Annotated in this window: 46 protein-coding genes and 2 pseudogenes (1 of these 48 cut by a window edge); 27 read left to right on the top strand and 21 right to left on the bottom strand. The window is 60.5% G+C overall.

What is annotated here, in order from left to right; all coding sequences use genetic code 11:
• On the bottom strand, positions 1–336 hold the 5' end (the start) of the coding sequence (locus GR328_RS10020; RefSeq protein WP_160884367.1) for a PQQ-dependent sugar dehydrogenase. It extends 930 nt beyond the left edge of the window; 336 of the gene's 1266 nt are visible here — the first part of the coding sequence; its start codon is at positions 334–336; its stop codon lies beyond the left edge, outside the window.
• Between the two features lie 185 nt (positions 337–521).
• Positions 522–1025 (bottom strand): pyridoxamine 5'-phosphate oxidase family protein, encoded by a 504-nt coding sequence (locus GR328_RS10015; RefSeq protein ID WP_160884366.1) that lies wholly within the window; start codon positions 1023–1025, stop codon positions 522–524.
• Positions 1026–1245: 220 nt separating this feature from the next.
• On the opposite strand from GR328_RS10015, the gene GR328_RS10010 reads away from it, so the two are divergent.
• The 3 genes from GR328_RS10010 to GR328_RS10000 all read left to right on the top strand — a co-directional run bounded on the left by GR328_RS10010 (position 1246) and on the right by GR328_RS10000 (position 3331).
• Entirely contained in the window at positions 1246–2373 is a 1128-nt protein-coding gene (locus GR328_RS10010; RefSeq protein WP_160884365.1) for a P-loop NTPase, read from the top strand.
• A 7-nt stretch (positions 2374–2380) separates the two neighbouring features.
• The gene (gene mobA / locus GR328_RS10005; protein WP_160884364.1) at positions 2381–3013 is read left to right on the top strand and encodes a molybdenum cofactor guanylyltransferase MobA; all 633 of its coding nucleotides are present in this window, start codon (positions 2381–2383) and stop codon (positions 3011–3013) included.
• A gap of 84 nt (positions 3014–3097) precedes the next feature.
• Complete coding sequence (locus GR328_RS10000; RefSeq protein ID WP_343039342.1) at positions 3098–3331, top strand: sulfurtransferase TusA family protein; 234 nt, start codon at positions 3098–3100, stop codon at positions 3329–3331.
• Between the two features lie 44 nt (positions 3332–3375).
• Here GR328_RS10000 and GR328_RS09995 read toward each other — a convergent pair whose 3' ends face one another.
• Positions 3376–3552: a CsbD family protein gene (locus tag GR328_RS09995; protein ID WP_160884363.1), complete on the bottom strand. Its 177-nt coding sequence runs from the start codon at positions 3550–3552 to the stop codon at positions 3376–3378.
• Between the two features lie 428 nt (positions 3553–3980).
• Between GR328_RS09995 and GR328_RS09990 the strand changes: the two genes are divergently transcribed.
• Complete coding sequence (locus GR328_RS09990; protein WP_160884362.1) at positions 3981–4670, top strand: sensor histidine kinase; 690 nt, start codon at positions 3981–3983, stop codon at positions 4668–4670.
• On the opposite strand, the gene GR328_RS09985 is transcribed toward GR328_RS09990, so the two are convergent.
• Both GR328_RS09985 and GR328_RS09980 read right to left on the bottom strand, forming a co-directional pair.
• Positions 4667–5917: a glycerate kinase type-2 family protein gene (locus GR328_RS09985; RefSeq protein ID WP_160884361.1), complete on the bottom strand. Its 1251-nt coding sequence runs from the start codon at positions 5915–5917 to the stop codon at positions 4667–4669. The two genes, GR328_RS09990 and GR328_RS09985, sit on opposite strands and share 4 nt — an antisense overlap.
• 58 nt (positions 5918–5975) lie before the next feature.
• Entirely contained in the window at positions 5976–6776 is an 801-nt protein-coding gene (locus tag GR328_RS09980) for a DeoR family transcriptional regulator (protein ID WP_160884360.1), read from the bottom strand.
• Between the two features lie 197 nt (positions 6777–6973).
• Between GR328_RS09980 and GR328_RS09975 the strand changes: the two genes are divergently transcribed.
• From GR328_RS09975 to GR328_RS09950, 6 genes are all read left to right on the top strand, one after another.
• The gene (locus GR328_RS09975) at positions 6974–7771 is read left to right on the top strand and encodes an HAD family hydrolase (protein WP_160884359.1); all 798 of its coding nucleotides are present in this window, start codon (positions 6974–6976) and stop codon (positions 7769–7771) included.
• A 34-nt stretch (positions 7772–7805) separates the two neighbouring features.
• Positions 7806–8834, top strand: coding sequence for an ABC transporter ATP-binding protein (locus GR328_RS09970; protein WP_160884358.1), 1029 nt, complete (start codon positions 7806–7808; stop codon positions 8832–8834).
• Between the two features lie 45 nt (positions 8835–8879).
• Positions 8880–10160, top strand: a complete 1281-nt coding sequence (locus GR328_RS09965) for an ABC transporter substrate-binding protein (RefSeq protein WP_160884357.1) — start codon at positions 8880–8882, stop codon at positions 10158–10160.
• Between the two features lie 80 nt (positions 10161–10240).
• Complete coding sequence (locus GR328_RS09960) at positions 10241–11158, top strand: carbohydrate ABC transporter permease (protein WP_160884356.1); 918 nt, start codon at positions 10241–10243, stop codon at positions 11156–11158.
• Entirely contained in the window at positions 11155–11964 is an 810-nt protein-coding gene (locus tag GR328_RS09955; RefSeq protein ID WP_160884355.1) for a carbohydrate ABC transporter permease, read from the top strand. The genes GR328_RS09960 and GR328_RS09955 overlap by 4 nt, the downstream gene beginning before the upstream one ends.
• Positions 11964–12806 carry an endonuclease/exonuclease/phosphatase family protein gene (locus GR328_RS09950; RefSeq protein WP_160884354.1) on the top strand — a complete coding sequence of 281 codons (843 nt, stop codon included), beginning with the start codon at positions 11964–11966 and terminating at the stop codon, positions 12804–12806. The genes GR328_RS09955 and GR328_RS09950 overlap by 1 nt, the downstream gene beginning before the upstream one ends.
• Positions 12807–12846: 40 nt before the next feature.
• Here the strand turns inward: GR328_RS09950 and GR328_RS09945 are convergent, their stop codons facing one another.
• Complete coding sequence (locus GR328_RS09945; RefSeq protein ID WP_160884353.1) at positions 12847–14334, bottom strand: NAD-dependent succinate-semialdehyde dehydrogenase; 1488 nt, start codon at positions 14332–14334, stop codon at positions 12847–12849.
• Positions 14335–14626: 292 nt separating this feature from the next.
• Between GR328_RS09945 and GR328_RS09940 the strand changes: the two genes are divergently transcribed.
• From GR328_RS09940 to GR328_RS09915, 6 genes are all read left to right on the top strand, one after another.
• The gene (locus tag GR328_RS09940) at positions 14627–15835 is read left to right on the top strand and encodes an ABC transporter substrate-binding protein (protein ID WP_160884352.1); all 1209 of its coding nucleotides are present in this window, start codon (positions 14627–14629) and stop codon (positions 15833–15835) included.
• An 86-nt stretch (positions 15836–15921) separates the two neighbouring features.
• Positions 15922–16680, top strand: coding sequence for an ABC transporter ATP-binding protein (locus GR328_RS09935; protein WP_160884351.1), 759 nt, complete (start codon positions 15922–15924; stop codon positions 16678–16680).
• Positions 16673–17380 carry an ABC transporter ATP-binding protein gene (locus GR328_RS09930; RefSeq protein WP_160884350.1) on the top strand — a complete coding sequence of 236 codons (708 nt, stop codon included), beginning with the start codon at positions 16673–16675 and terminating at the stop codon, positions 17378–17380. The genes GR328_RS09935 and GR328_RS09930 overlap by 8 nt, the downstream gene beginning before the upstream one ends.
• A gap of 3 nt (positions 17381–17383) precedes the next feature.
• Entirely contained in the window at positions 17384–18271 is an 888-nt protein-coding gene (locus tag GR328_RS09925) for a branched-chain amino acid ABC transporter permease (protein ID WP_160884349.1), read from the top strand.
• Positions 18272–18275: 4 nt separating this feature from the next.
• On the top strand, positions 18276–19250 hold the full coding sequence (locus tag GR328_RS09920; RefSeq protein WP_160884348.1) for a branched-chain amino acid ABC transporter permease: 975 nt from the start codon (positions 18276–18278) through the stop codon (positions 19248–19250).
• A gap of 33 nt (positions 19251–19283) precedes the next feature.
• The gene (locus GR328_RS09915; protein WP_160884347.1) at positions 19284–20924 is read left to right on the top strand and encodes a GMC family oxidoreductase; all 1641 of its coding nucleotides are present in this window, start codon (positions 19284–19286) and stop codon (positions 20922–20924) included.
• A gap of 14 nt (positions 20925–20938) precedes the next feature.
• On the opposite strand, the gene GR328_RS09910 is transcribed toward GR328_RS09915, so the two are convergent.
• The gene (locus tag GR328_RS09910; protein WP_160884346.1) at positions 20939–21637 is read right to left on the bottom strand and encodes a LuxR C-terminal-related transcriptional regulator; all 699 of its coding nucleotides are present in this window, start codon (positions 21635–21637) and stop codon (positions 20939–20941) included.
• Positions 21638–22140: 503 nt separating this feature from the next.
• Here GR328_RS09910 and GR328_RS09905 point away from each other — a divergent pair.
• Positions 22141–22368, top strand: coding sequence for a DUF6894 family protein (locus GR328_RS09905; protein WP_160884345.1), 228 nt, complete (start codon positions 22141–22143; stop codon positions 22366–22368).
• Between the two features lie 178 nt (positions 22369–22546).
• Here the strand turns inward: GR328_RS09905 and GR328_RS09900 are convergent, their stop codons facing one another.
• The gene (locus GR328_RS09900; protein WP_160884344.1) at positions 22547–23278 is read right to left on the bottom strand and encodes a LuxR C-terminal-related transcriptional regulator; all 732 of its coding nucleotides are present in this window, start codon (positions 23276–23278) and stop codon (positions 22547–22549) included.
• 397 nt (positions 23279–23675) lie between these two features.
• On the opposite strand from GR328_RS09900, the gene GR328_RS09895 reads away from it, so the two are divergent.
• Positions 23676–24752, top strand: coding sequence for a DUF1565 domain-containing protein (locus tag GR328_RS09895; protein WP_160884343.1), 1077 nt, complete (start codon positions 23676–23678; stop codon positions 24750–24752).
• Positions 24753–24803: 51 nt separating this feature from the next.
• Here the strand turns inward: GR328_RS09895 and GR328_RS09890 are convergent, their stop codons facing one another.
• Both GR328_RS09890 and GR328_RS09885 read right to left on the bottom strand, forming a co-directional pair.
• Positions 24804–25997 carry a tetratricopeptide repeat protein gene (locus GR328_RS09890; RefSeq protein ID WP_160884342.1) on the bottom strand — a complete coding sequence of 398 codons (1194 nt, stop codon included), beginning with the start codon at positions 25995–25997 and terminating at the stop codon, positions 24804–24806.
• 204 nt (positions 25998–26201) lie between these two features.
• The gene (locus GR328_RS09885; RefSeq protein ID WP_160884341.1) at positions 26202–28127 is read right to left on the bottom strand and encodes a tetratricopeptide repeat protein; all 1926 of its coding nucleotides are present in this window, start codon (positions 28125–28127) and stop codon (positions 26202–26204) included.
• Positions 28128–28163: 36 nt separating this feature from the next.
• On the opposite strand from GR328_RS09885, the gene GR328_RS09880 reads away from it, so the two are divergent.
• Positions 28164–28619, top strand: a complete 456-nt coding sequence (locus GR328_RS09880; RefSeq protein WP_160884340.1) for a hypothetical protein — start codon at positions 28164–28166, stop codon at positions 28617–28619.
• Positions 28620–29103: 484 nt separating this feature from the next.
• On the opposite strand, the gene GR328_RS09875 is transcribed toward GR328_RS09880, so the two are convergent.
• From GR328_RS09875 to GR328_RS09845, 7 genes are all read right to left on the bottom strand, one after another.
• The gene (locus GR328_RS09875) at positions 29104–32022 is read right to left on the bottom strand and encodes an SEL1-like repeat protein (protein ID WP_160884339.1); all 2919 of its coding nucleotides are present in this window, start codon (positions 32020–32022) and stop codon (positions 29104–29106) included.
• A gap of 11 nt (positions 32023–32033) precedes the next feature.
• Complete coding sequence (locus GR328_RS09870) at positions 32034–33044, bottom strand: alginate lyase family protein (RefSeq protein ID WP_343039346.1); 1011 nt, start codon at positions 33042–33044, stop codon at positions 32034–32036.
• A gap of 95 nt (positions 33045–33139) precedes the next feature.
• Positions 33140–36595, bottom strand: coding sequence for a right-handed parallel beta-helix repeat-containing protein (locus tag GR328_RS09865; protein WP_160884337.1), 3456 nt, complete (start codon positions 36593–36595; stop codon positions 33140–33142).
• Between the two features lie 256 nt (positions 36596–36851).
• Positions 36852–38270 carry a mannose-1-phosphate guanylyltransferase/mannose-6-phosphate isomerase gene (locus GR328_RS09860; RefSeq protein ID WP_160884336.1) on the bottom strand — a complete coding sequence of 473 codons (1419 nt, stop codon included), beginning with the start codon at positions 38268–38270 and terminating at the stop codon, positions 36852–36854.
• 56 nt (positions 38271–38326) lie between these two features.
• Positions 38327–39529: a PilZ domain-containing protein gene (locus tag GR328_RS09855; protein ID WP_160884335.1), complete on the bottom strand. Its 1203-nt coding sequence runs from the start codon at positions 39527–39529 to the stop codon at positions 38327–38329.
• A gap of 28 nt (positions 39530–39557) precedes the next feature.
• A complete protein-coding gene (locus GR328_RS09850; protein WP_343039341.1) occupies positions 39558–41105 on the bottom strand; it encodes a glycosyltransferase in 1548 nt (515 codons plus the stop codon).
• A complete protein-coding gene (locus GR328_RS09845) occupies positions 41077–42387 on the bottom strand; it encodes a nucleotide sugar dehydrogenase (protein ID WP_160884333.1) in 1311 nt (436 codons plus the stop codon). Before GR328_RS09845 ends, GR328_RS09850 begins: the two co-directional genes overlap by 29 nt.
• A gap of 392 nt (positions 42388–42779) precedes the next feature.
• Between GR328_RS09845 and GR328_RS09840 the strand changes: the two genes are divergently transcribed.
• Positions 42780–45647 carry a right-handed parallel beta-helix repeat-containing protein gene (locus GR328_RS09840; RefSeq protein WP_160884332.1) on the top strand — a complete coding sequence of 956 codons (2868 nt, stop codon included), beginning with the start codon at positions 42780–42782 and terminating at the stop codon, positions 45645–45647.
• A 254-nt stretch (positions 45648–45901) separates the two neighbouring features.
• Here GR328_RS09840 and GR328_RS09835 read toward each other — a convergent pair.
• Positions 45902–46638: pseudogene (locus GR328_RS09835) on the bottom strand (TerC family protein).
• A gap of 548 nt (positions 46639–47186) precedes the next feature.
• Between GR328_RS09835 and GR328_RS09830 the strand changes: the two are divergent.
• Entirely contained in the window at positions 47187–47384 is a 198-nt protein-coding gene (locus tag GR328_RS09830) for a hypothetical protein (RefSeq protein WP_205789873.1), read from the top strand.
• 288 nt (positions 47385–47672) lie between these two features.
• Positions 47673–48053: a rhodanese-like domain-containing protein gene (locus tag GR328_RS09825; protein ID WP_160884330.1), complete on the top strand. Its 381-nt coding sequence runs from the start codon at positions 47673–47675 to the stop codon at positions 48051–48053.
• Positions 48054–48327: 274 nt separating this feature from the next.
• On the opposite strand, the gene GR328_RS27970 is transcribed toward GR328_RS09825, so the two are convergent.
• Positions 48328–49026: an Ig-like domain-containing protein gene (locus GR328_RS27970; RefSeq protein WP_160884410.1), complete on the bottom strand. Its 699-nt coding sequence runs from the start codon at positions 49024–49026 to the stop codon at positions 48328–48330.
• Between the two features lie 745 nt (positions 49027–49771).
• On the opposite strand from GR328_RS27970, the gene GR328_RS09815 reads away from it, so the two are divergent.
• The 3 genes from GR328_RS09815 to GR328_RS09805 all read left to right on the top strand — a co-directional run bounded on the left by GR328_RS09815 (position 49772) and on the right by GR328_RS09805 (position 51885).
• Positions 49772–50317: a LysM peptidoglycan-binding domain-containing protein gene (locus GR328_RS09815; protein ID WP_160884329.1), complete on the top strand. Its 546-nt coding sequence runs from the start codon at positions 49772–49774 to the stop codon at positions 50315–50317.
• Between the two features lie 350 nt (positions 50318–50667).
• Positions 50668–50883 (top strand): hypothetical protein, encoded by a 216-nt coding sequence (locus tag GR328_RS09810; RefSeq protein ID WP_160884328.1) that lies wholly within the window; start codon positions 50668–50670, stop codon positions 50881–50883.
• A 42-nt stretch (positions 50884–50925) separates the two neighbouring features.
• A complete protein-coding gene (locus tag GR328_RS09805; protein ID WP_160884327.1) occupies positions 50926–51885 on the top strand; it encodes a CAP domain-containing protein in 960 nt (319 codons plus the stop codon).
• A gap of 897 nt (positions 51886–52782) precedes the next feature.
• Here the strand turns inward: GR328_RS09805 and GR328_RS09800 are convergent.
• Complete coding sequence (locus GR328_RS09800) at positions 52783–53355, bottom strand: PRC-barrel domain-containing protein (RefSeq protein ID WP_160884326.1); 573 nt, start codon at positions 53353–53355, stop codon at positions 52783–52785.
• A gap of 820 nt (positions 53356–54175) precedes the next feature.
• Here GR328_RS09800 and GR328_RS09795 point away from each other — a divergent pair.
• Together GR328_RS09795 and GR328_RS09790 are read left to right on the top strand one after the other, a co-directional pair.
• Entirely contained in the window at positions 54176–55168 is a 993-nt protein-coding gene (locus GR328_RS09795; RefSeq protein ID WP_160884325.1) for a mechanosensitive ion channel family protein, read from the top strand.
• Between the two features lie 349 nt (positions 55169–55517).
• Positions 55518–56645, top strand: a pseudogene (locus GR328_RS09790) (DUF2254 domain-containing protein); the annotation flags it as partial.
• A gap of 288 nt (positions 56646–56933) precedes the next feature.
• On the opposite strand, the gene GR328_RS28535 reads toward GR328_RS09790, so the two are convergent.
• On the bottom strand, positions 56934–57308 hold the full coding sequence (locus GR328_RS28535; RefSeq protein WP_160884323.1) for an AI-2E family transporter: 375 nt from the start codon (positions 57306–57308) through the stop codon (positions 56934–56936).
• Positions 57309–57671 lie beyond the last annotated feature (363 nt).

The following is a 57671-nucleotide window of genomic DNA, read 5'->3' as shown; positions in this document are numbered from 1 at the left end:
GTCCTTGTCGCGATCCGTCACCACATAAACGTTACTCTTGCGCGTCCCGACGAACACGACTCCGGTCGAAGGTCCCACCGCCATGTGGCGCGCGTCCGGCACGATGGCATAAAGATCGATCTTGAAACCTGCCGGCAACTTGATCTTCTCAAGATTCCTGCGGATCGCATCGGCGCGCCGGCCTTCTTGAGGAATAGGCTTCGGCTCTTCCGTTCCGGTGCTCTGGAACGACGAAAGCTTCTCGAGATTACTGGTCGGCGGCTGGGCTGCAGGTTGAGCGAAACTCGAAGACGCCAACGCAACAGTGGAAACGGCGGCAAGCCAGACGGATTTCATCCTTCCCTCCCTGGGAGCGCCCCCTTTGCTGTATTCGTTCTTGTCGATCTTCGGATTGGCTCCGAGTTGCTTTGTTTTATTGCCGTTGATTATACTCAAGCTGGCGCTCGAAAGAAAGAAGCAAACGGCGGGAACGAAAAAGGGCCGCTGAACGGCCCTTCCTGCTTGCGATCCTGCTGAGCAGATCAGCTCAGGTTCACTTTCGCCTGATCGCCCGGGTTGGGCTGCTGGCCGGTCAATGCGGCCTTCGCATATCCATAGAGGTGGACGATCGTGGAGGATGGGCTATCCCAGTATTCGCCTTTCGAGGGATGCACGCGGATCAGGGCGATCTGCGGATCGTCCTTGCCTTCCGGGAACCAAGCCCGCAGCGGCTCCGACCATTTCTCCTCGATCTTGGCCCTGTCGCGCACGATCTCGGCCTTCCCGGAAACGGACACATAGGTCTGGCTGCCAGGATCGCTGAAGCCCAAATTGACTTCATTGTCGCGGGACACTTCCGTCATCTTAGGGGATTGGATTTGGGTAAAGAACCAGAGATCGCCATGCTCGTCGACCTCCTGGCTGTACATGGGGCGACTGTGCAGCGTGCCGTCCGTGTCAACGGTGGTCATCATGGCGATCTTCACATCCTTGATCAGCTCGTAGAGCTTTTTGGCGTTCGGATCGTTATGGCCGTGTTGATGCATCATCCTCTCCTGATATCCACTGCATCGTCTCTGGTCGGCGATGCGCAAGCGCAGCTCTTCGGCAGGCCGGCTCAGCCGCGAGGGATCAACTGAACAACGGGCAGGGCGAGTTTTGGTTCGGTTATCGCTAATGACAGTCGGCCGACGCCTTAACGGATGGGGCTCAAGCCTATACATGAGGTTCAACAGTTTATTGAATCGCAGTTCAGGAGCCTCCATCGTGACGATTACCCGTGAACATGTGTTGCAGGCGCTCTCGGCCATACGGGTCGATGCGGGAGGAACCGATCTCGTCGCTTCGGGACGCCTCTCGGACGTTCACATCGACGATGCAGGGCGGGTGATGTTCTCGATCGCCATCGACCCGTCCGAAGCCCAGGAAATGGAACGGGTCCGCCAGGCCGCAGCCGCAGCCGTTCAGGGGCTGCCCGGCGTGAAGGGGGTTTTCGCGAGCCTCACCGCCGACCGGCCGGCCGGCACGAGGGCGCCGTCCCCACCCCCGGCCGCCGCGCAGCGCCCGCGGGCCGCCGCGCAGGCTGGGAATCAACGTATCCCGGGCGTGAAGCACGTGATCGCCGTAGCCTCCGGCAAGGGCGGGGTGGGCAAGTCGACGACGGCCTGCAACCTCGCCCTGGCCCTCAAGGCGCTGGGCCTGAAGGTCGGCGTTCTCGATGCGGATATCTACGGCCCTTCGATGCCCAAGCTCTTTGGCATTCACGGCAAGCCGAAGCTGCTCGAAAACCGCGTTCTTGAGCCCATGGAGGCCTATGGCCTCAAGGTCATGTCCATCGGTTTTCTCGTCGAAGAGGAAGCCGCGATGATCTGGCGCGGCCCAATGGTCATGTCGGCGATCACCCAGATGCTGCGCGAGGTCGCCTGGGGCGATCTCGACGTGCTCGTGGTCGACATGCCTCCGGGAACTGGGGATGCCCAGCTCACCATGGCGCAGGCGACACCGCTCGCGGGCGCCGTCATCGTCTCCACGCCGCAGGACCTGGCGCTCATCGACGCACGGAGGGGCGTATCGATGTTCAAGCGCGTCGAGATCCCGATCCTCGGCATCATCGAGAACATGGCCACTTTCGTCTGCCCCCATTGCGGCCAGGCCTCGCACATCTTCGGGCATGGCGGCGCGCGTTCGGAGGCCGAGCGCCTGGGCGTTCCCTTCCTTGGCGAGGTTCCGCTCAACATGACCATTCGCGAGTTGTCCGATGCGGGACGCCCCGTCGCCGCAGCGGATCCGGAGGGGCCGCACGCCAGGATCTACAAGGACATGGCGCAGCAGGTCTGGACGGCATTGTCCGGCGGCGCGGCGGCACGCCCCGCACCGCGCATCGTGATCGAGTGAACCTTGCATGAGGCCTTATCCGGCGACCCTTGGTGCCATACTGGCGGGAGGCCTGGCACGGCGAATGGGCGGGGGCGACAAGGCGCTCCTGATGCTCGGGAGCCGCTCCCTACTTGCCTCCGTGGAGCAGCGCCTGACGCCGCAATGCGAGAGTGTGGTCCTCAATGCGAATGACGACCCGGCGCGGTTTTCCGAGAGCCGGCTGACCATGATCCCCGATTCCATACCGGGGCGCCCGGGCCCTCTCGCAGGCATTCTGGCCGCACTCGAATGGGCTGCCGTTCACCGTCCCTCGATCGCGTGGGTCGTCAGCACTCCAGGTGACACCCCGTTCATTCCCCACGATCTCGTTACGAGGCTCCATGCAGCGCGAGAGGCGGAGAAAAAGCCCCTCGCCTGCGCCGCCTCCGGGGCCCACAACCACTACACCATTGGCCTGTGGCCGGTCGATCTGCGTCATGACTTGCGCCATGCGCTCACAAGCGAGGGCGTGCGCCGGGTCGAAGACTGGGCAAGGGCTCACGGGCTGGCGACGGCCTCCTGGCCGACAGAGCCATTCGACCCGTTCTTCAACATCAATAGCCCGGCAGATCTGATTGCTGCGCGTGCGCTCGCGGAGCGCGCCGATACTCACCGCTAAGGCATCGGACGTGAACAATGGATCCACTTTCACGCACCAAAATGGAAATTTTGTACGGCGAGCAGGCAGGACGGGAGGATTTCGGTGATTGAACTGGATCTATCCGGCTTGAAGTGCCCGCTCCCGGCGCTGCGAACCCGCAAGACGCTGCTCAGCATGAACCCAGGCGACCAACTGCGCGTGATCTGCACCGATCCTCTCGCAGGTATCGATCTGCCCAACCTCGTACGAGAACTGGGCGACGTGCTCATCGAGCAGCGTCGGGACGAGAAGCACATGATTTTCCTGATCGCCAAGGCGGTTCCGGCAACCCAATGAAAGCCCGGCTGAACGCCGGGCCTCCACTTTCGGATCTTCCTGGGTCAGGTGCTCTTGCGGAGACTGTCCTTCATGCCGCCGATGGTGTTCTGGACACGGCCCTCGGCCCTGTCCATCTTGCCCTCTGTTTCCATCTTGGAATCGCCAAGCGACTTGCCGAGACCTTCCTTCACGCGGCCCTTGATGTTCTTCATGCTGCCTTCGCTGCGATCATGATCCACGATGTTTCTCCTTTCATGCGCTCCACGAACCAACGCATCGGCCGCAAATCCGTTTCAAGCTCCACAATAAATCTGCCCTTCACCGCAAATTATGCATGGCACGCTGCTTCTATTGCTTGATATGCAAGCTCCCGATTCGCCACATCTGACCATATCATCATAATATTACTTACACTATTCTGAAGTATAAATTCGATTATTCAGTTTCCGGAGACGGGTGCCCGCTCATTGTCGAAGCGATCTTTCTTTCATTCACCCTTTCCAATGGACAAGGAGGCTTGGCGCGCTAATTCAGGGAGTCGATCTTACGTTATATCATTGACATGCGCGAGTATCCGGTGTCTCCCACTCAAAGGCCACACAAGAAGTCTTCCAGAACCACACGCCCGGCAAGCTCACGAGCCAGCAAGCAGAAGGCGTCTCGGCCATTGGACCCGGTTGCTCTCCTCGCCCACCAGATCAAAACGCCGCTTTCCACCATTTGCGCCCTTGCGCAAGGCCTCGTGCGGCGGGCGGAGCGGCTCAGCGCAAAGGAGGTTAGAAATCGCGCCGAGAGGATCTGGCGTGCCAGCCTGCGGCTCGACGAGCTGATCGAGATGGTCCTGTCCTATACCCGGTCCAGCGCGGGAGGTGTTCTTCTGAATCCGACCGAGTTCAACCCGGAAGCCCTGATCAGGCGCGCATGCCGGGAGCAGATCAGCCACGAGCCCAGCCGCCCGCTGGCCATCGATGTTCAAGGCCTCCCGAGCACCATTGTGGGCGATCCCATCCTACTGGAGCAGGCCCTCGTGATCGTGCTTTCCAACGCCATGAAATATTCACCGCCCGATCGCCCCATCGCCGTGACGGCGCGTGCGGCGCCGAATGTCATCTCGATTCAGATCGAGGACCAGGGGATTGGCATTCCCGATCTGGATCTTCCTTTCCTCATGCTGCCGTTCTTTCGGGGCCGTAACACCAAGGATTATCCCGGAACGGGGCTCGGCCTCAGCTTGGCCTGGCACATCCTGAGGCTTCATGGCGGATCACTCGGGATCGCCAGCACAGAGGGGTACGGGACCACCGTCACGCTGTCGATCCCGGAGAAGAATGTTGCGGGCGCAGTCGACGTTCTCTAGCGGATGAGGATAGCGCGAAAATCGTTGACGTTGGTCAAGGTCGGACCCGTGACGACCAGCCTGTCGAGCTGCGCGAAGACCGTATAGGCGTCGTTCTCGGCAAGATGTCCGGCGAGATCCACGCCCCGCTCATGAGCGGCGGCGAACGTGGCCTCATCGAACCATGCCCCCGCATTGTCCTCCGACCCGTCGATACCGTCCGTATCGCAGGCAATTGCCGAGAGGCCCGCATCACCGCGCAGCGCCAAGGCGAGCGACAGCAGGAATTCCGCGTTGCGCCCGCCCCGCCCGTACCCGCGAACGGTCACAGTCGTCTCCCCGCCCGACAGAAGCACGCAAGGCGCGCCAACAGGCTCGCCGTGCCGCTTCACCGAGCGCGCGATGCCCGCCATCACGCGCCCGGCCTCCCGCGCCTCGCCTTCGATGGCATCACCCAGGATCAGCGGCATCAGGCCGAACTCCCGCGCCTTGGAGGCGGCTGCGTCGAGCGCCATCTTGGGCGTCGCCAGCATGTGCACGGCGCCACCCACGACCGAACCCCCGACGACATTCGCCTGAATGGCCGTCGCTATATGGGGAGGTACATCGATATCGTATCTGCGGAGGATGGACAGAACCGATCGAGGATCGACCCGCTCCGGAATCGTCGGGCCGGAGCCGATGCTGGAAGGGTCGTCCCCCGGCACGTCGGAAATGAGATAAGTGACGAGCTGCGCCGGGGCGACCGCCGCCGCGAGCCGTCCGCCTTTGATGGCAGAGAGCGATTTGCGGGCGAGGTTCATCTCCCCGATCGGCGCCCCGGATTTCAGCAGCGTTCGATTCAGCGCCTGCTTGTCCGCCAGGGTGACGCCTTCGGCTGGCAACGAAAGGAGCGCCGACGCTCCACCGGAGATCAGGCACACGACGAGATCGTCGGGACCCGCCTCATGAGCCAGCGCGAGAATGCGCCGGGCGGCATTCAGACCGGCCTCGTCGGGAACCGGGTGGGCGGCCTCGACGATCTCGATGGAGCGGGTGGGCACCGCATGACCATAGCGCGTGACAACCAACCCCTCGCAGGCGCCGCCCGCTGGCATCCAGGCCCTCTCGAAAGCGGCCGCCATGCGGGCGGATGCTTTTCCGGCTCCAAGTACGATTGTTCTGCCCTTTGGCCGCGACGGCAAACATCCCTCGAACTTTCCGTCCGGGAGGGCCGCCTCCAGGGCCGCGTCGAACAAGGCCCGCAGGATCAGGGCATCGTCTGTCATGCCGACACCTTACTTGAGATATGGCGGCCGTGAAGAGCTGAGAGTCGGCCCGCGGCCATCAGGCCTCCGCCGGGACGGATCTGTCCCGGGCAAGATGCAGGGACACATTGCTGGCCTCAATCCTGGCGACCAGGGCAGGATCCGGAGGGCGGTCCGTGACGATGTCCGATAATTCCGCCAAGGGGCAGACAAGCTCGAGATGACGTCTGTTGAATTTCGATCCGTCGAGGAGAAGGACCTTGCGCTCGGCTCGCCCGATCATCGTGCGCTTCACCCAGCAAGCCTGCGTTTCCACGTCGTTCGGCCCCTCGAGGGTGAGTCCGCTGGCACCGATGAAAGCGATGTCCGCGTTGAAGCGCTGGAGGAAGGCGCAGGTTTCGGAGCCGTAGACGCCGCGCTCGTGGGAAGAGAATTCCCCCGGGCAAAACAGGACCCGCACATGATGCTGCGTCACCAGGGTGTTGGCGACGGCGAAGCAGTTGGTAATAACCGTGATCCTCACGGCGGTCTCGGCGAGAACATGGGCGAAACGCGCCGTCGTGGAGCCGGAATCGATCATGATCACGTCGCCCGGTTTCACCAGCCCGGCGGCGGCTCGAGCGATCACCTCGCGCTCTTCCACGGCGAGAGTGTTCCGGTCCTGGAAGACGGGCTGGAGCCCGAGCTGCCGCCCGGCCGCTCCTCCATAGGTGCGGCTGACAAGACCTCGCTGGGTCAGCTCCTCGATGTCGCGCCGGACCGTCTCCGCCGAAACGCCGAGTCTGCGAGCGAGGTCCGACGTTCGCACAGCCGGGCTCAAGCCCAGCTCAGCCACGATCAGACGCTGACGCGCGGCTTTCTTGCCTTCATAGAAGGTCACGGCGGGGGTCTCCGGTTCAAGGTCAGGAATATCGTAACCCCGTCAAAAGTGTTGGGACATCCCACATTAGTATGCTTGATCCTCCAAATTTTGTTATCTAGGCTTCTATCAAGGTCTGAAATGCCGTTAAGGAAACGCCTGCGAATGCATGTGACTGGTCTACGCTCCCCCCGCTCCGACACACGTGGAGCGGCGGCATGATTCCTCTTTCTCAGCTTCCGGTGGAAGAGGCGCGTTCCGTGCGCATCATCCTCTCCGACATCGACGACACCATCACGACGGAGGGTGTGCTGACAGCCTCCGCCTATACGGCGCTGGAAAGACTGCAGCGAGCCGGCTTCCTTGTGATCCCCGTGACGGGGCGCCCCGCCGGATGGTGCGATCACATCGCCCGCATGTGGCCGGTGGATGCCGTCGTCGGAGAGAATGGCGCCTTCTATTTCCGCTACGATCGCCAGCGGAAGAAGATGGAGCAGCATTTCTGGGCCACGCCGGAAGAGCTGAGGCAGAACCGCGCCAGGCTCGATGCCATCGAGAAGGAGGTCCTTTCCTCCGTTCCCGGATCGGCGCTCGCCAGCGACCAGTCCTACCGGCTGGCCGACCTCGCCATCGACTTCTGCGAGGACGTCCCGCCCCTGCCCGAGGCGGAGGTCGACAGGATTGTGGCCATCTTCGAGCGCCACGGCGCGCAGGCGAAGGTCAGCTCCATTCATGTGAACGGATGGTTCGGGGACTACAACAAGCTCAGCATGGCCAAGACCCTCCTGGGCGATGTGTTCGGCCTGGACTGGGAGCAGGCACGAAATTCCGTCGTCTATGCGGGCGACTCGCCGAACGACGAGCCCATGTTCGCCGCCTTTCCGCTCAGTGTCGGCGTCGCCAACATTCACGATTTCGAGCACCGGCTGAAACACAGGCCGGCTTATGTCGCCAAGGGGCATTCAGGAGACGGTTTCGCCGAACTGGCCGAACTTCTCCTTGCCGCCAGAGGCTAACAGCTTTCTACTTCAGGCCTCAGGGATTACGCCGATGTCCGAGATTGTCGTCAACGCAGTATCGAAAACATGGGGCGGCGTCGGTGGCGTCAATCGCATCAGCTTCAAGGCCGATGCGGGAACGCTCCTGGTTCTGCTCGGCCCCTCGGGCTGCGGCAAGTCGACGACCCTGCGCCTGATCGCAGGGCTGGAGGAGGTCGATTCCGGCACCATCACCATCGGCGGCCGGGATGTGACCCATCTCTCGCCTGCACAGCGTAATATCTCGATGGTGTTCCAGTCCTATGCGCTGTTCCCTCACCTGAACGTGGCGGAGAACATCATCTTCGGCCTGCGCGTGCGCGGAGTCGGACGGGCGGAACGCGACGCACGCCTCAGGAAGGTGGCGGACATCGTAGGCCTGAGCCATCTGCTCGAGCGCAAGCCGTCCCAGCTCTCGGGTGGCCAGCGCCAGCGCGTGGCTCTGGGTCGGGCCATTATTGCGGAAGCCCCCGTCTGCCTGATGGACGAGCCGCTGTCGAATCTCGACGCCAAGCTTCGCCACGAGATGCGCACGGAAATCCGCAGCCTTCAGCAGCGGCTCGGCATGACCATGGTCTATGTCACCCACGATCAGACCGAGGCCATGACCATGGCCGACCGGGTGATCCTGATGCGCGACGGACATATCGAGCAGAACGGCGCCCCGCACGAGCTTTACAACGAGCCTGCGAGCGATTTCACCGCCCGCTTCATCGGCACGCCGCCCATGAACATCATCTCCTGGGAGGCCGGCGCCGTCCTAGGCATCCGGCCGGAGCATATTTCCCTTGTGGAGAACGGCGGTGTTCCGGCAACGGTCAAGGCGGTGGAGTATCTGGGCGCCGACAGCATCATCCTCTGTGACGTGAAGGGCGAGACCGTCTCCGTCCGCCAGACCGGCTATTGTGACCTGCCGACCGGTGCACAAGTGGCTCTCGGATGGCAAAACCGTCACATACATCTGTTTGACAGGGACAGCGGAAAGCGTCGGGCGGGCAGCCATCTGCCCCACCGAGGCTTTCCTCTGAATGAGCGCCAGTAGCCGAGGCCGCTGGCGCGTGCTTCTAAACCCGGAAAGGGGAGGACAATGAAGTTCAAGACGAAAGCCCTGCTCACCGCAGGCCTCATGACCGTGGCGAGCCTAAGCGCCAGCGTCGCTCAAGCCGTCGACCTGACGATGTACTATCCCGTCGCCGTCGGCGGGCCGGTCACGAAGGTCATCGACGACATGGTTCAGAGGTTCCAGAATGAGAACCCGGACATCAAGGTGGAAGCCGTCTATGCTGGCAACTACACAGACACGATGACCAAGGCCATGACCGCCATGAAGGGTGGCCAGCCTCCGCAGCTCTCGGTTCTGTTCTCCACCGATCTCTTCACGCTCATGGACGAGAAGGCGATCGTGCCGATCGACGAGATTCCCGGCGCCGACAAGGAATGGCTGAACAGCTTCTATCCGGCTTTCATGGAAAACGGCCGCGCTGAAGGTAAGACCTGGAGCGTTCCGTTCCAGCGCTCTACCATCGTCCTCTACTACAACAAGGACGCTTTCAAGGAAGCGGGCCTTGATCCGGAGAAGCCGCCGGCAACCTGGGCAGAAATGGTCGAGGTGTCGAAGAAGCTCGTAAAGAAGGACGCCTCCGGCAACGTGACCCGCTGGGGCGTGGAAATTCCCTCCACGGGCTACGGCTACTGGATGCTCCAGGCGCTGGCCATCCAGAACGGTCAGAAGCTCATGAACGAGGCCGGCAACCAGGTCTCCTTCAACGCGCCCAAGACCGTTGAGGCCCTGCAGTACTGGGTCGATCTCGCAGCGAAGGAAGGTGTGATGCCGAAGGGCGCCGTGGAGTGGGGCACCCTGCGCACGGACTTCCTGGAGGGCAAGACGGCCATGATGTGGCACACCACCGGCAACCTGACGGCGGTGAAGGAAGGAGCGAAGTTCAATTTCGGCGTCGCCATGCTTCCGGCCAAGGAGCGCCGCGGCTCTCCGACCGGCGGCGGCAACTTCTATGTGTTCAAGAGCGCGACTCCCGAGCAGCAGCAGGCTGCCGTGAAGTTCATCCGCTGGATGACTGCTCCCGAACGCGCCGCCGAGTGGAGCATCAAGACCGGCTATGTGGCGGTGACGCCCGCCGCCTACGAGACCGACGTTATGAAGAACTACGTCAAGGAGTTCCCGCAGGCCGTCGTGGCGCGCGATCAGCTGGAACATGCCGTGGCAGAACTGTCGGTGCATGACAACGGACGCATCTACAAGATTGTCAACGATGCGGTGCAGGCGGCCGTCACCAGCACACAGACGCCCCAGGAAGCTCTCGACAGCGCTCAGAAGCAGTCCGAGCGCGTCCTCAGCCGCTACAAGTAACGGGCCACACGGTAAACAGGCCTCACGTGCTGCGGCGGGTTCTCGCCGCAGCACATTTTTCGGTTTCGCAGGAGAAAGCGATGGTATCCGCCGTCATGAGTGCCGCAGAGCCCAGGGCTGTCAGACGCAGGGCGTGGCTGACGAACGCGAACGCCTGGCTGCTCCTGCTGCCGGCTGTCGTTCTCCTGGCGACCTTTACCCATTATCCGATTCTGGCGACGCTCTATCACAGTTTCTTCTCCCTGAGCCGGGGCGGCGCCTCCGAATTCGTCGGCCTGGAAAACTATACCTACATGCTGGAGGACGATGTCTTCTGGCAGGTGCTGCGCAACAACATCGTGTTCGCGATCGCCACCGTTCCGACCAGCATCGCGCTCGCGCTCCTGATGGCCGTGTGGGTGGACAAGAAAATGGCGGGCCGATCCTTCCTGCGTCTTGCCTTCTTCACGCCGACCGTCCTTCCGATGATCGCGGTGGCGAATATCTGGCTGTTCTTCTACACGCCGAATTATGGCCTGCTCGACCAGTTCTTGAAGAGCCTCGGCTTTGCCGGCCACAACTGGCTGGGGGATCCGTCCACCGTCATGAGCTGCCTTGCCGCCATGGTAGTCTGGAAGGAAGCAGGCTTCTTCATGATCTTCTATCTCGCGGCTCTGCAGACCATTCCGCCCGAGCTGAAGGAGGCCGCCGAGGTCGAGGGAGCCAGCCGATGGTACTTCTTCCGCCGCGTGACGCTGCCGCTCCTGATGCCGACCACCCTGTTTATCTCGATCAACGCGCTCATCAATTCCTTCAAGCTCGTCGATCAGCTCGTCATCATGACCAAGGGCGGACCGAACAACGCGAGCTCGCTTCTGCTCTACTACATCTACGAAGTCGCCTTCACCTTCCAGGACACCGCCTTCGCCGCTACGCTGACGGTGACGCTGATCGCGATCCTCGCTGCTGTCGCTCTCACCAAGTTCGTCTATCTCGACCGCAGGATTCACTACCAATGAGACAACAAGGCCATTCGGTCGAAACCATTGCTGCGTGGGCTCTCGCTCTCCTGTGGCTGCTGCCGGTAGCCTATAGCCTGTGGAGCGCGTTCCATCCCTCGGAATACGCCACGCGCTTCGATCTCACAGCCCCGCTGACGCTGGACAATTTCGCTCGCGCGTGGAATCAGGCGCCCTTTGCGCGGTATTATCTCAACACCGTGACGCTGGTGACCATGGTGCTCGCCGGCCAGTTGGTCGTTGCCACGCTGGCGGCCTATGCCTTCGCGCGCTTCCGCTTCTTCGGGCGCGACGTCCTGTTCGCCCTGGTACTGGTGCAGCTCATGATCATGCCGGACGTGCTGATCGTGGAGAACTACCGCGTGATCAGCGCGCTCAGTCTGCTCGACACGATCCCGGCCATCGCCCTGCCCTACATTGCCTCGGCCTTCGGCATCTTCCTGCTGCGCCAGACCTTCAAGAGCGTACCGAACGAACTCGTGGAAGCAGCACGAGTGGAAGGCGCATCCTCGTTCGGCGTCCTGTGGCGGGTCTTCGTGCCGTTGGCCAAGACCACCTACATCGCCTTCGGCCTCGTATCCGTGAGCTATCACTGGAACAACTTCCTTTGGCCGCTCATCGTCACCAACTCGGTGGAGAGCCGTCCGCTCACGGTGGGCCTCGCCGTATTCGGAGCCCCTGAGACGGGCGTAGACTGGTCCGTCATTACGGCGGCCACCGTGATGACCATGGGACCGCTCCTCCTGGCCTTTCTTCTGTTCCAGCGTCAGTTCGTCCAATCCTTCATGCGCGCAGGCATCCGCTGATGAAGCTCGTGACATGGAACATCCAGTGGGGCCTTGGCTGCGACGGCAAGGTCGATCTCCACCGCATCGTCGAGACCGCGAAGGCGCTGAGTGATGCGGACGTGTTCTGCTTCCAGGAGGTCTCGCACGGTTTCGCGCCCCATGACGGCGGCGAGGATCAGCCCGCGATCCTTGCCTCGCTCCTGCCCGGCTACACGCCCGTGTTCCGCCCGGCCGTGGAGCGCCGGGACGAGAAAGGCCGTCCGCAGGTCTTCGGCAACATGATCCTCTCGCGCTTGGCGGTCATGGAAGTGACAAGTCACATGCTGCCCTGGCCCGCGACCGAGTGCCGAAGCATGCAGCGTCAGGCGCTCGAGGTCGTCGTGGCAACGGGCTTCGGTCCTATCCGCGTCACGACCTGCCATCTCGAGTATCACTCGGACGAGCACCGGAAAGCCCAGGTCAAGCATATCCGCAAGCTCCACGAGGAGCATGAGAAGCGCGCCAGGCTCACCTATCGCGATCGGTCCGAAGGACCCTACCGCTCTCTCCCCGCACCCGTCGGCGCCCTCGTCTGCGGCGATTTCAACCTCGGTCCGGAGGATGCGCTCCATACGGAGATGCGCAAGCCCTTCGCGTCCGGTGTTCCGTCGTTCGTGGATGCGTGGATGATCAGACATGGCGATGCACCGCACGCGCCCACGACCGGCGTCGCGGATTTCAAGCAATGGCCGCAAGGGCCTCATTGCCGCGACTACATCTTCATGTCGGAAAATCTGGCTGACCGGATCATCGACTTGCGCGTCGACGTGGAGACGACGGCCTCCGACCATCAGCCGGTGACGCTCACCCTCCGGACCTGACGATGAAATGCCGGGCTGTAAGGCAGCCCGGCTTCGTTCGTTACATGCCTGCGAGGCAGACGTACTTGATTTCGAGGAAGCCCTCGATGCCGTACTTGGAGCCCTCACGGCCGAGACCCGACTGCTTGATGCCGCCGAACGGTGCCATCTCGTTGGCGAGGGCAGGCGTATTCACTCCGACCATGCCGCTCTCCAGCGCCTCCGCCACCCGCCAGACCCGCGCCATGTCCTTGGCATAGAAGTACGACGCCAGTCCGTATTCCGTGTCATTGGCCATGGCGATCACATCCGCCTCGTCCCTGAAGGTGATGATCGGAGCCAGCGGCGCGAAGGTCTCTTCCTTCGTGACCTTCATGCTCTGGTTGATGCCCGTCATCACCGTCGGCTCGAAGAAGGTGCCGCCCAGATCCGAGCGCTTGCCGCCCACGAGCACCTTCCCGCCCTTCTCGAGCGCATCGGCCACGTGGTCCTCCATCTTCGCCACGGCCCTGTCGTCGATCAGCGGGCCCATGGCCACGCCTGCTTCCGTACCACGGCCGAGTTTCAGGCTCCTCGCCTTGGCGGCGAGCTTCTCGGCAAAGGCCTCAGCAACGCTCTCCTGCACGTAGATACGGTTGGCGCAGACGCAGGTCTGGCCGGCATTGCGGAACTTCGACGCCGTGGCGCCTTCCACCGCGGCATCCAGATCGGCATCGTCGAACACGATGAAGGGTGCGTTGCCGCCGAGTTCCAGCGACAGGCGCTTAATGCTGTCGCCCGCCTCCCGCATCAGCCAGCGGCCGACATTGGTCGAGCCGGTGAAGGTGATCTTGGCCACTTTTGGGTTGTGGCAGAACTCTTCGCCGATGGGTTTCGCCTCGTTCGTCGTGATCACCGAGAATGCGCCCTTGGGCACGCCTGCCCGCTCGGCGAGCACGGCGAGTGCGAGAGCCGAGAGCGGCGTCTGCGCCGCAGGCTTGAGCACCATGGTGCAACCGGCCGCCAAGGCCGGACCGACCTTGCGGGTGATCATGCCATTGGGGAAGTTCCAGGGGGTAATGGCCGCGCATACGCCCACCGGCTGTTTGAGCACGAGGATGCGCTGGCTGGGATTCGCGCCGGGAATGATGTCTCCGTCGATGCGCTTGGCCTCCTCCGCGAACCATTCGATATAGGCCGCGTTCGAGATCACCTCGCCCCTGGCTTCCGCCAGCGGCTTGCCCTGCTCGGTGGTGAGGATGAGAGCCAGATCGTCGGCATTGGCGATGATGAGGTCGTACCACGTGCGCAGGATCTGGCTGCGCTCCTTGGCCGTGCGCTTGGCCCAGCTTTTCTGGACTTCGTGGGCCTTGTCGATGGCCCTGCGGGCGGCCTCTGCCCCGAGGTCGGGCACGGACGCGATGAGGGCGCCGTCGAAGGGGTCGGTCACGGGAATGGTCTTTCCATCGGCCGCATCCACCCACTCGCCTGCCACATAGGCCCTGGACACCAGCAAGGACGGGTCCTTCAGGTCAGGGACGCGACGTTCCGGAGGATTGTGTGCTGTCATGGGAGACTCCAGTCCTGGTAAGGGAAAATGACGAGGTGTTTATAGGGGCTTCAGCCCTCCATGAACACCGCTTTCCGCCCCGGCCAGGGTTGCGGTGAATGTGGAGCGGGCCGCCCTTCCACATGGACCCGTGACTTTGGGCATATTTGCGACTTAAGGATGAAGGCCTGTCGCGTTGTTAAGGCGTATAGCCTCGTTACCTTGTCTTGACCGGCCTCATGGAGGGTTTCACCATGCGGTCCGATACATGGCAGGACCAACCTGCACTTAGACAATAGAGGGAAGGAAGACGATGCGAGTTCTCAAACCCATTCTGTTCGCCTTGAGCTGCACCGTGGCAGCGCAGGCAGCCTATGCCCAGCAGATCTCCGATGGCGTGGTGAAGATCGGCATTCTCAACGATCAGTCCGGCGTCTACGCCGATTTCGGCGGCAAGTCTTCCGTCGAGGCGGCCCGCATGGCCGTGGAGGATTTCGGCGGCAAGGTCCTAGGCGCCCCTGTCGAGATCGTGAACGCCGACCATCAGAACAAGCCCGACGTGGCCTCCAGCATCGCCCGGCAATGGTACGACACGGAAAAGGTCGATTCCATCATGGAGCTGACGACGTCCTCCGTCGCGCTGGCGGTTCAGGGCCTTTCCAAGGAAAAGAAGAAGATCACCATGACCACCGGTGCGGCGACGACCGACCTCACCGGCAAGCAATGCTCTCCTTACGGCTTCCACTGGGCCTACGACACCCACGCCCTGGCCGTCGGCACCGGCGGCGCGCTGGTGGAGAACGGCGGCAACAAGTGGTTCTTCCTGACCGCCGATTATGCCTTCGGCTATTCCCTGGAGGAGCAGACCTCGAAATTCGTGAAGTCCAAGGGCGGTCAGGTCGTCGGCTCCGTCCGCCACCCGCTGGCGGCGACCGACTATTCGTCCTTCCTGCTGCAGGCGCAAAGCTCCGGAGCGAACGTCATCGGCTTGGCCAATGCGGGGCTCGACACGGCGAACGCCATCAAGCAGGCCGCCGAGTTCGGCATCACCCAGGATGGCACGCGCCTCGCGGCACTTCTCTTCACACTCGCCGAGGTGAAGGGCCTGGGCCTGCAGGCCGCGCAGGGCCTGACCCTCACGGAAGGTTGGTACTGGGACCAAAACGACGAGAACCGCGCCTTCGCCAAGCGTTTCCAGGCCAAGACCGGCAAGATGCCCAACATGATCCATGTGGGCACCTACTCCACCGTGATGCAGTATCTGAAAGCCGTTCAGAAGGCCGGAACGGACGAAACCGAGGCCGTTGCGAAGGCCCTGCACGAAATGCCCGTCCAGGATGCCTTCACCAAGAACGGAAAGGTGCTGCCCAACGGCCGCATGGTCTACGACATGTATCTCTTCCAGGTGAAGAAGCCAGAGGAGAGCAAGGGCGAATGGGACATGTACAAGCAGCTGGCCACGATTCCCGGTGATCAGGCCTACATGAAGGCTTCCGAAAGCGGCTGCCAGCTCACGCAGTAAACACCTAGCGAAGAGGCGGGGACGGCGCGGGCCGTCCTCGTCTTTTCATTCATGCCTCTTCATTGCTCGGGATCAGCGGCCGACAGATGGTCAGTACTCAACCGATTTTGAGCGCCACAGGCCTCACCATGGAGTTTCGCGGCTTCGTTGCGGTGAAGGATGTGACGCTGTCCGTAAACGAAGGAACGATCCATGCCTTGATCGGCCCAAACGGCGCCGGCAAGACCACGGTCTTCAACCTTCTCACCAAGTTCCTCACACCCACGCGAGGGCAAATCGTCTTTCGTGGAAGTGACATTACGGGAATGAGGCCCGCCGAGGTAGCACGCCTTGGCCTCGTGCGCTCGTTCCAGATCTCCGCCGTCTTTCCGCATCTCTCTGTGCTGGACAACGTGCGCGTGGCTCTGCAGCGGCCGAAGGGGCTCGCCACCCAGTTCTGGCTTCCATTCAGCAGCCTCTCGGTTCTCGACGAGCGCGCGATGGAATTGATCGACGCCGTCAATCTATCCGCTTATGCGCACCTTACGGCTTCGGAACTGTCCTACGGCCGCAAGCGCGCTCTCGAGATCGCGACGACGCTGGCTCTCGATCCTGCCATGCTCCTGCTCGACGAGCCCATGGCCGGCATGGGGCATGAAGACATCGGCCGCATCGCCGACCTGATCAGACGAGTCGCCAAGAACCGCACGGTGCTCATGGTGGAGCACAACCTGAATGTCGTGGCGGATCTGTGCGATCGCGTCACCGTTCTGGCGCGAGGTGAAATCCTTTCCGACGGCTCCTACGCGACCGTCAGCGCCGATCCGCGCGTGCGCGAAGCCTATATGGGAACCGAGCATGAGTAATGCGCCTCTTCTCGAAGTCCGCGGGCTGAATGCCTGGTACGGAGAAAGCCACGTCCTTCACGGAGTCGATCTGGACATTCGCGAAGGCGAGACGGTGACGCTGCTCGGCCGCAACGGCGCGGGCAAGACCACGACCCTGCGCGCCATCATGGGCATCCTGCGCCGTCGCGAGGGCGTCATCCGCCTGCGAGACAAAGATCTCCTCGCCCTTCCCCTTCACAAGGTGGCGCAGGCGGGCATCGGCTATGTACCCGAGGAGCGCGGGATCTTCGCAAGCCTTACCGTGGCCGAGAACCTTACTCTGCCGCCGAATGTCTCGGACGGCGGAATGAGCATCGATGAAATCTACACGCTCTTCCCCAATCTGCATGAGCGCCGCTCCAGCCAGGGCACGAAACTCTCCGGCGGCGAGCAGCAGATGCTCGCGATCGCCCGCATCCTGCGCACAGGGGCGAAAATCATCCTGCTCGACGAGCCGACCGAAGGCCTTGCTCCCGTGATCGTCCAGCGCATCGGCGACGTTCTCATCGCCCTCAAGGAACGCGGCATGACAATTCTGCTCGTGGAACAGAATTTCCGCTTCGCCCGCAAGGTGGCCGACCGCTTCTACCTCATGGAGGACGGGCGCATGGTCAATTCCTTCCCCGGCCACGAACTCGATGCGCGTATGGACGAGCTCCACGAAGTGCTGGGAGTGTAAAGCATGAGTACGATTTTCGGCATTCCCACCCCTGCCCTCTACGGCCAGATCCTGATCGGCCTGATCAACGGCTCCTTCTACGCCATGCTCAGCCTAGGACTCGCGGTCATCTTCGGCCTGCTGCGGGTGATCAACTTTACCCACGGCGCCCAGTACATGCTCGGCGCCTTCGCCGCCTATCTCCTGCTGACCTACGCCGGGATCAGCTATTGGCCGTCTCTCGTTCTCGCGCCCCTCCTCGTCGGCGCGGTAGCGATCGTCATCGAGCGGTTCATGCTGAGGCGGCTCTATGGCCTGGATCCTCTCTACGGCCTCCTGCTGACCTTCGGTCTGGCTCTCATCTTCGAAGGCGCGTTCCGTCATTGGTTCGGCGCGGCTGGCAAACCCTATGCCCCCCCAGCTCAGCTGACCGGCGCACTCAATCTCGGCTTCATGTTCATGCCGATCTATCGCGGATGGGTGGTTGCCGCCTCCCTCTTCGTCTGCCTGGGCACGTGGCTCCTCATCGAGAAGACGAGACTTGGCGCCTATCTCCGGGCGGCCACGGAAAATGCCACGCTCGTTCAGGCCTTCGGCGTGAACGTGCCGCTTCTTCTGACACTGACCTATGGGCTGGGCGCAGCGCTCGCTGCCCTTGCCGGTGTCCTGGCGGCCCCGATCTATCAGGTCAGCCCGCTGATGGGCTCCAATCTCATCATCGTCGTCTTTGCCGTTGTCGTGGTCGGCGGCATGGGGTCGATTCTCGGCGCCATCGTGACCGGCTATGTGCTCGGCGTGCTGGAGGGCCTGACGAAGGTTTTCTACCCGGAAGCGTCGAGCATCGTTATCTTTGTGATCATGGCCATCGTTCTGCTCGTCAGGCCGGCAGGTCTATTCGGGCGGGAGGAGTGATATCATGGCTGTTGGAACCCAGTACCTGGCAGAGCAGCCCAGGCTGCGCACCACCTCGTTCGTCCTCGGCGGGGTCGCCCTCGCGGCCCTGCTCGCAGCTCCGTTCTTCTTCTACCCCATCTTCCTGATGAGCATTCTTTGCTTCGCGCTGTTCGCCTGCGCGTTCAACCTGCTCATCGGCTATGTCGGGCTCCTCTCCTTCGGACACGCCGCCTTCTTCGGCGGCGCGGCTTACTTCACCGCCCATGCGGTCAAGGTATGGGGGTGGGAGCCTCTCTCGGGTATCTTGCTCGGCGCCGCCGGTGCTGCGGGCATGGGCCTCATCATCGGCTTTCTCGCCATCCGGCGTCAGGGCATCTACTTCGCGATGATCACCCTGGCCCTTTCGCAGATGTTCGCCTTCATCTGTCTCCAGGCCCCGTTCACTCACGGCGAGGACGGCATCCAGGGCGTACCGCGCGGCCACCTGCTTGGCATCATCGATCTCAATCAGCCGCACGCGATGTACTATCTGACGCTGGCAATCTTCCTGTTCGGTCTGTTTGCCATTTGGCGCATCGTGAACTCGCCCTTCGGCAATATTCTCAAGGCCATTCGCGAAAACGAGAGGCGCGCCATCTCGCTCGGTTACAGGGTCGACCGCTACAAGCTCGGCGCTTTCGTCATGTCCGCGGCCCTCGCAGGTCTCGCGGGTGGAACGAAAGCCATCGTCTTCCAGTTCGCCACGCTCACGGACGTGCAATGGCAGATGTCTGGCGAAGTCATCCTCATGACGCTTCTCGGCGGCATCGGCACCATGATCGGCCCAATCGTGGGAGCGGGATTGGTGATCGCCCTGCAGAACTATCTCGCCTCGTCCCAATTCCCTGTGACGGTTCTGATCGGCATCATCTTCGTCATCTGCGTGCTGCTGTTCCGCCGCGGCATCGTGGGCGAGATCCTGGAGTTCATGAAGCGCAAACCCAAAGGCACCGCTTGAGGCGATGCCCTTGGTTACTCATTGAGGCGTGTCATGTCAGACAGCACCACGTTCGACTACGTCATCATCGGAGGAGGTTCGGCAGGTTGCGTTCTGGCGAACCGCCTCTCGAAGGATCCCCGCAATTCCGTCTGCCTGATTGAGGCGGGAGGGAAGGACAACTGGATCTGGTTCCACATTCCCGTTGGCTACCTGTTCGCCATCGGCAATCCGCGTTCGGACTGGATGTTCAAGACCGAGAGCGAGCCCGGGCTCAACGGGCGCGCTCTGAACTATCCGCGCGGCAAGGTCCTGGGCGGCTGCTCGGCCATCAACGCTATGATCTACATGCGCGGTCAGCGCGAGGATTACGATAACTGGCGCCAGATGGGCTTGAAAGGATGGGGCTGGGATGACGTGCGGCCCATCTTCCGTCAGCACCTTGATCACTATCTCGGCGCGGGCGAGCATCACGGCAGCGGCGGAGAATGGCGCGTCGAACCGCCCCGCATGCGCTGGGACATTCTCGACACCTTCATCGAGGCCGCCGTACAGGCCGGCATTCCCCGCACGACCGATTTCAACACCGGCAGCAACGAGGGAATTTCCTACTTCCACGTTAACCAGAAGAATGGGAGACGCTGGTCGGCTGCGCGCGGCTTCCTGAAGCCGGCTCTTTCACGCCCGAACCTGAAGCTCGAGGTCAATGCGCACGCCACGCGCATCCTCTTTGAAGGCATGCAGGCTACCGGAGTCGAGATCCAGCAGCAGGGCACGCTTCGATGCATCCGCGCGCGCAAGGAAGTCATCCTGTCCGCCGGGGCTGTGGCCTCTCCGCAGATCTTGCAACTGTCCGGCATCGGGGACGGCAATCTCCTGCAGGAGCATGGCATTCAGGTTCTTCGGCACTTGCCGGGCGTCGGCGAGAACCTCCAGGATCATCTGCAACTACGGCCCGTCTACAAAGTCCACGGAGTGCGCACCCTCAACGAGGAATACCGCTCGCTCATGAAGAGAGGCTTCATGGCGCTGGAATATGCCCTATTCCGGCGCGGGCCGCTCACCATGGCGCCATCACAGCTGGGGGCCTTCACCCGCTCCTCACCGGATTACGCCACGCCCAACCTTCAATTTCACATCCAGCCCCTGTCGCTCGACAAGTTCGGGGAGGAGCCGCACCCCTTCCCTGCTTTCACGGCAAGCGTCTGCAACCTGCGGCCGACGAGCCGTGGCAGCATCAGAATTCGCAGCGGCAATGCCGCCGACGCACCGTCGATTCGGCCTAATTACTTGTCGACGGCGGAGGATCAGCGGGTTGCGGTCGATTCCCTGCGTATCGTCCGCCATGTCATTTCGATGCCGGCGCTCCAGAAGTACCGACCCGAGGAATACAAGCCCGGGGCGCATCTGAACACCGACGACGAGCTGCTTCATGGTGCCCGCGATATCGGCACTACCATTTTCCATCCGGTCGGCACGGCCAAGATGGGATCCGAGAACGATCCCATGGCCGTCACGGATGAGCGCCTGCGGGTTCGTGGCATTGAGGGCCTGCGCGTCATCGATGCCTCGGTCATGCCCACGATCACCAGCGGAAATACCAATTCGCCTACGCTCATGATCGCAGAAAAAGGAGCCGCCATGATTCTGGAGGATCACGCGCGCTCGGTAGAAGTCATCAGGCAGTCGGCCTGAGCTAAGTCGACGTCTCAGGCCGAGATCTGCCCGTCGGCGGGCAGATGACTCGCCGCCCAGATGGCGGCCTGCGTCCTGTTCTTCGCGTGAATCTTGCGCAGGATCGCCTTGACGTGAACCTTGACCGTTGCCTCGGTGATATCGAACTTGCGCGCGATGAGCTTGTTCGAATCACCCTCCATGAGGCAGCGCAGGATCACCGTTTCGCGGACGGACAACCCTTTGCTTTGGAAGTGCTCGTCGGAGGGCTTTGGAGCGCCTTGCGCTTCCGCCCCTTCAGTTGGCCGAAGAACATGCTTGTTCAACAGTTCGAGAACGGCCGAGGGGAACACGACCTCCCCGAGCATGACGAGATCAAGAGTCTTCACCAGGATTTCACAGGAGACAGACTTCACGAGATACGCATCCGCTCCTGCCTGGAAAGCCGAGATGATCTGCTTGAGGTCGTACTCGTCGACCAGCATCATCACCCGGGCAGAGGCATATTGCTGTTTGATACGCCGAACCTGGACACAGGCCTCGTCGTGATCTCGCGCACTGTCCATGATCAGCAGAAACGGCGTGTAGTTTGGCTCCCAGTCCGTGAGGACCCCCTCGAAACTCGAGGATAAAGCAACAGGATTATAAGCCGTCTCCGCCAGAATCCGCCTCAACCCCTCTCGCAGCAGAGTATTTGACTCGACAAGGAAAGTCGGGATTGACTGGGAAGCCATATAGCGGTCCTGGGACGCATCTGATGCGCGGGCCAGTTCCAGGTATCGGGTTTGCCCGCCGTCTCTCGTGAGCGGCACACTCGGGAGGGACGAGCCATCAAGATCGTAGGTTTTCCGCATAGGAGAGCCTTTTCTGGTCTTCAGTCCAAACGCGAGGGAATACGAGACTTTCCTCTAGGGAAATTAGCTTATTCGCTGAATTCCTACAATGACCTCCTATTCACATCTGTTAAATATTTGTTAACGTGCCAACCAGCATCCTAGATGATATATCGTATGAAGGATGTGTCGCCTTTCTCGCTTGCCCGCCGGAACAGCTGCTCCAATGCCGCCCTAAGATCAAATTCTCTCGACTAGACTATGCCATTCCAGCCCGATCTGAGGTAAAGAGCTTGCCCGGTGGGGGGAGGACTACATCCCTGGCATCAGACTCATGGAAACGCCCCACGAAGGGACCGCAACACCATGTCAGACCTCAAAGAACCGGCCTGCCCTTATTAATCATGAGATGCTACTTCAACCTGGTTAGCGCTGACGAGACGATTATTGACGACGAGGGTGTCGAAGTAAGAGATTTGGATCAGGCTTGGGCTCAGGCCCTCAAAGCCATTGCGGAACTTCGCGCGGAAGCGGACGGAGAGTTGATCGACTGGGACAACTGGCAGTTGGAGGCCACGGACCCGAGCGGCAAGGTGCTGTTCTCGATCAGACTCACGCATGGCCTGCATTAAGCCGTCGCCTAAGACCAGAACTGTACCCGGACTGTTATTCTGAAGTCTGTCGCGCAGCGAGAGCGGCAACCCAGCACGATCCGCAGGCTCGGATGTATCCCTCAACGTGGAACCACGGCTCTTCTTTGGTTCGCCGCATTTTCAGGCGGCGAGCCGGAGCCACTTCGCCGAGAATGTTTTAGGCTTGGGGCCACAGAGTCTCCGGACTTGCGTCCGACAGATGGTTGACGGCCCACATGGCCGCCTGGGTACGGTTGGCGACGCGGATCTTTCTTAGGATCGCCTTGATGTGAACCTTGACGGTTGCCTCGGCAACCTCGAGTCTGCGAGCGATCACCTTGTTCGGCGCGCCTTCCATCAGGCATTGGAGAATCTCCGCTTCCCGGCTCGACAACGTCCGGATCACGGATTCCTTCGCCTCGGTCAGCCGTTCCGAATGAAGAGGAGACATTGCAACCGAAGCGCTCTCCTTGCGAACATTCGCGGTCTCGCTCAAAGATGACATGGCATTCAGAAGAGGCGATGATGGGAAAACCACTTCCCCCAACATGACGAGATCCAAGTACTTGATCAGCGCCTCGCATCCTGTCGTCGCAAGACAATAACCATCTGCGCCAGCTTGGAGTGAGAGCTTCATTTCCTCGAAGTCGAACCCGTCTGCGAGAATCACGACACGCGCCTCGCTATGCTGCCCTTTCAGATCCCGGACGATGGCCGTTGGTCCGTTCGGGTAGAGATTACTATCGATAATGAAGAGAAAAGGTTCGTGACCATAAATCTGCGGCGCTGACGTACCTCGACAGCTCAAGTCCTCGGGATGCACCTTGTACCGCGTGCTCGATAGAATATGCCTGATGCCTTCGCGGAGCATGGAATTTTTGCAGCCCAAGATCGTGGTGACCTGAAGCATGTTTGTCATACGGGGGAGCCTTTCCGCAAAGATTACCCCCGATTATACGGCGAGCCGTGTCCTGGACTACTGAGGCAAAGGAGGTACCAGTTACTGCTTAGGGAGTAACAGGCTGAATGACGTGTGGTTGTGACTTTTCGCATTTCGAGACGACTGCTTATATACAGCGGACGAAATCAATTTCACCGCCGCCACAAAGGTGACACTTCTCCGTGAAAGCCTCATCAAACAGGCTATTTCATACAAGAAGCGTCGGGAGTGATTCCGGCAGAAATAGCAAGCGCGATATGCTGTTCTTAGATCTTCATGGGCAATCCCGTACACTGCTTCGAGCCAGCCGGAACTGCCCGGAGGAACGGCTTGGCGACACCAGACATTCGCCGATCAGGAGATTCACATGAATGGGGAATTCTCCGCTCGCATCAAGCTGCGGACATTGCTGCTGGCGATATGCCTCGGGTCATCCGCAGCGGGAGCGTGCGCGGAGACATATTTTGTAGCCCCTTACGGCAGTGCCGCGGGGACCGGCTCGAGATCCGATCCACTTCAGACTATTCAAGGGGCATTGGAGCGGGCAAAGCCAGGCGACACGATCGAGCTCGCAGCTGGCCGCTACTTTCAGGATTTCAGAACCGTCAGAAACGGGCAGCCCGGACGGCCTATCGTCATCAGAGGCGGACGCAATGCCGTTGTCTCTGGTGCAGGCGCCAGCCGGGTCGCTGAAATCAACCATGACTTCATTGAGCTGCATGGCTTCACCATCGACGGTAGGCACAGTCCGGCACAGAGCAAGGACAGTTATCGGGATAAGCTCATCTATGCAGTTGGAAACAGACCTGGCGACGGCGTCACAGGCCTCCGCATCATTCGCATGAGGCTCCTGAATGCAGGTGGAGAATGTGTGAGACTGCGCTATCAGGCGCAACGCAACGAGATCGCCAATTCGACGATCGAGAACTGCGGAGTCTACGATTTCGTGTACAAGGACGGAGGCAAGAATGGCGAGGGCGTGTATATCGGCACTGCTCCTGAGCAGCTTGGGGGGCGAGGCGTACCAGATGCATCCATAGACCGTTCTGACGCGAACTGGATCCATCACAACACATTCAACACGCGCGGTAACGAGTGTGTGGATATCAAGGAAGGCTCCTCCGGAAACATCGTGGAGCACAATAGCTGCACGGGCCAGCGCGACAGACAATCCGCAGGACTCGATGCGCGTGGCAGCGGCAACACGTTCCGCCATAACGTCGTCTACGGGAACCGGGGTGCCGGCATTCGCCTTGGCGGCGACGATGACAATGATGGAACCGGCAACGATGCCTATTCCAACACCCTCCGCGACAATGCCTTTGGCAGCCTGAAGGTCCAGCGGGGACCACAAGGAAAGATCTGCGGCAATACGATCGCGGGAAAGGACACCGGTGTTAAGGGCGAGTTCGCCGCGAAGATCAACCCGCGCCAGAAGTGTTAGAGGTGCGTTCCCACCGGCTGGCCCCGACGCAGCTGGTGGGAGAAGTGACGATCACTTGACTGCAGTTCCGCCCTCTTCCGCCTTGGGCGCCGCCTGCTCAGGGACCGAGCTGGTGGACGATTGATCGATCATAGAGCTCAGGGCCACGGCAGCCAGCGGGAATCCGCTTTCCTGGGCGCTGCTCATCAGCTCTATGGCCTTGCTCAGATCCATGCCGACACCGATACCGGATTTGTACATCAAGCCGAGTCTGTACTTCGCTTCCGGGATGCCGGCATCGGCTGCTCGCTGCAGGAGGCTTGCGGCGCGTTCCGGCGAGGCTTCGACACCTCTTCCCTCGGAATAGGCTTGCGCCAATCCGATCAAGGCCTCGTGATTGCCCGCCGCTGCGGCCTTCTCCAGGCCTGCGACGATGCTGGGCACGAGATCGCTGTTCGGGCGCAGGGCCAAAAGCCGGGAAAGTCCCTGGCCAGCAGCCGAGTTCTCCTTGTCCTGCGCCGCCAACCCGTACCATTGCACTGCTTGACGCTGATCCTCCGGCTTGTCGCTGCCGGCGAGCATGTTCGCAAGATGCGTCGCGGCAGCACTGTCGCCCCGTTCGGCAGCGACCTTGATCAAGTGCCCGGCCGCTTCCCGGTTCTGGGCGCCCTTCGTTCCACGTTCCAGATCGAGTGCAACCTGGTAGGCGACGTTAGGACTAATCTGCGCAGCTCTCTCGAAGAAGCGCAAAGCCGCAGGCATGTCGACACTTCCCTCTGATCCGTTTACCAGCGCCCAGCCGATATCAACGAGAGTCATGCGGCGACGACCGGGATTGACTTCCTCGAGCCATTTCAGAGCAGCCTCCTCATTTCGCTCAACACCCCGGCCGGTCCCATAGGCGTAAGCCACGTTCGCCATCGCCCGGCGATTGCCGACACGCGCGGCCCAGAGATACCATTCGGCCGCTTTCCTCGTATCGACGGGAACACCATCGCCGCGATCATACATGCCCGCAACAGCCAGCACCGAGCTGGACGCTCCGCGCATCGCTTCATATCTCAACCTGCTTTCAATACGCTTCGGTCCATTCGACGCCATGGAAATCTGGTGGCGCGTCATGACCTTGCCCAACATCCGCGTTGCTGTGCGGTCTCCACGGGACGATGCAATCTTCAGCGCCTCGAGACCTGTCACGAACCCCGGTGTTTCGACCTTTGCCGACAATGCAACCTGACCGAGCTTGAGAAGGCGTATCGTAGACATCGCCTTCAGCTGCGCCGCACTTGGGCTGGCTTGCGCCGCCGGCGATGCAGCAGGCGCAGCTGCCTGCCTTGCCGGAGCCGCGAGCGCAGTGCTCGCCAGGAGACAGCTCAGGAGCAAAATATGACTCGTTCTGACCATCGTCTTCTCCTCTGCGTTAGTTCGCGGCTATCGAGAACCCGTTTCGTGGCCGCCGTTTTCGAATGATCACCTGCGTGCCGTCGCCTCGGCGGTGGCGAGCCATTTCTGCGCCGCTTCGGTATTCACCTCGGTTCCGAACCCGAGAGTCATGGCGAGGCTGACACCGTACATGGCCTCTGCATCACCCGCATTGGCCGCGCGCAGCAGCCAATCGGTGCTGGCATTGGCCGAGAGCTCCACGCCATAGCCTGACGCGTATGCGCGGGAGAGCTCCTTCATCGCCATCACGTCACCCGCATCAGCCGCCTTTCGCAGCCAGGCTGCTCCCTGTGCAGGATCGGCGGCACCGCCAAAGCCGAACTGCAGGCTTCGCCCGTACTCGCGCACCGCCGGGGCGAAACCAGCCTCGGCAGCTGCCCTCAGCGCAGCGATGGCGGCCGGGGCGTCTTCCTCCGCACTCGCGGCCAGACGCGCCAAATCTGTTGCAGCCCCCTCGTCTCCACCCTGCAAGGCTCGGGCCAGCCACTCGATGGCAAGGCCGTTATCGCCCTCTCCCAAAGCTCCGGAGGCATAATGGCGTCCGAGGAAGCGCATGGCCTCTACTTTTCCCGCGTCTGCGGAACGTTTGATATATGCCAGTGCCGCCTGCTGGTCCGATGCCCCGCCAACGCCCTCGAGCATGGTACGTCCTATCAGGAAGAGCGTCGCGGAATCCGGCTCGCTGAACTTCATGGTGTCGACGGCCCTCTGAATCCAGATGCGGGCCTGCTCGGCTCCCCGGGATCCGTTGACCCGTGACTGGATCTGGGCCAGCTCCACCATGTCTCTTGCGGAACAAACAGGCAGGGATTCGACCCTGGCAATCCAGGCCGACGCTTCCGACGGATCCTTCGCGAGAGCCGCGAGCGAGATCGCTGCGCGGGCGTTGCCGGCCTCCGCTGCCGAGCGCCTCCATTCGGCTGCCGTCCTGCCGGTGGATCGGAGTTGATCGTCGGGCTGGTCCGCCAGTATCGCCATCGCAGGAGCAATCCCCGACGCGGCCGCTTTCTGTAGAAGCGCCACACCCCGGGCGCGCGCGTCTCCGTCGGACTGGGCAGCCGAAACCAGAAGGCGCCCCAGTTCGAACGCCGCATTCGCATCGCCATCTCTCGCAACTTCCTCGAGCAGGCCCCGAGCGAAACCCTCGTCAGCCCCACCCCTCTCTCCGTTCAGGAGTTTGCGGGCCAGGAGAAGTTGGGCCCGGGAGCGGTCTTCGCCGGGAGCAAGCGCGGCCTCCTGCCATTTGGCAGCCAGACGTTCGTCACGGTCGAGGCCTTGGCCCGTTCTGTAGGCAAAGGACAGGAGCACCATGCTCTCACGATCTCCCTCCTCTGCGGCGCCCTTGAGAGCTTCCATGTTTCGACGGGTCATCTCCGGATCGGCTCCGGCCCTGGAAGCAAGAGCCGCGATGCTGCGCGGGTGTCCCGCCGCGGCTGCGCGCACGAGCCATGAACGTGCCTGCTCCATGTCTGGAGAAACAACGGCGCTGCATTCGTAGAGATCGGAAAGTAGCCCCATCGCATCGGGACTGCCGCGGTCTGCCGCATCCTTGAGAAGCGCGACCACATCCGTCCCTTCGGCATCCTGCGGCCTGGCCAACAGGAGTTTGGCAAGCTCCGTCAGACCGGAGGGATCACCACGATCCGCAGCCTGTCGATAAAGTGCAAGCGCGCTCTCGATATCCGGCTGTCCTCGGATCCCGGCGGCATAAAGGCGGGCCAGCGACACGAGAACGCTTGTGCCATGACCTGGCAGGGCGACGGCACGGGAAAGTGCCTCCACTGCCTTCGGGAGATCGGGAGCTGAGCCGAACTCTCCCCGGTAGTGACGCGCCAGGAGCTTGTAGGCGTCGATATCCGCATAGGTGCCTGCCTTCTCAAGCCATGCCACGCCCTTGGCGATGTCCTTGGGCGCTCCTTCGCCCCGCAGGTAATACTCGCCCAGCGAAGTCATGGCCTGGGCCCATCCTGCCTCTGCAGCTCGGGTGAGATGTCGGACGACGACATCCGGCGTGGCTACGGCCCGCCGCTGCATGTAAATTTCGGCAAGTGCCAGATCGCCGCGGTGATCTCCCTGTCGCGCCGCGGCTTCGAACCACCTTATCGATTCCGGCAACCCGCCCGGAACGAGCGTATCATCGGACAGGATCGTCCCGATCTCATACAAGGAACTGCACTTGCCCCGGCCGAGATCGCCGTACAGAATAAGGAGAGCGAGTTTGACGAGATCATCCGTGGCCGTCTTGGGCACCGCACCGGTGCGACCGCTTTGTTGAAGGCGCGCAAGCCCGATGACGCCGTCCACGTTGCCAGCGGCCGAGGCGGTGCGCAGCAGGCGTTCGGCTTCCTTGACATCGGCATTTTTGATACGCCCCGTCTCATGAAGTCGCGCAAGCTGAACGGCCGCGTCCATGTGAAGCATGGCGGTCGCAGTAGTGAACAATGATGCCGCGCGTTCGGCATCGACCGGGCCCGCTGCTGGGTCGAGCATCAACTTGCCCAGGCGATAAAGAGCGCGCGCCTTTCCCGGCCATGTCCGGACAGACAGCTCCTCCAACAACTTCCGGGCTGTTGCCGGATCGCGGGGAACCTGCGGCGCGCCATCCGCATAGAGCATGGCCGCATCGTACATCTCGTCGAGATTGCCGATTGACTGTCCCTTACTCCACTTCCTCCAGTCCCTGGTCAGAGAGACTTTCGGAGGAGCTACACAGAGCTTGCTGAAGTCAGTCGTCGGAGCCAAGGAACGAGGTGCGGCCGTTTGAGCGTGAAGAGGGCCTACCTGGACGATTATCGCCGCAAGCGAGATCGCAATCACAGCTCCTGCCGCCGATTGATTGATCCTCTTGTCGAGTAGGTCGCCAAATCGGGTAAGCTGTTTCATGCCGGTGCCACTCATCGCGCTGGAATTCACGTTATGCTTGGGACGTCTATTCGTCGTCATCATCGCCCTCCCCGGACTCCGGCAGCTTTTTCTTGCGTATAGCTTTGATTGCCTGCCAGTGACCGGCCTGCGCCGCCTTGGCTAGCCACTCATTGCCATCAATGTTGTTCTGATCGGATGCGGGGGGCTGGTAGCGCAGAGCCAGATGATACATCGCGGCGGGATGACCATTCTGTGCTGCCTGGAGGAGCCAGCGCTCGGCCTCCCGCGGCTTTGCATTCTTGCCGACAGCATGCATGCGATACAGCTCGTAGAGGGCATCCTGCGACCCCATGCGCGCGGCTCGCTCCAGCCAGGATTGGGCGAGAGCGGGATCAGCCTGGGTGCCAAAGCCCATCCTGAGTGCGCGCGCCACCTCAATCATGGCTTCGGGAGCGCCTGCTTCCGCTGCGCGCAGGTAAGAGGCAAAGGCTCCTTCGGGATCGATGGCAACACCCATTCCTGAGACTTTTGCGTCTCCGAGCTGGAGCCTTGCCATCATCAGGTTGCTCTCACCAGCCTGGAAGAGAAGGCGCTCAGCCTCCGCCCCGTCGCGGGGGACGCCGCCGCCGTAAAGATACGCCATCCCCAGATGCATCTTTCCTTCTGGATCGCCATTCTTCGCAGCCAGGGCATAGAACTGGGCAGCCAATGTCCGGTCGCGTGGAACGCCCTCACCGCGAACGTAGGCGTCGCCCAGGGCAAGCAGCACATTGGTATTCGCTGGCTCGTCGTTGTAGATCTCGCGGTAGAGCGCGACGGCGCGGGCCGGGTTCTTCTCGATGCCGTTCCCCTCCCGGTAGGCTCTTGCGAGTACGAAACGGGCTCCGTCATTCCCTAGCTGAATAGCCCGGAGAAGCAGCACTTCAGCGCGGGCGGGGTCGGGCTCGATGCCTGTCCCGCCCAGGAGAGCCTGCGCGAGAGCCGTCATCGCATCGGTGTTGTTCTTGCGTGCAAGCGCCTCCAATGTGGAAGCCCCTTGGGAAACCATTACCGGATCGCTGATCTGCAGGACCGCGACACGAACCATCAGTTCATCCTGGTTAACGGCCGCTTTTGCTACGGATGTCAGCCAGCGACGGGCGAGACCGGCCTGATCGGCTCCTCGCGAGAGGTAGAGCTCCGCAATCTGCAACGCTGCCTCGGAGTCACCCGATTCCGCCGTCTTCTTCAGAACCGCTTCAGCCAAGGCCTGCTCACCGCGTGCAAGATAGAGCTTCGCGAGAGCGATGGAGGCGCGCGTATCGCCGGTGCGGACCGCTTTCTCGAGAGCCTCGCGCGCAAGATTGAAGTGCCCGGGCCCTCCGGCGCGCGAGTAAAGGGCGCTCAGCTCGACCATGGCCGGCCCGCTCCCCGCTGCGGCCGCGCGGCTGAACCATGTAGCCGCCAGCGCATAATCCTGTGGGACTCCCTGCCCCTCATTGTACATGCGTCCAAGCCGGATCATTGCCGTCGAAATATTCGCATCGGCTGCTTTGCGATACCATTCGAGCGCTCGCGGGACGTCGGTATGACCAGAGCGCCTCGAATAGAAGTCGCCGAGACGTACGAGCGCCATGGTCGACCCGCCCTCGGCAGCCTTTTCATACCAGCGGCGCGCCTCCTCCGGCTCCGGATCGACACCGTTTCCGTTCAGCAATGCGTCGCCTAAGGTGATGGCAGCCTTGACATGACCATGCTCGCCTAAAGTTTGGAGACGCTCGATCGCCGTCTTTCGCATCGAATCCGTCGCAGCGTCCGGATAAGCGAGGACCGTGCGCGCGAACTCGTAAGCAGCCGTTGCATTCCCCTGTCCAGCGGCTCTGTCGAAGAACGTCAGTGAGAGCTGCATATCCCGCTCGATAAGGTCGCCGGCGCGGAGATGGCGTCCTAGCGCGATGAGAACGCCAGAGTCGTTGTCGATGTTCTTCAGGGCGTCGACGAGATGAACCTTCGCCTCTTCGCGCCCCTCAGGACCCTGTTGGCTGCGAATTTCCACCGCCAGCACAAGAGCCCGTGGGGAGTTCGTTTCGAGAGCTCTTCTCAGCCAGAGTTCGGCTTCGCCGGCAGGAACACCCAGACGCCCACCATTGTAAGGGTCCTCGGCGAGAACGAGAGCAGCTTCCATCAGGCCGTCATTGGCTGCTTTCTGGAAATGCGATCTGGCTTCCTCGATCCGATACAGCGGGGATCCCGCGTCCTGCCGCATACGACCAAGCTGCAAGGACGCTTCTGCATCCCCGAGATCAGACGCGCGACGGTACCATTCGAAGGCGACACCGAGCCGCTCGGAAGAGTTGTCGCCTGTGGAGCGATAATGATCCGCGAGCGTCTTGGCGGCATCCGCAGCTCCTTGGCGCGCCTCTTGGAACAGAAGCCGCAAACCTTGACTTGCGAAAACATTCGCCTTCGCAGCATCGCTTTCAAGACGTGCGAGGGACAGACCCGAGGGACCATGGCCAAGGCGCAGGGCCACCTGGTAAAGCCCCCTGGCCGCCGCCGCATCACGCGGTACTGAGTTGCCCGTCTCCAAAAGGCCTGCGAGCAGATACGCCGCCTCCCGGTTCTGCATGGCCGCGGCGCGGCGCAGGAGCTCGGCCGCTCGCTCGCCTGAGGCCTTGTCCCCGTCTTTCAGCAGCATCTTGGCGCGCCGAACGGCAGCGTCCGGCCAGCGGGGTCCCGGAGAAGCTAGGGCGCGCTCCAAAAGGCGCTCGGCCTCGTCAGGGCGGGCCTTTCGCAGAGGGTTTGTCTCGCTGACGGGCAGCCCCTTCAACAAAATCTGTGCCTGCTCGAGAAGCGCCTCCTGATCCTGCCGTTGGCGCAATTGCTCGACATGCTGCATCTCGATCAGGAATCGATTGCGCATCTCCGGTTCCGGCAAGGATTGCGACCAAGCCTGCGGCATCGTAAGAAGCGAGGATATCGTGAGGAAGGCGGCAGCGCTCATGCGGCTCATCATCAGCGTCCCCAGATGCAAGTCGCATTGCCGCCGGCAAATTCATCGATCAAGGGCCTTTCGTTCTTGATGCTCCGAGCGAAGAGAGCCTTCAGTCTTCGCGTCGCCAAACCACCCCGATCCCGCGCAACAACCGGCTCCACCCACGCCATGTAATGGCGTCCATGCCCACGCTTGGCGAGGAAGCCCAGGTCAGCCTTGCGGAAGTCGGATTCATCACCGGGGATGTAGTTCTCTGAAGCGTACGCCAGAACGATCCGCGGCTCAGTGATCCCGTTGAGAGTATAGGATAGGACCCGGTCATACGTAACGTCGTTATGACTCAGCGCATAAAGGTCTGTGCCCCGCGCTGCCGCAATCTCCGCAATCACGGTCATGCTGGAAAGAGATTGCCGCATATACCACAGAGCTCGCGCCCCACGTCGCGTCTCAAGCGGCAGGCTGCCATCGGCTCGCGCCTCCGCGAGAATGGCGCGATAGCGTTCGATACCTTTGGAATAGAGCGCCTCATCACCTGCCACTGCCCCCCAGGCCATAAGAACGCTGTCAGTCAGGTAACGGTGGTTGTTGTGATCAACGGAACCATCAAAGATATGATCGACTTTACGAACGAGAGGATCGATCCATGCCGCGATGACCCGTCGTTGCTCGTCATCGAGACCGCCCTGGATAATCGAGTATCCAACAACAGTCGGCAGAAGCACGCGCTTTAAGGCGTAATAGGCGTCGTTCTCGACTTCCGTACGAGCAAAGGCGTTAGCCTTCGCCCAGTTGAGCAGAAGATCGCGGAGAGATGTTTCTGATTGCACGTCTCCGGCAAGTGCGCGCCCCGTCAGTACCATGACCGCCCAGGCATAATCATTGGCTGAGCCATCCGTCCCATATCCTTCAGTCGCCTTCAGTGCGGCGATGGGCTTGAGTGTCGTCCAGGATGCCTCGCGCGGAATGGCAAGGCACGCCGCACGAATGCTGGCGAAGGCAGATTGTGCGAGAGCAGCGCGGCGCTGCTCCACATCCAAGACACCTGTCATCCTCGCTTGAGCGAATGAGGAACCGGTGGTGATGACGCTGAGGATCAGAATCGCGAGAATATGCTTCATGCTGGCCGCTATGTCCCTTGAGAGGTGCTGCTGAAGGCGCGCTGCTGAACGCTTCCGTCGGAAGAGGTACAGTCGGTGCTGGCCTGAGGGTCAAAGATGTGGACCTCTGCGCTGCCCTCGAAGTATCCCTGCTCGCGCAGGCGGCAGGCGACGACGGGCCTCGCGGGGCGGCACGTGCTTGCAATCAACGTGCTGGCCCTCGACGATTGGAGGACAGGACCCTCCAAACCTCGCAGGTCGCCCCCGAACAAGCGGCGAGATTGCTTCACAAATTTGTTGGAGAACATGGCCAGGCCCGACGCGCCTTGAGCAGAGATTCCGCTCCCGTTTGACGAAATCAAATTGCGCCTCAGCGAGATGCTCGTCACGGCATCGTATGGATCCATCTTGAAGTCGCGTGTTTCACCGCTCTTGGTCTCAAGCAGGTTCGCCACATAGGCGCTCACACCTGCAGCGCCATTCGCTTCGATGCGATTGTCGTAGGCGCCAATGTCGAAGCTGTTTCGAACTTTCAAGCCATCACGCTTGTTGGCCATGAGGCTGTTGTTGCTGATCAGGTTGCACGAGCTTTCAAACAGCGTGATGCCATCCTGCCCGTTATCAAATGCGCTGTTTGCATGCACGATGTTGTTTGAGCTGTCGCGATCCAGCATGATACCGGATCCGACATTGTCGAAGCTAAGATTTCCGGCGATGGTGCTATCATCCACCTCACGCGAGATGATGATGCCGTGCTTGGACATTGTGCCATACGTAGTGTTTAGCGCAATCGTCAGCTTACCTGTCCGGTCATGAGGATCGAGGCCGTAGACGACGTTGTCGACGTACTCGTTACCGACGATATGGATGCTCTCGGCCTCGTAGGAGTAGAATCCGAAATGCAAATTGCGGAATACGTTGTCGACGACGTGACCAGTCGCACGCGCCTGGTCGCGAATTTGGGCAATACGGATAGGTCCAGACGAGTAGGACAGGCCGAACGACTTCGAATTCTCGTATCCAAGGGCTGTCAGAAGTGATCCCGCAACATCCATGCGCCCATCGCCCCAGCTGAGAAGGAACGGGCGAAAATTGTGGACGCGACTTGTGTCCGACCAGGCCGGTTGCCCGGATTCTTCATCATAGCCGACGATTTCCGCATCGACGGCCTGAAGCTCACCGGCGCTGGCGATGAACGCTCCGGCACCCGCGCTGAGGCGATACGAAGGAACATCCAAGCGCGAGAGAATGAGACGAGCACCCGGAGCAACGAACACAGGTGCTCGCAGGATGAGAACATCAGCCTCAAGGGCAATCAGATCCTGGTCCTGGGTCCCCCGCAGTTGCCTGGCGAGCATTCCCAAAGTCGTGACACCGGATTGCACGACAATGATGCGCGGTGCAGGCGTTCCCTGGTAGCGCACGGCCTGCTCGATGCGAGTATCTCCGCTGGGGCCCTCGTCCAGGAACTTGGATACGTAGAGATTGTAGTTCGCAAAGGTCACGCCGACGACTGCCCCGGAAGGCCATGGAACCGTGGCGCGAACATCGGAAGCTCTCAGGAAGCTCTGAGATATGGGCCTGCGGCTGACCGTCTCAGCCTCATTCTCCACAGAGGCCACGACCAAGCCCTTCCTGGTCCGACGCTCTCTTCCGAGCTCGCCCTCCTCAGCAGGATCCCGAGTGATGCTCTCGGCGTTATCGTCGAGTTCTCCCGGATTATCGGCGACAGAGGCGGACAGTGCTGCCATCTGAGCCTCGGCGAGACGGCGGAACGCGGCACCACGGGCCCTGTCGTCGCGGATCGTGCGAATGAGGTCGGAAGCAAGAATGACACCGTTCGGGAGCCCGACGAGTTCAAGGGCAATGTCCTGCTTGTCCTCGTCACGCAGCGCCGTGCTGAAGCTGCGCTCGCGAACGGGGTCCGGCAGGCTGCTGCGCTTCTTCTGCTCCACAGCCTGTTTGGCAGCGGCCTTGGCGAGCGCTTGATCAGCCCGAGTCCGGACCTCGTCGTCGATGATGCGCTGCTTCAGTTCGATCGCCCGTGCCCTGTCGCCAAGATCCGACAACGACTTTACGATCTTGTAATAGGCCTTGTCCCTGTCGCGGTTCTGCTGCGCCTCAGCGATACGGATCGCCTCACTGTAGGCATGCTCGCTTGTCGTCTCCTCGTTCTTCTTGCGAGCCAGTCGGGCAATATCGACCCAAGCTTCTACTTGGTAATCCGCATCCCGGATCCGTGCGGCAAGGGCAACCGCTTCGGTGAACCTGCCAGATTGTGAGTGGGACTCGACCACTGCGGAGAGAACACGTCCGACATCTTCGGGATCCGTCAGGTCATTGCTGATCTGCAGGGCTCCGGCCGAATCTCCTGACTGAGCCTTGGCTCGTCCGATTCCGCTGAGCGCATGAGATCGGTCCTCCTGCTGCTCGATCCGAGGCAGCAGATCATAGGCTTCTGCGATACGGTTGCTGTCGGCCAGCCGCTTTGCAAGATCGCCGAGGGCGGATGATGTCTCGGCGCTGGGCTCGAGACGTTTGGCATAACGTAGAGCCTCATCGAAACGCTCGGCGCGAGTCATCGCGCGAACCACTTCAGGCCATATCACCACCTGAGCGGCCTTGTCAGATTTTTCGGCGCTCTGAAGAGCTTGCCCGAAAAGCTGCTCCGCCATCTTGCCATAGCCTGCGCGTGCCAGCTCGCTTCCGATCGCCAATTGGGCCGCGATCTTCGCCGACCCTTCTTGCATGGATTGAAGAACGGCTGCGGATTGCAGCGGAACTCCTTTACTTGCGAGCGCCCTCACGATCGACGCGAGCGCCTTCTGTTGGTCACTGCCACTGTAGAAGCTCTGGGCAACTGCGACAGCGGCTTCATAATCCTGGCGCTCGATGCCTCCAGACAGGAGCTCGTTCAGCAGCTTCTCCTGCTCGTCACTTCCCGGCAGCGCAAGCGCCAGTTGAAGACTGCCGCTGATATCACCCGCTGTTAGGCGTTTCCGCGCCTCGGCAGAGAGCTGCTCCTTCGAGGCTTTCTGCCATGGCGATCCCCTCAGCTTTGCAAGAGCTAGATCTTGTCGCGCATGAGCACGGTCTCTCGGGCGCGGGATGAGCCCGACGGCTCGGTCGGCAAGGGCGAAGCCCGTGGACCCGAGATTCGCAGCGAGACGGGAGACTGCGTTGTAGGCCCCTGATTGCTCGCCTGGACCGGGAATGGACTTGGCCGCTTCAAGTGCAAGTGCGGCGTATCTCAACGCTCGATCCGACACACCGATCTTGCTGTAGGCGTATCCCACCTCAATGAAGGCAGCCGCGCGATACTCCGGCATTCTTTGCCCGCTGGCGAGATGATGGAGCGTGACACCGAGCTCGGTTCTGTCCGCAGCGGATTGGCCGGCGCTTAGATCAGCCAGAGAGGCCTGAAGCAACAGGGCTCCCAGCATGTCGTGGGTCAACCCATCGTCCGCCAGCCGGTTGAGTGCCATACGCGCCCCATCCCGCAATTCAGCCGACCCTGAATTATCAGACCCGGCGAATTTCTCGAGAAGTCGGATCCGTGCCAGCGCCACCTGATACATTCCGACTCTCTGCTTAGGAGATGTCCCCTGCTCCGCAGAGACGAATGCCTGTCGCGCCTCCTCTGCCAGACGCGAGATCTCGCCGGTCTCCTGAGCCCAGACTCCTGAGCTCAGGACGAGAGAGAGCACGACGATCGCTAGGCGCTGCAACCGGCACCGGCGATCAGATCGCGACGATACGATCATATTGATCCTCCAGACGGACGATGTCGTCTTCCCCCAGATAGCTGCCGCACTGAACCTCGATCAGGTGAAGTTCATCATCACCCACATTCTCCAAACGGTGCACGTCACCTTTCGGGATGTAGACGGATTCGTTGGCCGTCATCACGAAGACTCTTTCTCCGACCGTGACCCGGGCCGTTCCAGACACGACGGTCCAGTGCTCCGAGCGATGGTGGTGGTACTGAAGCGACAATCGTCCTGCCACGTCGACGATAATGTGCTTGACCTGGAAGCCTTCGCCCTGCCTCAAGCACTCGTAGGATCCCCAAGGCCTGCGAACCTTGCGATGGAGGTTGGCCTCAGGCCGCTTTGAGGACGCTAACTCCACTGCGAGCCGGCCGACATTCTGAGCTTGGTCAAGGGAGCTGATGAGAACCGCGTCGGCGGTATCGACCACCACGATCTTCTCGACGCCCATCACCGCCACAAGCCGCGATCCCCCATGAACATAGCTATTGCGGACATCGTGCAGGATCGTGTCGCCGCGTGCGACGTTGCCATTGGTGTCCTTCGATCCGACATCCCAGAGAGACGACCACGACCCGAGATCACGCCAGTTGGGTGAAACCGGAACGCATACAAGCCGGTCGCTCTTCTCCATGACCGCATAGTCGATGGAGATCGCTGGAGCCGTATCAAACTCCGCGGAAAGGCGAATGGTATCATTGCTGCGGTGGGCCGTGCTCACAGCCCGTCGAGCGCAGGTCATGACGTCCGGTGCATATTGCTCAAGTTCTGCCATGATCGTGCGCGCGGTGAACATGAAAATTCCGCTGTTCCACAGATGGTGTCCACCTGCTAGGAGCGCTTCCGCCGCAGATCGTTTGGGCTTCTCAACAAAACCAGCCACCTTGAAGCTGAGATCGTCGAAAGGTTCTCCGATATCGATGTATCCGAACCCGGTCTCGGCGTGGGTCGGGCGGATCCCGAATAGAACAATCTGACCCTGACGGGCCGCCTGCGCTCCCTGGCTTACGGCATCGGAAAACACATCGGCTTTCTCGATGAGGTGATCGCTAGGAGCGACCAGCATCAGACGGTCCGGATCTTCCTCCGCGATCAAGGCAGCGGCGGCGGCGATCGCAGGCGCGGTGCTGCGGACGCACGGTTCGACAAGCAGGCGTACAGGACCGGAATGGAGCTCTCCGATCTCTCGCAGCGCGAGGTCGCGATGGTTATTGTTCACGATGACGAGTGGTTCTGCGTAGAGCTCGGTACGGAAGCGTTGCACCGTTTGCTGAAAGAGGCTCCTCTCACCGGACAGCGCATGAAACTGCTTGGGCTCGCTGGCCCTCGAGACCGGCCACAAGCGTGTCCCCGACCCTCCGCACATCAGCACGGGAATGATATTGTCCATTGTTTATCTCCTGTTTCGACACGTCAGTCCATGCATTCCCCAGCGACGAACTTGAGTTATTTGAGGTTCGCGACCTGCTTGCCGTCATGCGCATCGGGCCGTTGCTCAGCCTTATATGCGCTCTTTTCCTCCCTCTTCTGGCCAAAAAGCGAGGCAATCTCATCGCCGACCCAATTCAGGCCGGCATTGACCTTTCCTGCGGCGGCACCAATCGCCGACCCTGAGAACGTATTGAACACGACGGACACCGGCTGACCGATTGCGGCATCATCCAGCTCTCGTCCCGGTGCGAGCTTGACGAGGAATCGTCTCACGCTGGCGTCGTCGTCTGAGAAGGTGGGCATCGGCTCGATCTGCACATCGCGGACGAGCGTACCGTCGGCATACTCGATGACTGCTCTTGCACCACGGTAGAAGCGCAGAACTTCGCTTTGTGGGATGCTCGCCGTGATATAGGGCATGCTCGTCTTTTCGCGCAGAACGAGGATCTGAGCCCCTTCCCGCACGAAGCTCGAGGTGCGGCTGTAGCGCGCCTGAATGAAGCAGTCACAAGGACTGTCGATCACAATGCTGCTGGTTCCCTGCGCTCCCTGTATGGTGAGCAATGGTTCACCTGCCTGTACTTCGTTGCCGGCTGCGATAAAGGTCACCTGACCGCTCGATGGGGCAGGAACCGTGACAAGATCGGTGGTGATCAGAGCAGATTGAGCAGGGATGATGTACATCCGCTGAAACACACCCGTGCCGATGAAGCCGGCCAGCAACAGCGTCGCGGCCGCGATGAAACCATATCCTGCGACGCTGCGCCCATAATAGGCCAGGTTGGCAGCAAGCCCCTCCGGATTTGGACGTTGAGGAACATCCCGAGTCTTACCCTCGTTTCTGCGGGATACGACATCCAGAACATCGCCTGCATCTACGACTTCACCTGAAAGATACGCATTCAGAATAAACCTGAGGAGATTGTGCTGGCGTGGTGAAACATCCACGAACCGCATCCCGATCCGGCCGTGTTCCTGATTGACGTAACGCACTTCCGCTCGCACGGGCAGAGTCAGATCATATCCGTTGAAGGGAAAGACGAGTGTAAGATCCACGACACTGCCGGGGCGGGATTCGAACGCACTGCTTCTCACGCCAATTCCACCGACGGACAGATCAATGACGGAAACCGGCGCTCCCATGTGAAGGCATCTCATCGGCAAGCGATAACGCGGATGCTGTCTTTGAACCTCAGCTTCGTGCGTAATCGTCGACATTTCATGTTTCTCCATTGGGAATTACCGGTCACGGAAACAGCAGCAGATGACGAGGCGTCGGGAGTACGTCGACGCTCCAAGCCAGAAGAGCCAGGAATGCTGCCAGGGAAAGTGTGTGCATGTAGGCTGACATGAAGCTGCTCGCGATAAGCGGACGCTTCAGGTTCCGATTATTCGACGTGGTCTTCTGCCGCGTCCACTTCTGACGGTCCAACCGGAAAGTGATGTGAACCTTCATGAGCGATCCGAAGATCTGATTGAAGTAGAGAAGGAATGGGTAAAAGACCGACACTCTTGGACGAGCCGCGAGAAGAGACAGCGTCAGAACATAACGGGATAGCAGGATCCACAATGCATAAAGCAGGAATGCGTATCCGCTGATGAAGAATGTCGCGATCATCGCGACGGCAACGCCGACCAGGGACGTCCACATGGACATGCGCTGGTCCAGAATGGCCCACCATGTGAAGAACCCGATCCTGTTAGGTCCGAGGGCGACAGCCCTCGAGTTGGTGCGCAGCATGTTTCCGAACCAGCGCACCATGAGCATCGCCGCTGCGGATACGAAGTTCGACGCGGGCGGATCCTCAACGGTCATTACGACGACATCTGGAACATAGATCATTTTGTAGCCGTTACGCAGAAGCCAAAACCAGCTCGATTTGTCGTCGCCCGTCAAAAACTTGAAACGACCCAAGCGCCAGTGATCGATGTAATCCAGTTCCACCTGCCGAATAAAACTGGGATTGCAGATGATACTGCCCCGAAACATCGCCATGCGCCCGGTCAATGTCAGGACCCGCTCCGACAGGCCCATGGACGACATGAGAGTATGCCGTTGCGCAAAGCGCAGAGCATACCATTCCTGGAAAATGCGGCTCCCTCGGACCTCGCTCATTTCGTCTGTGGTCAATGCGCCGATCTGAGGGTCGTGTAGAAAGAACCCTGCACATTTATGTATGAGATCCCGAGGAATGATGCTGTCCCCGTCGATGACAGCAACAACGTCGTCCTTTGAAGGACCGCGACGTGCGATTGTTCTGAATCCATAGGCGAGCGCATCTCTCTTGCCAGTTCCGGCAATTCTGACGACGACGAGATCGACCTTGTCCTGGTTTGAGCAGAGGCTTCGGAAGAGAGCTTTGACGAGTCTTTGATCGGCCGCTTCGACGATTGAAGCAACGACCGTCACCTTGCCCGGCGCGGCCATAGCCGCCTCGAACGCTGCCTTATAGACTCTGGCCGTGACAGCGCTATCGATACGGAACGTCGTTATGAGCAGATAGGCATTGGGAGCCTGTCGCCCGATGAGGGCGTCCGCAGTCCTTCGCATATGCGGAAAGACCTTTTTTCGGTAGACCAAAGCTCGTGCAAAGTGTAGCCCCCCCCAACCGTAGCGCCATATCGCCAAGATGCCGATCGTACCAATAAAGCCGCCACCGATTACACGGTAGGCTTCCGGTGGTAGCGCGGCCGCGAGCGCGGCCACGGCGGTTACATAGAGCAGATGCGCCCATACCGACTCGGAGAGCCGGGCGCTGCCGGAATTACCAGCAGATTCCCTGATAGAAGTCACCGGAACACCTTGTCTGATCGATACGGACGAGATCGATAAGCGGACGGCCATCGTTGACGACGCTGATCAAACGTTGAGCCTCCGTACGGTTGCCCAAGACAAAAACGTCAGCATGGTCGATCACCTCGTTAATGTCGGCCGTGAGCAAGGAGGTCAGGTGTGGCAGATGAGATCTTACGAAGTTCAGATTGGCGCCTGTCAGTTTTGAAACCTGAATGTTCGGATCATAGATCCGGATGTCGTAACCACGGCCGAGAAGTCTCTCTGCAAGTTCGACGAGCGGGCTTTCGCGCAGATCGTCCGTCTCGGGCTTGAAGCTCAACCCGATAATACCGACACGGCGTTTACCTGTGGCGGCGATCATGGAGTAGGCGCGCCGCAGTTGCTCCTCGTTTGCCTCCATGGTCGCATCGAGAACCGGCGTCGGCACCTCCAGCTTTCGAGCTGCGAAGCGCAGGGCCCGCAGATCCTTTGGAAGGCACGACCCCCCAAAGGCAAATCCAGGCTTGAGATAGGCTTTCGATATGTTGAGACGCGTATCGGAGCAAAGAACGTCCATTACGGCGTGGCTGTCGATGCCTGCTGCCTTGCAGATATTGCCGATCTCGTTGGCAAAACTGATTTTCAGGGCGTGCCAGGCGTTGTTGGTGTATTTCACCGCTTCGGCCGTTCGAATCGAAACGATCCGGGGCTCGACCTTGAAGATCTTATGAAGTTCTATCAGACGATCGATGGTGGCCTGATCATGACGTCCGAAGATGATTGCACCGGGATCGTAGTAGTCCGTGATTGCAGTACTTTCCCGCAGGAACTCAGGATAGTATGCCACGCCGAAGCCAACTCCTGCCTGTCTTCCGGAAGCGCGCTCGAGGGCAGGCACGATAATGCTCTCCATAGTGCCCGGCAGGATGGTGGAGCGCATGACGATGGAATGAAATGAGTTCTTCTCCCGGATCGCGGCGCCAATCTGCTCGGCTGCCGCCATAACATAGCCAGTGTCGAGGGAACCGTTGGGCCGCGACGGCGTGCCGACACAGACGAATGACAGGTCTGATCCCTGAATAGCCTCGCCGATGTCACTTGTCGCCTTGAGACGCTTGCTGCGGATGCCGTCCTGGATCAACTCACCGAGACCCGGCTCGATGATTGGACTTATGCCTTCATTCAGAGGCTCTACCTTTTGCGGATTCGGATCGACCGCGATGACATTGTGGCCATCGTTAGCCAAACATGCGGCCGAAACAGCTCCAACATAGCCAATTCCAAAGACACTGATTTGCATTAGGCGGTTCCCGTTGGAATAGAGATCAAGGCGCGGTCGTTCAGGGCGCCGGCACAGTCCAATAGATATCCCGCAGATTGACATTTTCTCGTCACTATTTCGGCTGGAGAGATACTCCCGAGGGGTTATATTGAGAACTACTCCCACGAAGATCCAAACTTAACCCTAAAGATCTTAGAAGAATTTTGGCAGCGTACTTGCCGAGGGAATTTGCACGTCATTTCGGCATTGTTTGTCGTACAAACAGGCATCCTGATGGGATGCGGGTCGCTGTCTTCGAGTAGAAACGGCTCGAAGTCTTATACAGGAAGCGAATGTATTACCTCCAAGGCGCAATCGATAGAAATTTATGCCTTGCTATATGAGGGTTTATCCACCAAGGAACCCCATAAATGGCCACAATCATCAATGTCGCCCCGCCGACAGGAAACGCGAAGCAGGACATGGCTGCCATCGACGCAGCCGTCAAAGCCGCCAATGCCGAATATCAGAGGAACCCTGATGGCGGGCAGGTCACCGTCAAATTGGCAGCCGGCGTTTACGCCGTCACAGGAGATCATCAGGATCCGTCCAAGGGAGGCGTCGAGCTTCTCTCCGGCGTGTCGCTTATCGGCGAGGGAATGGGGAAAACCATCATCAAGCTCGATGATGGATTCAATGCGCGGATCAACGGCATCGTTCGTACAGCATTGACTGATGTTTCGAATGTAACAATCTCAAACCTGACGATTGACGGCAACCGGGCCAACAACACCGATCACCAAGCCGGCTTCATCTGTGGCGTGAAAGCTGCGGAAAACAAGATCCAGTCCGACATCACATTGTCCGGCGTCGAGATCATGAATTGCACGGCTTATGGCTTCAATCCGCACGAAGTCACTCGGAACGTTACAATTGAGAATTGCGTGGCGCGCGGGAATGGGCTCGATGGATTCGTAGCTGACTTCATCGTTGGTGGCACGTACAAGAACAACGTCTCGTATGCAAACGGTCGGCATGGGTTCAATATTCAGAACGCAACGAGCGACCTTGTTCTTCAGGACAACAAGGCGTACGACAACGGATCCGCCGGCCTGACCATTCAGCGTGGCAACATCATCCCGAACGGATACACAACCATTCCCTGGGTGACGAACATCCAAGTCATCGGCGGCGAGTACTATCGCAACGCCAGGGAAGGCGTACTCGTTAAGCTCTCGGATGACGTTTCGATCATAGGCGCCAGGATCTACGAGAATCTTCGTCAAGGTATCCGGGTCGAGGGCTCTACCGATACGCTTGTTCGCGAAAGCTTCATTTACAACAATTCCCAAGAAGCCGACCGTACATACGATGAGATTCAGATCCGCCTTCGTTATGACGATGCGGTAACAAAGATTAACTATTATTCGACGAACACGCAGGTTCTGGATAACACCATCTATTCCGACGGCTCAATCAATGCGCGCTACGGAATTCGTGAAGAAGCGACAAACCTCAACGGAGGGCCTACGACCACGAGGGCGATCGGCAACAAGATCAGCGGCATGGATGCAGGCGATATATCAATTCCAGGCTTCGTTCGCGAGGGAACCTCTGGCGATGATGTCATGGAAGGCACGGCTGACGCGGACACCATGCATGGTCTCGGTGGGAATGACACGTACACTGTCAACCATTCCCGAGATGTTGTTGTGGAGAGCGCAGGCGAGGGAACGAACGACCACGTTTTATCTTCGATTACCTATACTCTCACCGACAATGTGGAGCATCTGACCCTCACGGGCCTCCGAACCATCAATGGATATGGCAACGCACTTAGCAATCAGATCGTAGGCAATGCCGCGAACAACGTGATCAAGGCGGGAGCCGGAGACGATTCGCTCAATGGGGGCGCCGGTTCCGATACCCTCGAAGGCGGTGATGGAAACGACACGTATTATGTAAACCTCGTCACCGACGTCATCGTCGAGAAGGTCAACAATGGCCTTGGTGGTATCGACACGGTGTACAGCAGCGCGAACTATACTCTTCCGACGGCGGTGGAAAGGCTGATTCTCACTGGCACGGCGACGACGGCCAAAGGTAATTCTGCGTCAGGCAACAACCTGGTCGGCAATGCCTCGAATAACATACTCGACGGCTTGGCAGGCGAAGATCGCATGGAAGGGGGCCTAGGAAACGATAGATACTATGTTGATGACACAGGCGACCTCGTGGTGGAAGCAGCCGGCGGAGGAACCAACGATCACATCATTACGTCTGTCAACTACACGCTCTCGGCTAACGTCGAACACCTGACGACCAGCGGAACCGGTAGTCTGACGCTGAACGGAAATGAGCTCAACAACAAGATCGTCGGCAATGCTGCCGCCAACACTCTCAGAGGCTGGGCGGGTAGAGACACTCTCAATGGAGGCGGTGGAGCGGACTCCATGGACGGCGGCAATGGCGATGACGACTATTACGTCGACAATATAGACGATCTCGTCATCGAGCGGACTGATGGCGGTATCGATACGATTTACAGCAGCATCAACTATGCTCTCACCGCGCATACGGAAAATCTCATTCTGACCCGAACCGCAAGCAAAGGAACTGGCAACGCACTGGCCAATACACTTGTTGGGAATTCCTCTAACAACATCCTCAATGGCGGCGCGGCTGCCGACCGGATGCAAGGCGGCAACGGGAACGACTATTACTATGTCGATGACCAGAACGACGTCGTCCTTGAAACCTCGACAGGGGGCACGAGCGATAGGATTGTGACCGGCGTGAGCTATGTCCTCTCCTCACACGTGGAGAGTATGACAAGCATCGGAAGCTCCGCAATCGACCTTACCGGCAACGATCTCGGCAATGCTTTGGTGGGCAACGCGGCCGGCAACGTCATCAAGGGCTTGAGCGGCAATGATGTCGTAAACGGCGCAGCAGGGAACGATTTACTCTATGGCGGCTCTGGCAATGACGTGTTCATTTTCAATTCTGCTTTGAGCTCCTCAGCGAACAAAGACAGGATCGGCGATTTCGACGGGAGATACGACACGATCAAACTTGAGAATGCGATCTTCAAAGCCCTCAAGAGTACCGGCACCCTCAGTTCCGCCTTCTTCACCATTGGATCGTCCGCCAAGGACTCGAACGATTACATCGGCTACAACAAGACGACCGGTGATGTCTGGTACGACTCCAATGGGAGCAGAGCCGGAGGCCAAGTAACCTTCGCCAACATCGGCGCCAACAAGGTTCTCAGTAACTCCGATTTCGTCGTGTTCTGAGAGGAGCGGCCTCGCTGAGAATGGCATCATCTCTTTCTTTGGTTCGCCGCATGATTGAGCAGCGAATCAAGTTCACTTCGCTGAAAGCCTCTAGAGGATTTGACGTGAAAAGCGGAATCCACTTGTGGGTCCGGTACTCCATCCTCTGAACAGGGCATCGCGATCGCGGCTCCAGGTCCCCTGGAGCCGCTTCTCCATGGAAGCCGTTGCGAGCCTCGATCAACTGTCCATGATCATCTTCCTTTCTCAGGGCATCACCCGCCCTGGCACAAAGCCTGGCGGCCAACCTTGTGGGCTCTCTTGGCAGGCCGGAAGAGCATGTTAAGCGCATCCGCAAGAGCGGAGAATACCATCGCGGCGGAGATGCAGCCCTCCGCGACCAGGGTCATATCGATCATCGGCAGGAAGCCCAGTGCCGACATGGGTGGCACTGGCCCGGATCAACCGCGACAAAGGGTCAGCGGCAAGACGCATGGCGGTCACGCAGGTAACTACTGCGGTGACCATGATGGGAACAGGCTCCGTTATCCCGACTGCCGTGATGATGCCGGCGATCGAGAATACCAGATCCAGCATCAGGATTTGCTCAGTCGCCGAAGCGAGGATCATTCCAGCCTGCCTGCTGTCGAACATGTCCGGTGCAGGATCGGGATCCACATCGTGTTGGATTTCTTTCGTGACTTTCCACACGAGGAAGATGCCACCGGCGCGAGAATGATATCCCTCCAGGAGAAGTCGTGTCCGAGGGACGTGAACAAGGGTCCGGTCAATCGGGCGGTGGTGACTATCGTCTCCAACATCTTCAGGCGGAGGACGAGGGCCGAGGCGGTGCCGATGCTCCGAGCCCTCGCCTGCTGGTGAGGAGCTCATTTGTTGGTACGAATCGAAATGAAGATCAGATTGTCGGTTCCGAGCACCGCCTCCATGGGACGAGGGTTCTCGGAGCGGCCCATGCGGCCGGGGCTGCTGTCAAGGCGAGGATCTGGTCCATGAGCTACTCTCGGATGAATTTCTCCCTCCATGTTTTCCCGTGGCCCTTCTCAGACAAAACCTGGCCGTACATTCGCCCTCGATTTTGTTCTGGGTTCCTGACGATACGTTGGAACCAAGTCAGACCGGGCAAGCGTTCCCTCTGTCGGATAGGAGGTTGCCATGGGAACACCGTTATACTGGATCGGGAGTGTGAGCTTAGCCCTCGGCCTGTTCGCTGCGGCATCGACCGGCCACGCACAATCGCCACGGCCATGGGTTGACCCGCCCTCCGAGGCTGCAGCAACGCCTGATCCAGCCCCCTCCCCTACTCCTGCGGCGACTTCACCGAAGCCCGCCACGCCCGAGCCGGTTGCGCGGCCTGCGGACATGGACGCGGCAACCAAAGTCGAGGCGGACGAGAAACCGGCCCAGCGACGAACCGGAGGGGTCACCTCAGTGGCCCAGGAGGAGAAACCGGCCTTGAAGCCGCCACCCCGCAAGTCCGTGAGTGCACGCAAGGACCGCCGACAGAAGGCTCGCTCGGCGGCGGCAAGAAAGGAACGGTCCGTGCAATCGGCTCAGCGCCGCGAACGGGCTGATCGAGGCTCTAGATCAGCCCGTGCTGAAAGGGTCCGCGAGGGGATCGATGCCGGCCTCGAGGTCATGACCCTGCGCACCATCGAGCTTCCCGACGGCAGGCGTATCCAGATCCTGACGCGACCCCGGCCAGAAACAATGTCCGAACTCATGGGTGCTGCCGAATGAGAGACTATCTCGACCATTGAGCCCGGCCGGAGAGGGTCAAGCCGCCGTGCACTGCATGCAAAGCATCTTTTGGATGCGCCGGTGCGCTGATCCAGCCCATCGCGGATGCGCCCATGACCAGTCTGCTCCCGGAGGTCGCTCATTGCAGACCGCCTGCCTGTGCCTGCAAGCCCTGAAGGAGGAACTGCCGAGCGCCCTCAGTCCCCTTACCTCTCTTGTTCTTCTTGACAGGTCGCCGCTCTGGGCGGAGCCTTCCAGCCCTTGAAAGTTTGCAGATGGGAGAAAGCGATGCCCAAGAGCGTCAAGGACTTTCTGGAGGAAGCCAATTCCGCCGTTCCTCGTTTGTCGCCCGCTGAAGCCAGGGAGAAGATGCAGTCCGGCAATACGCTTGTCGTCGATGTCCGCGACCCGACGGAGGTTCAGCAGACCGGCCGCCTCAAAGGTGCGATGAACGTCTCCCGCGGCATGCTGGAGTTCCGGGCAGATCCGGACAGTCAATACCATAACCCCGCCTTTCAGAAGGACAGGACCATCCTCCTGCATTGCGCCTCGGGCGGCCGTTCCGCCCTTGCCGGAAAAACGCTTCAGGACATGGGCTACACCGCCGTTTTCAATATAGGTGGGTTCAAGGATCTGGCTGAATCTGGCATCGATACTGAGCCCGCGTAACACTGTCCAATGAGAAGCGGGATCCTGGAGAAGGTGTCAGGCGATGCCTTGAGGATGATTTCAACGGCAGGATCCCTTGCCGGAGCCGCCATGAGCCCGTCGGGCGGACCCGAGGGCTTGCGTTGCACGATCGTCTGCTCCCAAAGAGCGCACTCCGGATCGATCGCTTCTGAGATCAACGCTCCAGAGCCGGCGACCATGGCTCGCCGGGTGGACACCGCGGGCGACGCGGCTTTCCTGTTCGGGGCGCTACGGTCTTCCAGCCATCGGGTTTCTAAATGACCCTGAAATCGTCGCGGGTCAGCCACAGCCATGGACTGACTTTGGCAATCTGAACCGCAGCTGCCGATCCACTGGCATCACCATCATAGGAGAGAGCGCCCGTGAGGAAGTCGTAACGGTTGCGGTCGTTGGCATCGGTTGCCTTAGCGCCCCATCGCAAAGCATCCCACCTGAATATGCCCGGCCCGCCGAGCACATCAAAGACTGCGCTATCCAGCACAATCCTGTCCTCTAAGAGGTTGAAGTCCAGGATCGTGTCAACCGCACCTTTCTTGGGCTTGGCATTGAACACGAAAGCATCGCGGCCAGAGCCCCCGTCGAGGAGATCGGCACCCTGTCCGCCATACAGCCTGTCATTGCCGCCATAGCCGTAGAGACGGTCTCCGTAATTTCCGCCGACGAGAAAGTCGTTTCCGATACCGCCCGAGATCGTGTCCTCTCGTCCGCGCGAGACGATCGAAGCAGTGGCACTGGAGGCCCCGCCGTTCTGACCGCTGGCAACATAGGTAAAGGTATCAGTCAGGATCTGGCCGGCGCCAAGAGCCCGAAGCACGTCGGCCTTTGCGGTGTAGGTGTACGTCCCGTCAGCTTTGAGAACCACGGTGCCGTAGCTCGGCGCCGTATTCGCAGTGACCGTAAGAGCATCATCGGCATCAGTGTCTTGACCTGCACCGTTTGCCCCGCCGAGAATGACATTGCCGCTGGCTCTGCCGTTGCTGCATCTATTTCACCCTTCTTCACGAACTGGGCCGTGCCCTTGGCCTGAAGCACACCCACGACTACATCAATGGTTTCCCGGCAGCGGATGCGGCCTTCGATTCCATTGAGGTGTCGGTGATGAGCTACCGGAGTTATGCGGGAGGGCGGATCGGCGGGTACAGCATCGCATCCGGCAGCTATCCCTCGCACCCTAGTCGACTAACATCCCCACTCTCGACGCTGCCCCCCGGTAACGTTGTCGCGGACCATGCCCGCCACCACATCGCATTCAAAATGCAGGCATAGCTTCCGGGCGTCGGTCGAGAAAATGTGTACGGCTGACCATGCATTCCTCTTCGCTTTCGGATCGCATCGCGAAGCTGGACAACTTAGGGGAGCGCACCGGAATTCTGCCGTAGCCACGCCAAGCCGAGCCCGGTGATAACGATCCGGCTCCCGATGAGTACCGCTCCAGCCGTATCGTCGGCAGCCTGGAGCTCACCGCCGCACTGAAGACCCTCGACTCTGCGCGGATCGACACGCTTCCGATGAGCGCAATGGCCAGCCATCCACGAGTATACGATATTGAGGCCCGAGGCAGAGAGCAGACGGCAATTGGAACCGTAGCGCCAGCCGTCCGTTCGCCCATCATGGACATGCTTGTAAATTGCGCCCTCAGAACCGTCGGACCTCCACTCCTTCTTGGGGCCTGCCTTCTTGCGGTCGGAGCCATACCGATGAGTTCAGTCGTCGAGGCGCGCGCACCGAACGGGTGCAGTTCTCCCGTCACGGTCTCGCCCGGCGATACCCTGTCGGCCATCGCCCGGCGCTGCGGCACGACCTTGTCAGCCCTCGCCCACGCCAACCCTCAGCTTCACGATCCCGACCTCCTGCCAGTCGGGTCCGCATTGGTGCTGCCGCAGGGCTCCCAAGAAGACCAGGTCTCCCAGACTGGATCGGTAGCGGAAGCTGACATCATTGCGGTCGAGCCGTCCGTTCTGACGCCCGGAGGACGGGTTACTATCACGGCATCGAACCTGCCGCCGGGGGTGCGTGTCTGGATCAAGGGCGGCACCAGTCGCTCGCCGGAGCACCATCTCATCCTGGAAGGCGCGCGCGTGGATGCCCAAGGCGAACTTCACGCCAGTCTGCGCCTGTCGGGGTGGCTGAGGGCAGGAGATGAGAACTTCACCCTCTCCGTCGAAGTGCCGCGCGCCAGCATCACGCTCAGCTCCGGACCGCTTGAGGTCAATGCCCGCTACGCGGCCGGAAAGGCACGCTGACGCTGCTGTGCCGGCATCCAGGACGATTTGCGTCCCGAGCGTACGCTGTCCAGGCCGCGGCTGAGAGATTGGGGAACCCCCCGCACTCTCACAGCTTGACCCGGGAGCAGCTTGTCCCTTGACCGAGACAGGTAATCAAGATCGAGGCTGCCCCGGACTGGTGACGTGGGCCGTGAGTGAAACCGCGAGTTCGGCGGTTCCGACAGGATCGATATCGCCGAAGGGCGCACTGGAACCCAGGCGCTGTCGTGCTTGGCCGAATTCAGGAGGCGATGATGCCATTGCTGCTAGATCCATTCTACCGCCACCCTCTCAGGCTGTGCCTTCTCGCAGGGGTCCTTGCTGGTCTCATGGTCGCATCCGGAGCTGCGAGAGCACAGATTTCTGAAGACGAGGAGGTGTATCAATCCTTCGACGAAGAAACGGAATCCGAGGAGGATCTGTTCGGTTTTCCCGGGCAAGCCCCGCCGTCTCTTCAACGCAATTTCGAAGCCGGTGAGCGTCTTGCCGACGACGCCGAGGATGAGTTCTCCGAGGGGCTAAGCGATGAAGAGCAAGGCGATTAGCCGCCTTGGGCTCGGTACCGACAGCACGGGGGGATGGCGTGCATGACGCATCTCGGTCCCATCGCTTCGGTCCTCATCGTCGCCATGAACTTCGTCGACTTCCCCGGGCCGACAATTGCGGCCGAGACGGGGAGTCTGGATCGCCTCAGGCACAAGGCTCTCGAACTTGTCAACAGAGAGCGGCAGGAGCACGGTTTGCCCCTCCTGTCGCTCGGACCGGCTCTGAACGAAGCGGCCCAAAGCCACGCTAAGGACATGCTGCAGCGGAAATACTACGCACACTCGTCCCCGGAGGGCGATACGGTGGCCGACCGCTATACCAATGCCGGGGGCAGCCGTTGGCATGTGACGGCAGAGAATATTGCCCGGTGCCAGGGGTGCCCTGTCCCACCGACAGAGGAAAGAGTCGAACGTCTGCACCGGGGCTGGATGGACAGCCCACCGCATCGCGAGAACATCCTGAGGAGAGGTCTGGATCGGTTCGGGTTCGGCATCATCGCCGATTCCGGTGAGGCCCTCTATGCCGTCCAGACCTTCGCAGGGACTGGAACTCCGAGAGAGATGCAGGCCGGTAGAGCATCCCCTGTGACAGAGGCAGAAGAACAGACGGCCCTGGCACTCCAACCGATCAACAGGGAGCGTCGCGCGAATGGCCGAGAACCCCTGCGAGCCGATCCGGCTCTGGTTCGCGCCGCCTCGAACGTGGTGCCGCGGGGCAGCCAAGATACGGCGGATCTCGATGTCCAGGGGCGTCTCTCAGACGTCCTGCCGGCCGACGCATCCCCCAACTGGCGGTCTTGGACGGCAATCGTCGGGCGCTGCGGGGGATGCGGAACGGAGCCGACCGACGCGGACATCCGATATTTCGTGAGCCAGTGGCTCGAAGACCCAGGCTACAGAACCCGGCTTCTCAGCCGCGATCTCACTCATTTCGGGCTTGCACTCCAGGCAAACGGTGACGGGCTCAAGACGGCTTCTGCCGTCCTCGGCCAGCGACGGTGAGGTGGTTCGTTCTATCACGACAAACACTGCCGGAGCACTCATAAGCCAGCGCAGCATCGCTCTTGCGATGAGCGGAGCAGCGGCCGTCTCGTCCGGTCTCGTTCCGAACCGATCAAGATGAGCCTCGCCCATGATCCCACAATCGCCGGTTTCGTCGGTATACTTCGCCTATCGTTCCCCTTCATATGGATCACCTCAATGCCGCCAAGCATCATGCGGGCAGTGTCGAGGTCTTGGAAACCGAGCACCCGCTTGTGTCGACTGAACCGGTTCAGCAGTTCGGGCGAACAGCGCCCGACTCATCTCCGCGAAGTCACGTAGACTGAAACTATGGGCGACATACCATCGCACGCACAGTGGGATTACCGATCAACTCAAATGCCTGCCCTTGAACACACCACCCTTCGCTCCCGAACTCCCGCGAGCAGTGGCGGGAAGGCTGAAACCGAATTTTCCGACGGATCTGAAATTGAATCCCTGCTTGCGAGTAAAAGCGAGGCCGAGCGGGATGTTGGTATCCCGCCGCGGCCATCGTCACGCGCAAGAAATAGTCGCCCAAGCGTGTTCTAGCCCAGCATCTCACAGCGGATCGGATCTTCGAACGACACGCATGCGTGTGATTGGCATCACCTGAAGGAGGGCGAAATTTGGCACTCTCCCGGACGCATTCGCAGTGTTGGCAACAATCACGATTGCGAATCCCGCTCTCTCATGCGGCGAACTCCGCGCTTCAGAGCCGATGTCCAGTGCGTTGGAATCTACAGCAGGCTTTCGCCCGAGATCGAAACAGTCGTCTACCGGGTTCTCCAAGATGGCCAGGTGAGGAGGCCGAATGAGATGCAGCGCTGAAGGGAGCGTTACAGCACCGTTCTGAGCCCTCTCCCTCCGTCATGTCCGTCATCGGGTCGTCCCTGTCTGATTTGGCGATGCATCCGCAAGCGGCAGACTGACAGTCTCCGTATGATCCGGAGATCGGTATTCGCCGCCATCCTGCGACACGGCTGGCATGGCAAGAATCTCTTCTTCTCCGATACCGGGCAGCGAGAGTCTGCCAGAATGAATCGTCATATTATCGAGTGGAATGGCAATTTGCTTGTTTCCAGGCCACCGCGGGCCACGATAGGGCATGAGCACGAAGATCCGCTGGTCGCCTCCTCGCGCCAGGCGATCGACGTCCCCTATCTGCTCTCCCTTACGGTTGAAAACATCCATGCCGGCAACCTGCCCAACTTCGAGCACGGCTTTCGACGAAGACCCGTTTTGCAATGCCTGCGCGGTATCCATGCAGGCTTGGTACTGCCCCCCCTCACAAGAGATCTGCATTCTCTGGAGCGCCTCATACGCCTCCGAAAGCGCCCTTCCCTGGAGAACGCTGATGAGGCGGTCGCACTCTGCCCGCCCCTGATCCGACTGGGCGTAAGTCAAGTTTGCAGGCAGTACGGTGTATCCAATCGCCAGAAGCAATTCCATTTGTGCTCGTACCATTGCCGATATCCTCACATACTTGCTGGCTCTCCTATTTTGCCACCGCATGGCTGAGATGGTTGAACCGGAAGCATCAGCCGGATATTCTCCATTCCGCCCTCGAAGATCAGGCATGTTGCCCTGGGCCGCCGCAGGGGCCTCGCCCAAGGCGGGTGCTCCCCCGTCGGCGGAACAGGTGCCGCAGGCAGGACAGGATGCGCGCTCCCCGCGACATTCGGCATGCCGGGTGTCGCCCCATAGGGCGTCACCCACAGGACTCGTAAAGCGAAATTTCCATCTGCCGAGACACTGGAAGATCGATGACGCTTTCGGGCTCTCTTCAGTCTTTCTTTTAGTCACGTCGACCGCAATCGATGCGACACCTGCTTCAGGGACCTTCGAGCGAGATACAGGGAGCAGAATCTTACGTCCCGTGGGTCAGGGACCGTTATCGACAACAAGCCAGCGCACGCGCCAGGTGTCATCCTCAAAAGGAACATTTCCGATGCTTCCGATCCCACTGTCGCAGGTTCGGGTCGCAAGACCTTTCAAGCTCGAGATCCTGAAAGGCATGGTCGACCCTCGGGCCTAATTTTCTAAGGCTAACCATATCCCCGCGGCTCCGTTCCTATCCTGCGCCGCAAACTGGTACGCCAGCGGACCGGCGACACCATCAAACGAGCGCTCCGGTGTGCGGGTGCCCTCTGACGTTCGCCACTTCCAGCGGGGACGCTAAAAATCGCTGCGGATCAGATAACAACCCGGGAACACCCTACACTTGTACGCGTTCCGCCTGAACCGTGAGAGCACAGCCAGGAGTGACGCCATGGAAACGGACGCCAGCATCACCCTGGAGCGGATCGAAGGCTTCATCACGGGCTTCTGGTGGATTCTGCCCAACCTCGGCATCGCGCTGGTGGTCTTCCTGATCTTCCTGGCAGTCGCCTGGGGCGCGCGTGCGGGCATATCCCGGTTCTTCCACCACCGCGGTCGCCCGGATCTCGCCGCGCTGCTGGCCGGCTTTACACGCTGGTCGATCATTGCCCTCGGCCTGCTCGTTGTCGCCACCATTGTGTTCCCGTCGGTCAAGCCCGCCGACGTCCTGGCTACCCTGGGTATCGGCTCCATCGCCGTCGGATTCGCCTTCAAGGACATCCTGCAGAACTGGCTGGCCGGCCTGCTGCTGCTCCTGCGGCGCCCCTTCCGCCAAGGGGACCAGATCGTGGTGGGCAAGCATGAGGGAACGGTCGAGCGGATCGAGGCGCGCGCGACCCTGATCCGGACCTATGACGGCAAGCGGGTGATCATTCCCAACAGCAGCGTCTACACCGAGTCTGTGACCGTCAACACCGCCTTCGAGCAGCGCCGGAGCGAGTACGACGTCGGAATCGGCTACGGTGACGATGTCAAGAAAGCGTGCGACGTGATCCGCAACGCGATCGAGGGATTGTCGGGCATATCGAACAACCCCGCCCCCGAGGCCATCCCATGGGAACTCGCCGGATCAAGCATCAACATCAAGGTGCGTTGGTGGACCGACCCGCACCAGGCGGACGTGGTTCATGCACGGGGGCATGTGATCCAAGCGGTTCGGCAGGCGCTGGGTGAGGCCGGTATCGACCTGCCGTTCCCGACCAACGTTGTTCTGCTGCACGACCAGACCGAGGAGGTCGACGGGGACCGCACGCGCCAGCGCGAGGGCTGGCCGGCTGGCGACAACCCGCCAGCCCCGCGCCACCTGAACGCAGGGACCGTCACCGATGGAGGTGAACAGAGACGAGTGGAGGAGGCTCCCCGTCCGACCCGACGGCGTCATTAATCGGTGCGGAGGCTCGACGGCAGAGCGCAAGTTTCACCGGCACGCTAACGTACACGGATCGGCTGTGCCCAGGAACAAACCTTGTCGCTACAGGTTGCTCCGGAACCTGCATAGCTTCTCCGGGCGTGTTGAGGCGGCGATTGGAGCCTTGCCCGAGGACCTCCGCCTACTGTTGGGAAGATCGGAGCTATCGCGGCAATCCTTATTCGGCGCCGGCTCGGGCAGGGCGAGTGCGGTCCGGACCGAGGGGCGCAGGCAATCCGGCGGTACCATTCACAATGCATCGTAGGGCCAATTCCGGCAGGATCCCACCTCGGGATCCTGCCGGCCCGCTCGCGGTTGACCCTCCATGGAGCGGATCCGGAACATCATCGTTCGACTTCGCGGCCAGCTTTGGCTCATACCGCTGGCGATGAGCATTCTCGCGCTGGGGCTGGCCTGGTGGCTGCTCACATCAGGCGCCGCCGTTTTGGAGGGGTGGGACGACGCCAAAATCTGGTGGCTCTACAGCGGTGACGCGAGCAGTGCCCGTGATCTCCTGTCCAGCCTGCTCTCTGGACTAATGACGATGACCTCGCTCGTTGTGTCAGTCACATTCGTGATCCTGACGCTCGCCGCCAATCAGCTTGGGCCGCGCCTCATCGCGACCTTCATGGCGGATCGGCAGATCCAGATGATCCTGGGCCTTTTCCTCGGCACCATTCTCTACGTGCTCGTGGTCTTGCGCACCCTGGATGATACGCTCGGAAGCGAGGGCGTGCCGCACATTGCGATCACTGTCGGCAGCGGCCTCACGGTCGTCTGCCTGATGGCGCTGCTGTTCTACGTGCACAAGATCGCCAGCGCGATCATCGCCGACAACGTGGTCACTCGGATCGCTAGCGACTTGCACAACGATATCCGAAGCATCTTGCCGGAAGACGCAGGCGAGACGGAGCGTGCCTTGCCGGAACTGAGGGTGTCTAGAGCCGGTACCGTATCGCTCGACCGGGCTGGCTACGTCCAAGTCGTCGATTATCATCGGTTGGCTGAGATCGCCTGCCAGGAGAAGGTTCTGTTGGAGGTAAAGGTACGGGCCGGGCACTTTCTCCTGATGAATGGCGAGCATGTGGTTGTCCACGGCGAGCGCCCCATGAGTCATAAGGCAGTCGAGGCCGTGAGAGACGCTTTCGTGGTGAACAGCGAGCGCACACCGGCACAAGACTTGGAATATGGCCTGCGCCAACTGGTAGAGATCGCCTTGCGGGCCCTATCGCCTGGCATCAACGATCCGTATACGGCGGTCGCAGTCATTGATCGGCTGGGCGCAGCATTGGAGGAGATCTTTCAGCGCTCGCTCCAGGCTGCTGTCTGGCGCGACAAGGATGGCAATGTGCGGGTGATCGCCCAACGCTCGGACGTACAGAGCCTGACTGATATGGCGTTTGACGCGATCCGCCAGGCCGCGGGGCAGCTGCCCACGGTGCTGATCCGGATCGCTGACGTCCTCGGGCAGTTGGCGCCAGTCCTCATGTCCACATCGACGCGGGAGACGGTGTTGGGGCATTTGGCAAAATTGGCAGAGACCGCCAAGGAAGAAAATCTCACGCCGAGCGACCGCGAAGCCGTCCTCACCCGCATCGAGCAGGCTCGGGGCGCCGTCACCACTCATTTCAGGAAGGGGACGCTCCATCTGCTCTGATTCAGACGACCTTTCGCATACCCGACCGGACTGGATTCGAGAGCGCTTCGTTCCGACGGCGGTAACATCGTGTGGAGACAACGCTCAAGGTAGGCCGTAAGGAGGCAAGATTACGCCCCCCGGAGGATGGCACCGTAGCCTCGTCGGATGTAGTTTGCTTCTCACCGGGCACAGTTGTGCTCTCGCCCGAAGTCTGGCGGACGCATGTTTTTTCGCCAATACTGTAATAGCAACTGCAAGGGGAACGGCAAGGAGAATGCCAAGCCAGCCGAACGTCACTCCGAACACCACGATGGCAAAATGCACCAGGGCGGGAGGCATGGATACCGCCCGCTGCTGGATGAAAGGTCTGATGACGTTGCCCTCGAGCTGCTGAATGATCATGACTGCAGCGGCAGTCCAGAGCAGAGTTGCCAAGTCCATCGTAGTGGCAAAGACCAAAGCCGGAACGGCACCCAAATGGGCTCAAGGAACGGGATGAAGTTGGTCGCACCGGCGATCAAGCCAGGCGCCAGAGGCGAAGGCAGTCCAATCCACCAGAAGGCCCCGGCTGACGCAGGTGGGTCGATCACGAAGGTGACCTGTTCACCTCCCTTGGTGACCGCACTCACAAGGTAGGTGGCATTGAGCGTCCGGACATTCTGGATGCCAGCCTGCTTCAGGGCATCCTCAACCTCCTTATAGCTGCGGGGGGATATCTGCTGCGACGATTGGCTGCCGCCCTGCTGTCCGCCGCTAGGCTGGCTTTTGCGCAAGCGCTGCCGATGAAACCGACATGGCCAAAGCAATGGTAGGTACAAATAGTGTGCGCATCATGAGTCT

The sequence above is a fragment of the Microvirga makkahensis genome (assembly GCF_009830105.1).
Lineage (GTDB): Bacteria > Pseudomonadota > Alphaproteobacteria > Rhizobiales > Beijerinckiaceae > Microvirga > Microvirga makkahensis.
This window is presented reverse-complemented; position numbering and strand designations above follow the sequence as displayed.

Bases quoted from the DNA above. Each gene is read 5' to 3' on its own strand.
- GR328_RS10015 (WP_160884366.1), bottom strand. From the start codon at position 1,025: ATGCATCAACACGGCCATAACGATCCGAACGCCAAAAAGCTCTACGAG.
- mobA (WP_160884364.1), top strand. From the start codon at position 2,381: ATGAGGCCTTATCCGGCGACCCTTGGTGCCATACTGGCGGGAGGCCTG.
- GR328_RS09985 (WP_160884361.1), bottom strand. From the start codon at position 5,917: ATGACAGACGATGCCCTGATCCTGCGGGCCTTGTTCGACGCGGCCCTG.
- GR328_RS09975 (WP_160884359.1), top strand. From the start codon at position 6,974: ATGATTCCTCTTTCTCAGCTTCCGGTGGAAGAGGCGCGTTCCGTGCGC.
- GR328_RS09970 (WP_160884358.1), top strand. From the start codon at position 7,806: ATGTCCGAGATTGTCGTCAACGCAGTATCGAAAACATGGGGCGGCGTC.
- GR328_RS09965 (WP_160884357.1), top strand. From the start codon at position 8,880: ATGAAGTTCAAGACGAAAGCCCTGCTCACCGCAGGCCTCATGACCGTG.
- GR328_RS09960 (WP_160884356.1), top strand. From the start codon at position 10,241: ATGGTATCCGCCGTCATGAGTGCCGCAGAGCCCAGGGCTGTCAGACGC.
- GR328_RS09955 (WP_160884355.1), top strand. From the start codon at position 11,155: ATGAGACAACAAGGCCATTCGGTCGAAACCATTGCTGCGTGGGCTCTC.
- GR328_RS09950 (WP_160884354.1), top strand. From the start codon at position 11,964: ATGAAGCTCGTGACATGGAACATCCAGTGGGGCCTTGGCTGCGACGGC.
- GR328_RS09945 (WP_160884353.1), bottom strand. From the start codon at position 14,334: ATGACAGCACACAATCCTCCGGAACGTCGCGTCCCTGACCTGAAGGAC.
- GR328_RS09940 (WP_160884352.1), top strand. From the start codon at position 14,627: ATGCGAGTTCTCAAACCCATTCTGTTCGCCTTGAGCTGCACCGTGGCA.
- GR328_RS09935 (WP_160884351.1), top strand. From the start codon at position 15,922: ATGGTCAGTACTCAACCGATTTTGAGCGCCACAGGCCTCACCATGGAG.
- GR328_RS09930 (WP_160884350.1), top strand. From the start codon at position 16,673: ATGAGTAATGCGCCTCTTCTCGAAGTCCGCGGGCTGAATGCCTGGTAC.
- GR328_RS09925 (WP_160884349.1), top strand. From the start codon at position 17,384: ATGAGTACGATTTTCGGCATTCCCACCCCTGCCCTCTACGGCCAGATC.
- GR328_RS09920 (WP_160884348.1), top strand. From the start codon at position 18,276: ATGGCTGTTGGAACCCAGTACCTGGCAGAGCAGCCCAGGCTGCGCACC.
- GR328_RS09915 (WP_160884347.1), top strand. From the start codon at position 19,284: ATGTCAGACAGCACCACGTTCGACTACGTCATCATCGGAGGAGGTTCG.
- GR328_RS09910 (WP_160884346.1), bottom strand. From the start codon at position 21,637: ATGGCTTCCCAGTCAATCCCGACTTTCCTTGTCGAGTCAAATACTCTG.
- GR328_RS09905 (WP_160884345.1), top strand. From the start codon at position 22,141: ATGAGATGCTACTTCAACCTGGTTAGCGCTGACGAGACGATTATTGAC.
- GR328_RS09900 (WP_160884344.1), bottom strand. From the start codon at position 23,278: ATGCTTCAGGTCACCACGATCTTGGGCTGCAAAAATTCCATGCTCCGC.
- GR328_RS09895 (WP_160884343.1), top strand. From the start codon at position 23,676: ATGAATGGGGAATTCTCCGCTCGCATCAAGCTGCGGACATTGCTGCTG.
- GR328_RS09890 (WP_160884342.1), bottom strand. From the start codon at position 25,997: ATGTCTACGATACGCCTTCTCAAGCTCGGTCAGGTTGCATTGTCGGCA.
- GR328_RS09885 (WP_160884341.1), bottom strand. From the start codon at position 28,127: ATGACTTCGCTGGGCGAGTATTACCTGCGGGGCGAAGGAGCGCCCAAG.
- GR328_RS09880 (WP_160884340.1), top strand. From the start codon at position 28,164: ATGTCGGACGACGACATCCGGCGTGGCTACGGCCCGCCGCTGCATGTA.
- GR328_RS09875 (WP_160884339.1), bottom strand. From the start codon at position 32,022: ATGAGCGCTGCCGCCTTCCTCACGATATCCTCGCTTCTTACGATGCCG.
- GR328_RS09865 (WP_160884337.1), bottom strand. From the start codon at position 36,595: ATGGCACTCAACCGGCTGGCGGACGATGGGTTGACCCACGACATGCTG.
- GR328_RS09860 (WP_160884336.1), bottom strand. From the start codon at position 38,270: ATGGACAATATCATTCCCGTGCTGATGTGCGGAGGGTCGGGGACACGC.
- GR328_RS09855 (WP_160884335.1), bottom strand. From the start codon at position 39,529: ATGTCGACGATTACGCACGAAGCTGAGGTTCAAAGACAGCATCCGCGT.
- GR328_RS09845 (WP_160884333.1), bottom strand. From the start codon at position 42,387: ATGCAAATCAGTGTCTTTGGAATTGGCTATGTTGGAGCTGTTTCGGCC.
- GR328_RS09840 (WP_160884332.1), top strand. From the start codon at position 42,780: ATGGCCACAATCATCAATGTCGCCCCGCCGACAGGAAACGCGAAGCAG.
- GR328_RS09825 (WP_160884330.1), top strand. From the start codon at position 47,673: ATGCCCAAGAGCGTCAAGGACTTTCTGGAGGAAGCCAATTCCGCCGTT.
- GR328_RS09815 (WP_160884329.1), top strand. From the start codon at position 49,772: ATGAGTTCAGTCGTCGAGGCGCGCGCACCGAACGGGTGCAGTTCTCCC.
- GR328_RS09810 (WP_160884328.1), top strand. From the start codon at position 50,668: ATGGTCGCATCCGGAGCTGCGAGAGCACAGATTTCTGAAGACGAGGAG.
- GR328_RS09805 (WP_160884327.1), top strand. From the start codon at position 50,926: ATGACGCATCTCGGTCCCATCGCTTCGGTCCTCATCGTCGCCATGAAC.
- GR328_RS09800 (WP_160884326.1), bottom strand. From the start codon at position 53,355: ATGGAATTGCTTCTGGCGATTGGATACACCGTACTGCCTGCAAACTTG.
- GR328_RS09795 (WP_160884325.1), top strand. From the start codon at position 54,176: ATGGAAACGGACGCCAGCATCACCCTGGAGCGGATCGAAGGCTTCATC.